This window comes from Bradyrhizobium sp. AUGA SZCCT0177, from assembly GCF_018130125.1.
GTDB lineage: Bacteria > Pseudomonadota > Alphaproteobacteria > Rhizobiales > Xanthobacteraceae > Bradyrhizobium.
The window spans coordinates 56,331-112,287 of the sequence record NZ_JAFCMA010000029.1 but is presented as its reverse complement, the minus strand read 5'-3'; the positions used below and the strand labels follow the sequence as shown (position 1 = coordinate 112,287).

The window sequence follows — 55,957 nt, the reverse complement described above, 5'->3', positions numbered from 1 at the left end:
GCGGACAGGACACCAGCCGTTTCAGGCATTTCCGCTTGGCACGGTGATTGCTTTCACCCTGAGTTGCTGCGGAAGGGTGTATTCATGATTACGAGTATGGCTGGTGCCGGGAGTTATTTGCGTCCCGCGCAAACCTCATCGACGACGGTGTTGACGCGGGCCGACGCGTTACCCGTTCCCCAGGCAGATGCAAGCACCACCGTAAGATCCCGGATGTTGGTGCGCTACTGTTGCCGGAACCCGAGGCAGATTCTATAGCTGCCGCCGGGAGCATCACATGACCAACATACTCACGTTCTTTTCAACGCGCACGCTGCTGCAGATCATCCTTGTCCTGGGGGCGACCGTCGCGATGAAGGCGTGGAACCTCGGCTTGGTGTTCGGCGGCTAAGCCAGCCTGCAGCCCGGATGAGTGAAGCGATATCCGGGGACACCACTGAGACCGGTCCTGGATATCGCGGAGCCTGTCATCGGGCGCGCATTCGCGCGACCCGTTGGCTCATCCGGGCTACCAGAGATGCGCTACCGCCACCTTCGGTGCAGCCACAGCCACTGGTCCGGATATTCGCGCACCCAGCCCTCGATGACAGAGGTCACGGCCTGCATCGTGCCGGCGATGTCGATCTGCCCCGATGCATCGCGCACCGGCTTGACCTCTTCGGAGAGTTCGGCGCGGAAGCGATGGTTGGGCAGGCGGATGATCCGCACCCCATGGATCGGGCATTCGACCTGGCGCACCAGGCGGGCCAGCGTCGGATTGGCCTTGGTCTTGCGGCCGAAGAAGGTGACGTCGACGCCGTTGGTCAAATACTGATCGACCAGCATCGCGACGTGCTGGTTGTTCTGCAGCGCTTCGGCGAGCTTGAGCGGCGCCTCACGGCCGGCCGGAATCAACGTGCCCATTTTGACGGCGCGGATCCGCTCGATCGCGCGATCGGCCGATTCGCTGTTGGGCCGCCGGAACAGGATCGCGCAATCGAGCCCGTGCGCGACGGCGCCGAGCGCCGGTATCTCCCAATTGCCGAGATGGCTCGCGAAGATGATGGCCGGCTTGCCGTCGTCCCTGAGCTGATCGAAGATCTGCTTGGTCCGCGCGCCGAACTCGACGCGGCTCGGCTTGTCCGGACGATCGACGTCGTAATCCCAGATGTGATCGAGATGGGCAAATTCGGCGCCGATGCGGCCAAGATTGTCCCAGACGCCGGCCAGGATCTTCTCGATCTCTTCCGGCGATTTTTCCGGGAAGGCGGCCGTGAGGTTCTCGCGGCCGATCCGGTCCTCACGCAGCCTGCGGCCGATGAAGCGCGTGACGCGGCCGAAGAAATTGGCGGTCTTGTCCGGATCGAAATAACGCGTGGTGCGCAGCAGGGCGATCGTCAGCGCACCCACGGCGGCTTCCGTGGCCGGCTTGGCGGCGTCGCGCAGGCGCGCCTTGGTGCGAAGGAGCAGGCGGTTCATGGGGACTACGATAGCGTTTTCAAGCGAAGTGGATCCCGGTTCGCGTCAAGAAAACGCGTCAAAACAAGAGGCCACGCGGCTGCTAGGCCGGTTCACGCGTCAGGATCAGCGAGGCATTCTGCCCGCCGAATCCGAACGAGTTGGACATCACGGCGGTGACGCGGGCGTCGCGCGCTTGGTTGGCGACCACGTCGAACAAAATGGCCGGATCCGGAACCTCGTAGTTGATGGTCGGCGGAATCCGCTGATGCTCGAGCGTCAGCAGCGAGAACACGGCCTCGACCGCGCCGGCGGCTGAAATCGTGTGCCCGACCATCGACTTGTTCGACGACACCGGGATCTTCGGCAGATGATCGCCGAACACGACGGCGGTGGTGTTGTACTCCATCTTGTCGTTTTCCGGCGTCGCGGTGCCATGCGCGTTGATATGGTCGATCTGCTCCGGCTCGAGGCCGGCATCCGCCAGCGTCTTGCGCATGCAGCCGATGATCGGCTTTCCATCCGGGCTGGAGCGGGTGCGGTGGAAGGAGTCGGTCAGTTCGCCGCAGCCGGCGACGACGCCCAATATCCTTGCGCCCCGCGCCATTGCGGACTCATAGCTTTCCAGCACCATCGCGCCGGCGCCTTCCGCCATGACGAAACCGTCGCGGTTCTTCGAGAATGGTTTTGAAGCTGCTTGCGGCGGATCGTTCTGCGTCGAGAGCGCCGACAGCAGCGAGAACCGTACCAGGGCTTCCGGATTGACCGAGCCGTCGGTCGCCACGCACAGGGCGGCATCGGCGTCGCCGCGGCGGATCGCTTCGACGCCGAGCTGGATCGCGGTCGCGCCGGACGCGCAGGCGGTGGAGAGCGAGATCGGCGAGCCCTTGGTGCCGTAGGTCTCGGCCAGATGGCTTGCCACCGAGCCGAACATGAAACGGTGATGGAACGCCGAGAACCGGCCGCCGCCGCTGACCCGCAGCATGTCCTCATAGCCGAAATCGGTCTTTCCGATCGCGCGCCCGAGTTCCAGCCGCTGCGGCCACTCGACCTCGACAGGCGCCACCGCGAGGAACAGTGGCCCGGGGAAGTCGGCCTTGCCGCCGATGGCAGCCTGTTCAAGCGCTTCCTCGGTCGCCAGTTTAGCCAGTTGCTCGGTCAGTCCCGTCGAGGAGACGGGATCGACGCTGACGAAGTCGACCGTGCCCGCCATGGTCGACTTCAGGCCGTCGATCGGAAAGCGCGTCACGGTGCGAATGCCGGATTCGCCTGCGGTCAGCCTGGTCCAGTTGTCCTTCTTGCCGGCGCCAAGCGACGTCACGACGCCCATGCCGGTGACGACGACGATCGGCCTGCCGAATTTATCGCGTGGTGCTGACATGTTTCCCCCGTCGATGCTGCGCCGCAACTGCAAGCGCTCGCGCGCTCATTTCATGGTCTCGGCGTGATCCCGCCCGAACAGCGATATGGTTCCGGATCACGCGCTACTTGATGGCCTCGACCAGCGCCATGCCTTCGCCCTGCCAGTGACCGGCCCCGAGCACCACAATCTGGTCCGGCACACCAGGCTTTTCAACCTCGAGCCCGGTCGGATCGTTGGGCGGAAACAGCGCGCCGCGCGACAGCGACAGTGCCGCCAGCGCCAGTCCCAGCGGAAACTGGGTTTCCAGCGTGTGGCCGAACATCGTCCCGGTCGCGCGGACGGCAAAGCCGGGATGCTGGCGCAGGAATTCCTTTTCTTCCGACGTCACCGGTCCGACGCCGGTCGCGCCGGTAATCAGGTTGCCGGTATCGCCGGTGACGCCGAGCTTCGGCCACAACGCTTCCAGCGATTTCGTCACCGCGCCGGCTTGCTTGCGCTGGGCGAGGTCGGCGACCACCTTGGTCAGCCGGGCGTAGGGCTTGGCGCCGCGGGCTTCGGCGTGCTCGCGGGATTCCATCACCAGGAAGCAGCCGGCGGAACCAAGCGCGAAACCGCCTTTATCGTCGCGCTGCCACACCGGGGCGTATTTCTCGGTCAGATTGAAATCGCCGAATTCATAGAGGATGAGCAGATCGGGGCGCTCGCCATTATGCGCGGCGCCGACCAGTGCGATCTCGCTCTGCCCGGATTCGATCCGCGCCAGCGCGATCCGCGCCGCATCGATGGAGGCTGCTTCCTCGCCCATGAAGGTGCGCGAAGTTCCCGACACGCCATGGACGATGGCGATGTTGCCGGCGAGCAGGTTGGAGAGCTGGGCCAGAAACAGCGTCGGCCGCAAATCATTCATCAGCCGTTCGTTGAGGAAGGCCGGACTCGAATTACCCTTGGCGTCGGCGTTCATGATCGCGAGGTCGACGGCAATGTCGCGCTCGCCGCCGCCGGCAGCCACGATCATGTCCATCCGTCCCAGGATTTCCTGGTTGCCTTTGACGCCGGCGGAATCCAGCGCCAGCCCGGCGGCATAGGTGCCGATGCGCTGCCAGGCTTCCATCTGGCGCTGGTCGCCCTTTTTCGGGATCTGGGCGTCGAAGCTGACCGGGGCGAGGGGGTGGACGATGTAAGGCGCGAAGCGCTTGTCGTCGACATTGATGCGCTTCTGGTTCAGCGCATCCCAATGCGCGTCCAGTCCCTCACCGAGCGAGGACACGATGCCGATGCCGGTGATCCAGACTTCCTTGGCACCCGGTGCCGTGGGTTCAGTCATGCTTCAGCACCTGCATGGGGAACCCGATCTTTTCGGCCATCGCGTCCATGTGGACGCGAAAGGCAGGGTCGGGGAATGGGGTAAGGCCGAAGGTTATTTCAGCGCTGCACTTCAGTTCCTTGCCGATGCGGCCCTTCGCCTTGGTGACCGCAAAGCCGGAACCTTCGTGCTCGACCTTGGCTTCGATCGTCAGTAACTGACCGGGACTGACGAACCCCCGCATCTTGGCTTCCTTGACGATGGCCAGGAACGGCATGCGCTCGAACTTCAACACGCCGAGCAAAAGCCAGCCCGAACTCTGCGCCATCGCTTCGGTCAGCAGGACACCGGGCATGATTGGGAAGCCGGGGAAATGCCCCTCGAAAATGGTGTGCTTTTCCGGAACCTGGGCTTCGACCACAATCGTCCGTTCGCCGAGATTGAGGTCGACGATCCGATCGATCAGCTGGAAATAATCAAGATCCATGGTGGGCGATTACGCGCCCGTGCCCGCGTTCTTGGCTGCGACCAGTTCGTCGATACGATCGGCGAGGTTCTTCAGCACGAAGTACTGTTCGGTCGTGGCCTTGCCGTCGTTGACCTCCTGGGTCCATTTTTCGAGCGGCATCTTGATCCCGAACGCCTTGTCGATGGCAAAGGCGATGTCGAGAAAGTCCAGGCTGTCGATGCCCAGATCGTCGATGGCGTGACTCTCCGGCTTGATCGTGTCGCGCGGAATGTCGCAAGTCTCGGCGATAATGTTGGCGATCTGATCGAATGTAGAAGACATCATTAAGCCTTTGATATATTGGAGATAAATCCGGGACGGCTTGGAGGAGGCGGGCGCGGCGTTTTTCCCCCGGCCGGAGTCGAGAGCCCGTATATCGGAGCGCAGCCCTGAGTTCAATGGAGGTTGGCAACCCCTGTGGGGACCGATTTATCGGCGAAAATGGCCGTTTAGGCCAGCATTCTAGGTGTGCGGCATCGCGGAAATCCGGGCGCAGTCCCGGCGTCCCATCAGCACGCAATCCTGGGTCTTGCGCAGATCGGCAATGCTGATCGCAAGCCATATCCCGATTACCGTCAGCGCCATCGTGAAGGCCAGGGCCGCAATGTTGGCCAGCATGCGATGACGGAAGTCGTCCGGCTCGTCACGGGACCGTTCGTAGCGGGACAGATCGTTTGCCGCCGGTTGGCCATTGGTCGGGGCGGGCGGCTGGGCATTGGCCGCGGCAGGCTCTTCCCGCCGGCTGGGGGGATGGGCCGAGGTGCGCGGCCGGAATTTGACCACGACGTGCTCGTCATCCCTTTGTATGGGCAGCTGGGGCTTCACTGCAGTCGATCCGCAAAGGTTGTGGTGCTGTTTAGCATGCCGGCCGTGCTTCCAACATAAAATGTTGGTGCGCATCCACGCAGGCCCATCCCCGCAGAGTCTCATGGAACCTGCGTTTCACGACAGGGGCCTATTTCGGCAGCCGCCCCATCATGTAGAACTCGTCGTTCGGCCGCATCGCGGTGACGTTGGCCAGCCGGTTCGACAGCGCAAAGAACGCGGAAATCGCCGTCATGTCCCAGATGTCGTCGTCGGAGAATCCGTGGCCGGCGACTTCGGTAAAATCCTGTTCGGAAACCGTGTTCGCCTCCTGGCTCACCTTCATGGCGAAGTCGAGCATGGCGCGCTGGCGCGGCGTGATGTCGGCCTTGCGGTAGTTGACGGCGATCTGGTCGGCGATCTGCGGGTTCTTTGCCCGGATGCGCAGGATCGCGCCGTGAGCGATCACGCAGTAATGGCACTGGTTGGCGCTGGACGTCGCCACCACGATCATTTCGCGCTCGGCCTTGGTCAGGCCGCTGTCCTTTTCCATCAGCGCATCGTGATAGGCAAAGAACGCGCGGAATTCGTCGGGACGGTAGGCCAACGTCAGAAAGACGTTGGGAACGAAGCCCGATTTCTCCTGCACCGCCAGGATACGGGTGCGGATATCCTCCGGCAGCTTGTCGAGGGAGGGCGTCGGAAATCGCTTTGCAACAGGCTGCGTCATGGAATGGTTCCGGCTTTGGCCGCGCGATGCGGCGCTCGTGCCGGAACCATATCGCGTTTTTGAATGATGTGGATACCGGTTCGCGCCGGGAAAATGGGCGGGAACGCGAGACCCGCCGAAGCTGTCAGCGCAGTGGCTTCTTCAACAGCGAGAAGCGATCGGGGTCCAGGCCCAGCGACGGCTGCAGCATCGGCGCTTCGACCGGACGCGGTTCCAGCGTTCGTGCGGCGGGCCGTTCGTTGATCATGGGATCGTTGGGAACGTCGCGATGCGAGGTGGCGCCGCGCCAGCGGTCCAGCACGGCGCTGACGAAATGCATGTCGTGACCGGCGGCGACCGACGGCGCGGTCGCGATGGTGGCCTCGCTGCGCGGCAATTGATGGATAGGCACTTCCTTGAAGCGCAGCCGCGTCGGCAGTGCCACGCCTTCGCCGAACGCCAGCACTTCGCGGGTGCCGAGCGAGGGCACGAACGACAACAAATTGGCGGCGGCGTCCGAGACGGCCGAGCGCAGCAAGGCCTGATCGCGGTCGTTGGCAAGGCGCATCGCAAACAGTGTGTTGCACTGGGAGATGATGGTGGCGTCGAGTTCGGCCGGACGCTGCGTGACCAGGCCGAGATAGACGCCGTATTTGCGGCCCTCCTTGGCGATACGCGAGACCGCCTTGCGGGTCGGGCCGAAGCCGATATTGCGGTCGGCGGCGGCGTAACGGTGCGCCTCTTCGCAGACGAACAGCAGCGGCGAGACGCCGTCGCTCCAGAGGCCGAAATCGAACGCCATGCGGCACAGCACCGACACCACGGAATCGACGACTTCGGCGGGGAAGCCGGCGAGCTGCATGATGGTCATCGGCCGGCCATTGGCGGGCAGGCGGAACAGATGGCTGATGACTTCCGCCATGGTGTCGCCGCCGACATTGGCGTTGTCGAACATGAACGCGTAGCGCGGGTCGTTGCGCACGGTTTCGACGCGCGAAATCAGCTTGTGATAGATGATGCGCGAGGAGCGATTTTCCAGCTTGCCCATCCGCTCGTCGATCAGCGAAATCAGGTCGACCAGGCGATAGGGCACCGGCGTATCGACGGTGTAGCCGATCGCTTTGGGATCGATCCGTTTCAAGCCGACGCGGTCGGCGTTCTGGTATTGGGTGTAGATGCCCTTCGCCATCGGAATGACTTCGGCAAGAATATCGAGCTCTTCGGGCACGCCGGGGCGGCCGGCGAACAGGACGTCGACGATCTCTTCGAAATTGAACAGCCAGAACGGCAGTTTCAGGTTCCGCGGGTTGAGCACCAGCGCCCGGTCACCGAAGCAGCGGCCGTATTCGTTGTGGACGTCGAGCAGGAAGATCCGCAGGTTCGGCCGCGATTTGAGGATTTCGTTGAGCAGCAGCGAGACGCCGGTCGACTTACCGACGCCGGTGGAGCCGAGCACCGCGAAATGCTTGGAGAGCATTTCCTCGACGTCGACATAGGCGATGACCGAGCGGTCCTGTTGCAGCGTGCCGACATTGATCTGGTCCGAACCGGTCGGCGCATAGACCGTGCGCAATTCCTGATTGGTGATCAGCTCGACGGCATCGCCGATGGTCGGATAGTTGGTGACGCCGCGCTGGAATTTCGGGCGATCGCCGCCGAGGATTTCGCCGAGCAGGTCGACGCCCGCGCTGGCAATGTAATTATCGGAGCTCGGCAGGTCCTCGCAGGTTACGTCGGTGATCATGGCGACGATGGTGGAAGTTGCGCAGCGGATGCTGATGAAGCGGCCGACAGTGGCGCGTACTTCCGAGGTAGCCATCTGGCTTACCGCGAGAAGTCCGACCCGGGCGAGGGAGCCGCGCACCGAAATCACACGTCCGAAGGATGTCACGATGTTGAACCTGGCATGTCATGAGATTGGTCTGGCCGCATTATGGGCGGCCGGGACTAGCAAAACGGTTAAACCGCCGCCGTTCCAGATTGGCTAAATCTGTTGCATCCCGCTCAGGCTTCGTTTTGCAACAGGCGCCTGCCACGGCCACGACACGCCAGTTGTGCAGGAAAATCAGCGCTTTTCTGCATTTGTACGCCCGCGTGCGATCGGCTCTGGATTAATCATTCGTTTACCACATCGGGGGAGAGGCCGGATTTGATCGGGGGGCCGGCAACGTCCGGTACCGGACTCGAGATCAAGTGTCAGTCCGTGTATCGCGGTAACCGATTGCTAACCGCAAGTTGTAACCCGCCTTCCATTTGTCGTGCGTAACGATGTCACGCTGGGACGGACCAGGTGACTTTCGATAGCGGCCATTACATGCCGGGCGATTCTGCGAATCCTGTAGAGAAGACCGGGACGGTGAGGCGCCTGGCGCTTTGTGCTGTCCTGATCGCGGTGGCGATTTCGGCTGGCGTGGCGACATCGGCGTGGGAGCTTCGCGAACGCGTACTGCTTGCCCTCGTCGTGATCCTCGCACTCGTCGTCGCTCTGCTGCTGAGGCGCCATCGATTGTCCGACCAGCGGCTCGCGGCCGAACGGCGCCAGCTCACAGTTGCCGTGAACAATATCCCGCAAGGTCTTGTTCTCTATGATGCATCGGCGCGCATCGTCATTTGTAACCAGCCCTATATCGATATGTTTGGCCTGTCGCCGGATGTAGCGAAGCCCGGCTGCACGATGCATCGCTTGATCGAACACCGCAAAGAAACCGGCTCCTTTGACGGCGATGTCGACGCGTTCTGCAATGCCATCATCCGCACCGTGTCGCTCGGCAAAGCCACGCGGCAACTCACGGAAGCGCCCGGCGGCAGGGCGATCGAGATCGTCAACCGGCCGCTGAATGCGGGTGGCTGGGTGGCCACGATCGAGGACATCACCGAACGCACCCGCGCTGACGAGAAAATCGCCCATCTGGCGCATTATGACGGGCTGACCGACCTGCCCAACCGGCTCCTGTTTCGCGAGCGACTGGAACAGGCGCTGAAGGCGGTCCGACCGGGCGAACAGCTGGCGGTATTCTATATCGACATCGACGAATTCAAGAGCGTCAACGATGCCCTTGGCCATGCGATCGGCGATGAGTTGCTCAAAGGCGTAGGCGAAAGGCTGCGCTTGTGTCTGAAGGATACAGATGTGGCGGCGCGGCTGGGCGGTGACGAGTTTGCCGTGATTCAAACCGGTATCAAGAAACAGACGGAAACCACTCAACTTGTTGAAGGAATTTACGCGGCGATCAGGGCGCCGTTCGAGTGCGCGGGCCACCTGATCACAACAGATGCTAGCATCGGCATCGCGCTCGCCTCCGGCGATGGGCTCGATCTCGACCAGTTGCTCCGGAACGCGGACCTCGCGCTGTACGGCGCCAAAGGCGAAGGACGGCGGACCTACCGCTTCTTCGAGGCCGGCATGGACGCCCGCGCCAAGGCGCGACGAGTCCTGGAACTCGAATTGCGTCAGGCGATATCAGATGGCGGCCTCGAGGCCTATTATCAGCCGGTGCTCAATCTCGAGGACGGCAAGGTTTCCTCCTGCGAGGCGCTGCTGCGATGGCGCCACCCCGAACGCGGCATGATTTCGCCCGCGGAGTTCATTCCGGTCGCGGAAGAGACCGGCCTGATCAACGAACTCGGGCACTGGGTGCTCAATACGGCGTGCGCCGAGGCTGCCAGCTGGCCGGCGGAGGTCCGCGTCGCGGTCAACGTTTCACCGGTTCAGTTCCGGAGCCAGACGCTGGCGCTCAACGTGGCGGCGGCCCTTGCTGCCTCGGGCCTCGCCGCATCCAGGCTCGAGCTCGAGATCACCGAGGCGGTGCTGATCCGCGACGACGACGGCGCGCTTCAGATGCTGCATCAGTTGCGCAAGCTGGGGGTACGCATCGCGCTGGACGATTTCGGCACCGGGTATTCCTCGCTGAGCTATCTGCAGCGGTTTCCATTCGACAAGATCAAGATCGACCGCTCTTTCATCAGGGATCTGGCCGGCGCAGGCGCGTCGTCGTCGATCGTCCAGGCGGTGGTGAACATTGCGGCCGCGAGCGACATGACGACGACAGCGGAAGGCGTCGAGACCGAGCAGCAGCGAAACCTGCTGTACATTCTCGGCTGCACCGAGATACAGGGATTTCTGTTCAGCCCCGCGATACCAGCCGCGGACATTCGGCGGCTGTTGCTCTCGCACCGCGGCAAGGTGGTATCCGGGAATTTGACGCCGGCGGGTTTCGCGGAAGCGGCCGGTTAATTGGTGTTAGTCCTCATCGGAACCGCTTCGGAAAAATCTTGATCGATCTCCTTGCGCGCGCGGAATCCGCGGCCGCCAAGCGTTTCCGAAGGATACTCCCCGAACAGCGAGTGATAGTAGTGAGAGAAGCGTCCAAGCTCGATGAAGCCGTGCCGGATCGCCACCTGCGCGACGGTGACCGTCGCAGGATTGCTTTCCCTCAGAACGGAATGAATGGCGCAAAGCCGCTTGTGACGCAGGAACGATATCGGTCCCAAACCGAAAACGTCGTAGAATGCGCGATGCAGAGTCCGTCGTGACACGTTGAGATGGGCGCAGATTTCGGAAACGTGCACGGGGCGAAGGCCGGCGGCTTCGAGATAGTCGTCGACTTTCCCGACCAGCTGCATCGCCGAGGGCAAAAGCCCTCTGGTGTCAGGCGGTAATGATTGCGCGATGGTTCCGGTGACGGCATCGATGATCGAGCGCTTCCAGAAATCGGCGACGGCATCGGACAAGGCGCTCTGTTGCCGTGCCAACCGGGAAATGATCAGTGGCAATCGGTGCGTCGCCGCAATCCCGATCGAAGGGTCCGCCTGATAGACGTTTTTGTTGAGCCATGCGGCGGGGTCGCTCAATCTTGGTTCACCCTTGAACAGCGACATGACCTCGGCAAGATCGAGACGGATCGCGGCATAGGATGAGGCGCCATGAAAAATTCCGTCATGCTCGGTGCTGGGCGGCATGATCAGGACATCCGCCGGACGCATATCGAAGGACCAGTGGGTGACCCGGTCTTCCGAATTCAGCAGCATCCCGACAACGAGCTTGTCATCGGTCGAGACGCGCTGGGTGCGAACGCCGACGGAAAACGAGCCGATGCTGAGCGAAAAATCTCCGATCCCGACATGGCTCAATGAGCCTCGAAACTTTCCGCGGCCGAGTTGCGTCACCTCGACATGCGATCCTCTGATCGCGTTGTGAAGGCCTTCGAAGCTGTCCAGACTGGAGGTGTTGACCGCAAGCTGCCCGCTCATGGTTCGTCATCCCGCTGCTAAAACTTTGCCTTGATTGGCTTCAGGGGCGCAGCTTGGCTGCTGCTGTCGATCGCGAGCGGGACGGCCACGGTGAAGAAACCCGCGGTGCCTTCCATGCGGTTCCGCACGTCAAACTCGCGATAGACCTTGATGCGTGTCGATACCGGCAGCTTTCCTATCTCGAATATATAGCCGATCGATCCGCCGAGCGCGACCACGCGCCCTTCGAACGCACCGAGGAGCGCGCCGGTGCCGCTGTCCGGCGTCAGTTGCTGATAGAAGTAGCCGACCAGGCCGATTGTGAATTCCTTGGTCAGATATTTGGTCGCGGCCCATTCGAGGTGGAATTCGTCGCCGGTCTTGTAGTCGGTGGCGGTGTTCGTCTTGTTGAACGTGAACCCTGCGGCTGCGGAGAGATCCCAGCCGATCGCGGGATCAAGCCACGTGATCGCACCGAACACGTCGATGGCAGGCCGGTTCAGGGATACGTTGGACAACTGGCCAGGCACATAGGTGCCGGATGGAATGACGCCTCCGACACCGAGCTGCCAGTGGAAATTGCCGGCGTGCCATCCGATGAACGAGTTCACGAAGAAATCGCTCACGTTGAGCTGTGCATCAGTGGCGTTGACGCCGATCGGCCCGAACCGCGGCGAGTTCACCAGGAGATTGGCGTTAACGCGCGGTTCGCCGAACGGCGTGGTGAGGGAGACGGCGAGGTCACCGCCGAGAATCTTCGCCGGCGTGACCCACATCGTGGTCGGCAGATTGATCCAGCTCTGTGCGGAGACATTTGCGACCAGCAGGCCGCCCAGCGGCAGCGTACGCCCGCCGCCGATCTTGCCGCTGTAGAAGTAAGTATCGTCGTTGAAGTAGAGGCCCGGCGGCGGCGTGATGCCGGCTCCAACGGAGCGCGAACCAAGAAGGTAGATGCCGGTCGCGGCCTCGGCGGCTTCCGCGCGCTTCTCGAACGCGTGGAGCGTTGCCGCAGCGAGAAGTAACGAACACAAACCATAGCGCATCGACAACTCCCCAAGGAAGCGATGCCCCATCCCCGACTCGATCTAGCCACAACTCCCGCGCGATCACAATGAATTTCAGTGATCCGCTGTGATCAGGTTTGCTCTGATGCACAGACGCTCAGCGCAGACTCGAGAGCCGGCGAGAATATTTGTCTAAAGTTTTGGACAGTACGAGATGCAGTTCGGTCAATGCGTTGATCGATTTGCGAAGTTGTCCATTAAGGCTGAAATCGAGCCGATGCAGATTGGCACAAACTGCACATCACAGAGCTTCGAGATTCGTTTAGCCTGCAAGTGCGCCAATGCTTCGTGCCTCGTAAGCCTTTGAAGAGGCTGAGGCTGTGCGCCAATGAGCCGCGCCAAAAATTGGGCGGAAAAAGGGAAGAGGGGCTGACTGATCTACGTCTGCCGCGCGCAACCCAAACGCGAGCGGCCGCAATAAGAAAAGGGTCCGCCTATGCGTTCAACGAGAACCCGCTTTGTCGATCTGGCCAACGCTCGCAACGAAATGCTCTACGCGCTGGCCTTCTCCGCCTTCGTTGTTCTGACGCCTTCGCCGGTAACGGCGACGGTCATCGTGCCCTCCGGTTCGCTGCAGCAGCAACTCAAGCAAGAACGCACGCAAGACAGTCTGGTGACTGAAGTCCACGCGCGAGCCGGAGGCTCTGTACGCCGGACCACCGTCGTCGGTCCGCGAGGCAACGCTGCCAGTCGGACCGTGGTGCGTGGGGGTGCGGTGGTGGGGCCGGGTGTCGCGCGCACCGGCCGCTGGGTCCGTCCGGCCAATTACTATTGGCGTCCGGGCGGCGCGATCGCCGCCGGTGCGGCGATCGGATTCGTCGCCGCTGCCTCCGCAGCAGCCTATGCCGGCTCACCGCCGGCGCCGGGTTACTGCTGGTACTACTCCGATCCGAGCAAGACGCAGGGCTTCTGGGACGTTTGCCCGTAACCGCGCACGTCAGGAGTCAGTGCCATGACGCTGCTGCAAACCGACGTCCGGCAGGGCGACAAGCCGTCGGAAGATGGCCGAACCGCCGACATGATCCGCATTCCCGGCAGCACATTCCGAATGGGCTCCGACAATCATTATCCCGAGGAAGCGCCGGTACATCGCGTGACGCTGGAGGGCTTCTGGATCGACCGCACGCCGGTGACCAACCGTCAGTTCAAGCGGTTTGTGATCGCAACCGGTCACAAGACCTTTGCCGAAATCCCGCCTGACCCAAAGCATTATCCCGGTGCTTTACCGCACATGCTCTACGCGGGCTCGCTGGTGTTCGAGCGGCCGCACTCGACCTACGATCTGCGCGACTGGAGCCAGTGGTGGTCGTTTATGAAGGAGGCTGACTGGCGGCATCCCTACGGGCCCAAGAGCAACATCAATGTCCTGAACGATCATCCCGTCGTACATGTCGCCTATTCGGACGCGCTGCTCTATGCGCGATGGGTGGGCAAGGACCTGCCGACTGAAGCCGAGTGGGAATTCGCCGCACGTGGTGGTCTCGACGGCGCTGAGTTCGCATGGGGTGACGAATTTGTGCCCGATGGCGTGCATATGGCCAATACCTGGCAGGGTGAATTCCCGCTGCACAATCGCCATGAGGATGGCTACGACCGCACTTCGCCAGTGACGGCGTTTCCGCCGAACGGTTATGGCCTGCACGACATGATCGGCAATGTCTGGGAATGGACCTCGGACTGGTATTCGCCGAAACATGAGGCCGACGCGCCAAAGGCGTGCTGCATTCCCGAAAATCCGCGCGGCGGGCGCGAGGAGGGCAGCTACGACCCGCGTCAGCCGAACGTCAGAATGCCACGCAAGGTCATCAAGGGCGGTTCGCATCTGTGCGCACCGAATTATTGCCGCCGCTATCGTCCGGCGGCGCGACATGCCGAGGCGATCGATACCTCGACCAGCCATCTTGGGTTCCGGTGTGTGGTGAGGGACGTCAAATGACATCAGCTCCGACATCGGCATTTGCGCGTGCCCTGACCTGGCTCGCGGTCGCGATGTCGGTCGTGCTGCTTGGCCTCGGGATCGCCTGGTACGGATGGTCGATCGAAATCCATCGCCGGTTCTGGGCGGACATCTTCGAACGCATCCACGGACCGATGACGTTCCGCTTCTATCTGCAGCCGGTGATGGCCGCGCTGGCGGCGTTGCCGGACGGCATCAGGGATGCGCGGCTCGGCCACAAATCATTCTTCTGGTCGGCGTGGTGGGACAACAACGCGTCAGCCGGGCGGCTGCGCGAGGGTGCCATTTCCACAGCGCGGGTCGTGCTGCTCGGGCTCAGCATGGACGTGATCTATCAATTCAAGGTGCTCGACCGCTTCTATCCCGCGGAAGCGTTGATGATGGCGATCCTGCTCGCCGTCATTCCCTACTTTATCTTTCGATGGATCGTCGAGCGCGCCGCCATCTGGTGGTTCGCGCGAAAGGGTACCGGCGCGTTGATGTAGTTAAGAGGCGTTCAATGGCTGAAGGCGTAACCTCAAAATCTGCTGCCGACCAGATCTCGGTCGAGTTGTCGTCGCGCCGCACCGGCATGTCCTTCCAGCGCACCCGCATGAGCGCCGACCGTACCCTGATGTCGGTGATCCGGACCTCGCTTTCGCTGATCTCGTTCGGCTTTACGATCTATCAAGTGTTCGAGAAGCTGCGCGACCAGAACATAGTCACGCATGGCGCGCCCGCGCGCAATTTCGGCTTGACGCTGGTGGCACTGGGAGTCCTGATGCTGCTTGGCGGCATCGGCTATCACCTTCAGTTCATGGCTCACCTGCGCGAAGAGCGCAAATCCATGGCGGAATCCGAACTGATTCACGCCCAGAGCGGCTTTCCGGTTTCGCTGACGCTGATCACCGCAGCGATTCTGCTGTTCATCGGCATCGCCGCCATCGTCAGCATGCTGTTTCAGGTCGGTCCGTTCGGGTGAGGAGATCAAATGGCAAAGAAGTCGGCAAAGAAAGGTCCAACGAAGAAGGCTGGCGGAAACACGGCTTCGGAGAAGGTCGCGTCAGTGAAGCAAAGAACAACCCAGAAAACTGCAGAACCAAAAGCATCAAAAAATGGGAGCGCGAAAATGGCCAAAGTAAAGAAGCCCAATATCCTCGTGATATGGGGCGACGATATCGGCATCTCCAATCTGAGTTGTTACTCAATGGGTCTGATGGGATACAAAACGCCCAACATCGATAGACTGGCGAAGGAAGGAATGATTTTTACGGATTCCTACGGCGAGCAGTCCTGCACCGCGGGCCGATCGTCATTCATTACGGGCCAGAGCGTAATGCGCACCGGTCTGTCCAAGGTGGGCATTCCGGGCGCGCCGGTCGGCATGAACGAAAAGATCGTGACGATTCCGGCGCTCTTGAAAAACGAGGGCTACACGACCGGCCAGTTCGGCAAGAATCACCTCGGCGATCTCAATCACATGCTGCCCACCAACCACGGTTTCGACGAGTTCTACGGCAACCTCTACCATCTCAACGCCGAGGAAGAGCCGGAGATGTATGACTACTTCCCCAAGGAAGAATTCGGCGACTTTATCGAAACCGTCAGGCCGCGCGGCGTCATCCACAGCTTCGCGACCGATAAAGACGATCCGACGGTCCAGCCGCGCTGGGGCAAGGTCGGCAAACAGAAGATAGAAGATACCGGACCGCTCAGCACCGAGCGCATGTTGACGTGCGATGACGACTTTGCCGAAAGGGCAAAGGGTTTCATCAAGAAGGCCGTGGACGGCGACAAGCCATTCTTCGTCTGGGTCAACTTCACCCACATGCATATGTTCACGCACACCAAGAAGGAAAGCCTCGGACAGGCAGGGCGCTGGCAGTCGCCGTATCATGACACCATGATCGATCACGACAAGAACGTCGGCTCGCTGTTGGACTACCTCGACGAATTGGGCATCGCCGAGGACACGTTGGTGATCTATTCGACCGACAACGGCCCCCACCGCAATTCATGGCCTGACGGCGGGATGACGCCGTTCCGCAGCGAAAAGAACACCAACTGGGAAGGCGCGTTTCGCATTCCGCTGGTCGTGCGTTACCCGGGCAAGATCAAGCCAGGCTCCGTCTCGAACGAGATTGTCCAGCATCACGACTGGTTGCCGACCTTCCTTGAACTGGCCGGCAACAAGACCGTGGTCGAAGACCTGAAGAAGGGCGTGAAGGCGCTCGGCCGTACCTACAAGAATCACATCGACGGCTTCAGCCTCCTAAGCTACCTGACCGGCAAGACGGAAAAGTCGCCACGCCAGATGTTCATGTACATCTCCGACGACGGCGACACGTTGGGGATTCGCTACGACAACTGGAAGATCGTCTTCATGGAGCAGCGCCTCAAGGGCACCATGGGAGTGTGGGCGGAACCGTTCACGCCGTTACGCGTGGCCAAGCTGTTCAATCTCCGGACCGATCCTTTCGAGTTCGCGGATGTCACGTCCAACTCATACTACGACTGGTTCCTACGTCACGCTTTCATCATCTATGGTGCGATCGCAGTGATGATGAAGTTCAACGAGACGTTCGTCGACTTTCCGAAGATTCAGAAGCCGAACACCTTCACCGCCGATCAGGCGATCGACAAGCTGCATGCGACGGCCGCAGGAAGCTGATGGGTTTCTGGAACACCGGGAGCGGGTGGCGTTGACGACCGAGCGAATACGGAAGGGCGGCACTCGCGCGGCCCTTCGCTACTGAGGATCTGAACCGGGGTCGCCCGTGAAGCAATGGCTGGTCTTCGCCACCGAGAACGCCGTCGTCTTCATCGATGCGTTGGCGCTCGTCATCATCGTGGTCGGTACGGTCGAGGCATTCTTCGGCGGCCTGCGGGCGATGCTGGGTTCGCCGTCCGGGCACGAACGTCGGGACATCTGGCTGCGCTATGCGCGATGGCTGGTTGCCGGGCTTACGTTCCAGCTTGCCGCCGACATCATCGAGACATCGATCACGACGAGCTGGGAAGCGGTGGGGCGCATTGCTGCGATCGCACTAATCCGCACCTTCCTCAATTACTTCCTTGATCGCGACTTGGAAGAAGTGCGCCAGCGGCAGCGCGAAGTCGCGGAAACGCCACCGAGGCCGGTATGAGGGGTCAGCAATGTTGAACCGACGCAGCCTGTTGGCGCTGCTTTTCGTCCTTTCCGCCATTGGCGCGGCCGCGGCGCAGCCATCGCAGGACCCATTGCCGTCCTGGAACGACGGTGCCGTCAAGAAATCCATCGCCGACTTCGTCGCCCGCGTAACGACACAAGGCGGTGCCGACTTCGTCCCCGTCGAGCAGCGCATCGCCACCTTCGACAATGACGGCACGCTGTGGTGCGAACAGCCGGTCGATTTCCAGCTCGCGTTCGCCTTCGACCGCATCAAGGCGATGGCGTCGCAGCATCCGGAATGGAAGACGACGCAGCCGTTCAAGGCGCTACTCGACAACGACATGAAGGCGTTCGCGGCGACCGGCGAGAAGGGGCTGCTGCAGATTATGACGGCAACCCATAGCGGCATGACCATAGATGAATTCAGGAAGGTCGTGCTCGACTGGACCGCGACCGCGCGCCACCCGGGCTTCAACCGGCCCTATACCGACCTTGTCTACCAGCCCGTGCTGGAGCTGCTGGCTTACCTGCGCGCCAACGGTTTCAAGACCTTCATTGTATCCGGCGGCGGCATCGAATTCATGCGGCCGTGGACGGATAAGGTCCACGGCATTCCGCCGGAGCAGGTGGTCGGCTCGTCGGGCGTGGCGAAACTCCAGACGGGCGCCAATGGCAAGCCGGAGCTGACGAAGCTCCCCAAGGTCGAATTCATCGATGACGGTCCCGGCGGGAACCGCTCCATCGGGCGGCGATCGATCTTCGCATTCGGAAATTCCGACGGTGACCTGCAAATGCTGCAATGGACCACCGCAGGCGAGGGCGCGCGCTTCGCCGGCATCGTCCATCACACCGATGCGGAGCGCGAATACGCCTACGACCGGCAGTCGAAAATCGGAAAACTCGACAAGGCGCTGGACGAGGCGAAGGCAAAAGGCTGGACCGTCGTCGACATGAAGCAGGACTGGAAGAAGGTTTTCGCGTTCGAACCGTAAGGGAGATGGCGCATTGATTATCGGTGCACGATTCGCAAGATGGGGTCTCGGCCTCTTCATCTTCGGTGTGTTCCTTACCTTCGGGATCATCGCGCACTACTGCGCGGGCTCTCGCTGGCCGAACGGTGCGCTGTTCATGCAGAATATCACGCTGTGGTGGGCCTGCCCGTGGACGCTGTCGGTCGCGGCCGTGCAAGCTGGCGGGCTCGGCATGGTGGCAATTGGTCTCACGCTGATGCTGGCCGCACGAGTATCGCCAACACGACCAGCGGCCGAAGGCTCGGCGGCGCTGTGGCTTTGCATCGTCGGGCTGTTGGGTGTCTTCGCCGTCGGTTATCCCGGTTACTTCGTCTTCGATGCGATATGGCCGAGCTACTACTACTCGCCAATAGCAACCGGAAAGAATGCGTGGCTGCTCGGTCAGGCGCTTTTCATCGCGATCTATTTGCAGGCCTCATGATCGCGTTCGGAGACGTTCGTCAGGCACTTTCGCTTGCGACACAAACCGCAACCAGAGCTTGAGGAGAACAACGATGAGCAAGAAACTGTTTGTCGCACTTGCGCTTTCCTGCCTTGCGGGAAATGCGGCCGCGCAATCGACACCGCAGGAACGGTTGGTCCGCAGCCGCGCCGTCGAAGCGGCGATCTGGGGCATGCCCGTCGTCAATTACGACCTGATGCTGCAGGAAATGCTGACCAAGACTCCGGGCAAGGTGAACCAGGTGATCTATTGGGGCAAGCCGCTCGACTGGAAGAACCAGACGCTGACGCCCAATCCCGACACGCTCTATTTCATGACGTTCCTCAACACCAAAGATGTCGGGCCGATCGTGATCGAGATCCCGCCTGCGGACGCGACCGGATCGCTCAACGCCAACATTGTCAATGTCTGGCAGATGCCGCTGGAGGATGGTGGCCTGCTTGGCGTGGACAAGGGGGCTGGCGTCAAGCTGCTGATCCTGCCGCCCGGTTACAAGGGGCAGGTGCCGGCGGGCTATGAAGCGCTGCAGCCGAATACCTGGGGCAGTTACGCCCTGATCCGCTCCAACCTGAAGAGCCACAGCGAGACGGACGTCGCGAACTCCGTGGCCTATGCCAAGCGGCTCAAGGTCTATCCGCTGTCGCAGGCATCCAACGCGCCACCGACCGTCTTTACCGACGTCAAAGACGTCCTGTTCGACACAACCATTCGCTACGACGAGAGCTTTTTCGTAAACCTCGACCGCATGGTGCAGAGCGAGCCATGGCTGGGTCGTGACCGCGCGATGATCGACCAATTGCGTACGATCGGCATCGAGAAGGGCAAGCCGTTTGCTCCGGACGCCAAGACGAAGCAGGCCCTGAAGGATGGTATCGCCGACGCCCATGTGTGGATGGCCGCCAAATACGACGCCGCCCCGCCTCAGTTCTTCGAAGGCACGCATTGGACGTTTCCCACGCATCCTGAATTGCTCAAGGGAGCAAGCGAGGAGTTTGAGGGAGCGAACGACTATCCCGTGGATTGGCGCGGGATCACCTATCACTATGCCTATATCGGCATCAAGCGGCTGGGTGCCGGCCAATTCTACCTCATCAACATCAAGGACAAGGACGGCGCCGATTACGACGGCTCAAAGACGTATCGTCTCCGTGTTCCCGCGGGCGTGCCGATCGAGCAATATTGGTCGTTGACCGCCTATGACCGGGACACGCATGCGCTGATCAAGAACGTCGACCGCGCCAGCCGCGCGTCGAACGCGACCGACATAAAGAAGAATTCCGACGGCTCCGTCGACATCTTCCTTGGCGCCAAGGCACCCGCCGGACAGGAGACGAACTGGATACCGACCGATCCCGCCCGCAAGTTCGAGCTGATGTTCCGCCTCTACGGTCCGAAGAAGGAGTTCTTCGACAAGGTGTGGAAGCTACCGGACGTGGAAACAATCACTGCATCGACGATAGGGGGCAGCAAATGAGGGCAGAAGCTATTGCAGCATCTGCATTCGGGGAGCTGACGGGTGCGTCACAAGGACAACGCTTACGGGAATTGAAACAATGATCACTAACGCAGATCCCGATCGCAGAAATATCCTGCTCACCGGGACGACGCTCGCAATCGCGTCAGTACTGGCGGGGAGTACTTCGTCCGGCGCCAACGCTGAGTCCTCGTCGCTCAATCCGCAGCCGCTGCCGCCATCGCCTGGCTGGGCTCGCGCGCTGCCATCCGGTCCGGATGCGCGTGTGAAGATCACCGAGGCCTATGCCGCCCACGTCGCGCGCGACGCCTTCTTCTGGGCCTGGCCGCTGGTCAATATCTATAACCGCCGGCTTGCGTTCTCGAAGATGACGGAACAGAGGTATGTCGGCCCGTTGCTCCAGGCGCCGCTCAACCGCCTCACGATGCTGACGGACTATGTCGATCCGGAAGAGCGCAATGTCGCGTGCCCGAACCAGGACGTCGTCTACGGCCTCGGCATGATCGCACTGGATGTTTCTCCGGTGGTGGTCCAGGTGCCGGATTTCGGCGATCGCTTTTGGGTGTATCAGATTGTCGATCTACGCACTGACAGCTTCGTTCAGCTCGGCAAGATGTACGGCACCGTGCCCGGCTTTTACCTCCTTGTCGGACCCAACTGGAGCGGTGAGGTACCAAAGGGAATCACCCGCGTATTCCGCGCGTCGAGCAATACCGGCCTTGTTGCGCCGCGTGTTTTTCAGGACGACACGCCGCAAGACAAGCGTACGATTCAGGGCGTGCTGACCGGTATCGCGATGTATCCGCTCGCTGACTACGACGGGCGGATGAAGAGCACGGAGTGGAGCAAGCTGCCCAAGGTAGCCGGCGCGCCTCCCGGCGAAGAGGAAACGCGATGGGTGCTCCCTGAGAAGTTTTTCGACGAGCTTCCGACCGTACTCGCCGACGCGCCGCCGCTGCCGGGCGAGGAAGCACGCTATGCACAGCTGCTCGCGGTACTGGCTGCCGCCAAGGATAATCCAAAAATAAAGCAGGGGATGATCGAGGCCGCCAAGGATGCGGAAGAGAAGCTGGTGAATCCGTTGTTCCAGTTCCGTAACTACGGTCAGCAATTGCCGCATAACTGGAGCACCATCTCCAACGAGTCGGCGTTTGGGACGGACTATTTCACCCGGACGGCGGTGGCCAAATCGAACATCCTGGTGAATTCGCCAAACGAAACCAAATATTTCTATCAGGACCTCGACGCCTCGGGGGCTCGGCTTAACAATTCCAACCGCTACGCCGTGACGTTCGCGAAGGACGGCACGCCTCCCGTGAATGGCTTCTGGTCGCTCTCGATCTACAACCAGCACCATTTCTTTGTCGCAAACCCGATCAACCGCTTCTCGGTCGGCACCAAGAACAAGGATCTCAAACCTGCCGCAGACGGTTCGCTCACCGTCTACGTGCAGGCCGAGGCGCCGGCCGATCCCACACAGCGCGCCAACTGGCTGCCGGCTCCGAAGGGCGATTTCTCACTCTACGTGCGCGCGTACTGGCCGAAAGCGCCCGTTCTGGATGGCTCCTGGACGCCGCCGCCGGTGCAGCGCGTCAGTTAGCGAGGCATCATGAGCGGCCTCGATATCTTCGCCTGGATTGTCCTGATCATTCTCGCCGCCTGTGTGGTCGGCGTGTTCTGCATCGCCGGCTGGCTGCCCGGGCATATCGCCAAGAGCCGCGGGCATCCCTGGGCCGAGGCGGTGACGGTGGCAGGTTGGGTAACGCTGATCTGCGGCTTTGCGCTGTGGCCGCTGGCGCTGATCTGGGCTTACGTTGACGTACCGGCGCGGCATTCGCAGGAGCGTGCCCCATGATCGTGGCGATGCTCTGCGTCTACCTCGTCCTGATGTTTGCGCTGGTGAAGTTTGGCATCATCAGCTTCAATCTGTTCTGGAAGGTGTCGCCGTTCATCGTCCTGCTGCTGCTCAATCTCGGTCTGTTCATTCCGATGGGGTGGGGCGCACCGCAGGGACCCGTGCTGGTGGTGCGCAATTCGGTCGCGGTTGTGCCAAGCGTGGCCGGCGAAGTGATCGACGTTCCCGTCGAGGCGAACAAGCCGCTGAGGGCGGGCGATGTGTTGTTCCGCATCGATCCCGTACCTTTCGAGGCGCAGGTCAAAGCAATCGAAGCACAGCTGAAGCTGTCGGCGACGCGTCTCGCTCAGATGACGCAATTGTTCGAGCGAGATTCCGGCCGCGGTTTCGACGTCGAGCAACGCCAGTCCGAAGTTGACCAGCTCAAGGCGCAACTCGAAGGCGCGAAATGGAATCTGGACAAGACGGTTGTGCGCGCGCCCGGCGATGGCTACGTCACCAACGTCGCGCTGCGCAAGGGCGCCCGCGTCGCCAACCTGCCCCTGGCTCCGGTGATGGCCTTCATCGATACGTCCGACAGTATCGTTGGTGTCGAAATCGCGCAGATCGATGCCCGCTATATTGAACCAGGCCAAGCCGTCGAGGCGACGTTCAAGTTCAAGCCGGGGCAGATCTACAGCGGCAAGGTCGAGAGCGTCCTTCAGGCGGTCGCGACCGGTCAGGTGCAGACCTCGGGACTGGCCGTGACGCCCAAGAATATTGCCTCCGTGCCGTTTGTTGTTCGTATCCGGCTCGACGACGCGCATCTGGTCCGGAGTTTGCCCGCCGGCAGCGCCGGCGATGCCGCCATCTTCACCGAACACGTCAAGCTGGCGCACGTCATCCGCAAGGTGCTGCTGCGCCAGATTGCGATCACGAATTACGTCAATCCGTTCTGAGTGGAGTGATTGATGGTGCTTCGATGACGAACAACAGAAGCCTACGGCTCGGGTTCAAGACCTCCGTCATCACGCTGTTCGTCGCGATCGTTCTCGTCATCGGTCTGGCGCTGGTCTATCTCAGCTTTGAGCGGATCACCGCGGTCACTAATGCGGCCGCCAGCCAGTTCATCGGCAAGGTGGCCGAATCGTCGGCGGACCGGATCGGCTCGCAACTGAAACTGGTGAGGGACAATCTCGAAATTCTCAACGCGCTGCCGCCGATCCAGTCCGCGGAAATCGAGGATAATCCGCGCCTGTATGCTCTGCTCGCGGCCATGGTGAGGAACAACACACAGCTCTTCAGCCTGTATGTCGGTTACGACGATGGCTCGTTCATCGAGATGGACGATATCGGCGGTACCGGTCGGGACTCGCGCGCGCGGCTGGAGGCACCCGAACAGGCCGCGTTCCGGCTGGTCGTGATCTCGCGGTCCGATCCTGCTCGCGTCAAGTCAAGAAGGCTGTTTCTGTCAGAGACGCTCGAAATAATCAGGGAGTTGCCGGGGCCGCTCGATTACGATCCGCGCCAGCGCCCTTGGTACAAAGACGCTGAGCGCCGCGATGGCAGCTGGCTGACCGGACCGTACATTTTCTTCGCGACCGGAAAGCAGGGCTATACCGTGCAGTCCGCGCTGAAAGCGGGCAGGGGCGGCGTGATCGCGGGCGACCTGCTGATGGATGCGACGCAGGAGGTGTTGAAAAGGGAGAAGCTGTCGGACTCCGGCGTCGCCTTCCTGTTTGACGATGACGATCGCATTCTGGCCCATCCCCGGATGTCGGAAATGCTGGGAAGAGAGGTGTCAGGTACTGTTCCGAGCCTGCGTGAGACCGATATGGCGGGAGTTCTCAAGGCGATCCGTGCCTGGCGCGCGAACGGAATTTCCGAACAGTTCTTTAACGACCCGGCGGGCCGGCTGTATGCCGCCGCATTCCAGACCATCCCCCGTTCGGGTCCGGCCAACCTCCGCGTCGCGGTGGTGGCGCCGGTCGATGAGTTCTTCGCCAGTATCCTCTCCGAGCGCCGACGGCTGTTTGTCGCCACGCTTGGATTCGTCGCAGCCATGGTGCCGATTGTCTTCGTTATCGGTTCGATTCTGTCCAAATCGCTGCGGGCGCTGGCGGACGAGACCGACCGAATCCAGCGGTTCCAGCCGGCGGTCGGGTCATCCCTGCATTCCACGATCCGCGAGATCGACGATCTCGGCCGGTCGGTCTCCACCATGCGCACGCTGGTGCAGACCTTCTCGAACTTCGTCCCTAAGCGCCTGGTGCAGCAACTCGTGGAAACCGGCGACGCGATGACGCTGGGCGGCGCGCGTCGGGAGGTAACGGTCCTGTTCACCGACGTCGTCAACTTCACCGGGCTGACCGAAAACAGGGACCCCACTCAGGTGATGCAGTACACCTCGCGCTACTTCGGGGCCATGTCCGAGGCGATCATGGCGAACGAGGGCACGGTCGACAAATTCATCGGCGATGCCGTGATGGGGATATGGAACGCGCCGATCGAGGATGATGATCATGTTGCCAATGCCTGCGTGGCGGTGCTCGCCTGTATCGAGGCCAACGGTGAGCTCAATGCCGCGTTCCAGCGCGAAGGATGGCCGCTCTACAACACGCGCTTCGGCCTGCATGTCGGCGATGCCGTGGTCGGAAATATCGGATCGTTGGACCGGATGAACTACACCGTTCTGGGGGCAACGGTGAATCTCGCCGCGCGCCTCGAAGGGTTGAACAAGAATTACGGGACATCGATACTGGTAAGCTCGGCTATTAAGCAGCGTGTCGACGGCCGGTTTCATTTCCGCAGCGTTGACCGTATCAACCCGAAGGGATTCGCGGAGGCATTCGAAATCTACGAACTGAGATCGGAGCGGGCGGACGTGCCGAGCGCGGATGCGGAATTCTGCCTGGAATGGGAGATGGTCTACGTTGCGCTTCGCAACGGCCCGCTGGTTACGGCGGAAGAGCTGCTCGGGGCTTTCCTTGCGAAGTATCCGTGGGACGGCATTGCCGGCTATCACCGGCGACTGTCGGCAAGAGCAGGGTAGCCATGCGCTGGGGCTATCATAATTGACACAAGCGATCCCTGCACGCTATCCAAGCACAGGCAAGAACAAGAAACAGGGCAGGGTGGAACGCGATGAACCGCGACAGCGAGTCTTGAGCGATTTCGCGCGGCCTTCCGCGCTCGCTCCATTCCGGATCCGGAATTATCGTTTCCAGTGGCCCGCCGATCTGCTCACCTCGTGGGCGTTCGAGATGGAGATGATCATCCTCGGCTGGTACGTGCTGGTCGAGACCGGTTCGGTGCTGCTGCTCACCGTGTTCGCTTCCCTTGGTTATATCGGCACATTGGTCGCGCCGATGTTCGGCGTCGTCGGCGACCGCATCGGTCACCGCGATCTACTGGCGATGATGCGCGCGAGCTACGCGGTGCTGGCGACCGTGCTGATGACGCTGGCGCTGTCAGGCCATCTCAGCCCACTCTTTGTTTTTATCGTCGCGGCACTGATGGGTGTCGTCCGTCCGTCGGACCTCGGCGTGCGCGGCGCGCTGGTAGCGACCATCATGCCGCGCGATCAATTGATCGGCGCGATCAGCATCTCCCGAACCACGATGGATACCGCGCGGATTGCCGGCGCACTGAGCGGCGCCGGATTGTTCGCCGCGCTCGGGATGGGACCGGCCTATGTGGCGATCGTCTGTCTCTATCTCATCGCGACCGTGCTGACGCTGTGCGTGGTGGTATCGGCCAAGCCGCATCCGACCGGCGACACCGAAAGCGAGGCGCTACGGCCCTCGCCATTGCGCGACCTGATGGAGGGCGTGGCCTATTGCTGGACCACACCGCGCATGCGCGCCGCGCTGTGGGTCGCGTTCCTCGCCAACCTCACGGCCTATCCACTGACCAACGGATTGCTGCCCTATGTGGCCAAGGCGATCTACGGCACCAACCAGACCGGGCTCGGCTACCTCTCGGCCAGTTTCGCCATCGGCTCGCTGGCGGGCTCGATCGTGCTGAGCCTGATCCACGGCATAAGGGTGGCGCGGCTCATGATCGCCTCGACCGTACTGTGGTACGCGACGCTGTTGCTGTTCGTGCAGATGCAGACGGTGCCGACCGCGATCGTCTGCCTTGTCATCGCCGGTTTCTCGCAGAGCCTCGCGATGATCTCGATCGCCGTCATCCTGATGCGCACGGCGGCCGAGAATTTCCGCGGCCGGGTGATGGGCGTGCGCATGATGGTGATCTATGGCCTGCCGTTCGGCCTTCTGGCCGCAGGCAGCCTGATCGACGAGATCGGCTTCGCCGCGACGGGAACGCTGTACGCGGCGGTCGGTCTCGCCTTGATGCTGGCGATCATGCTGCACTGGCGCGCCGATTTGTGGCCGGTGCATGCCCCGGCCAATGCGCGATAGGCGTCGCGTTGGCGCGCCTCACTGCATCTTGATATTGGCTTCCTTGAGCACGGGCTCCCACTTGGCGGCCTCCGCGCGCATGAACGCGTCGAATTCCTGCGGTGAGTTTCCGACCGGCGTCGCGCCCATCTTTTCCAGCGCGGTCAGAACCACCGGGTCCTTGAGAGCGGCCTTAAGATCGGTGTTGATCTTGGCCACCAGTTCCGGCGCCATGCCCGCGGGTCCAAGAAAGCCCCACCACACCGACGCGTCGTAGCCGGGCAAGCCGGACTCCGCGACCGTCGGGACATCCGGCAGCGCCTTGGCGCGCTGCGCCGTCGTCACCGCGAGCGCGCGCACCGTGGAGCCCTCGAGCTGGCCGACGACCTCCGGCAAGGGATTGACGCTGATCGGAATCTCGCCTGATATTACGGCGGTGAGGGCGGGCGCACCGCCCTTGTAGGGAAAATTGTTGTTCTACAGGCTTCCATATGCATCCACCGGCATCACGCTAACCCTTTAAGGCTTCAAGGTTTCTTCCATGTAGCTATGTGGGCGTCTATACGCTTGCACACCCATCGCCGGGACACACCCGGGACACGGAAGGATTTCTGACCCATGCCGCGCCGCATCCGTTCCAGCATTCTCGAAACCAGAACCGCGCGCTTGAAGCTCGCGCCGCAGCGCAAGCCCTACTGGATCACGGTCGCGCCAGGCATCTCGCTCGGCTATCGCCGCAACGCCGGGCCCGGTGCCTGGAACGTGCGCGCCGCTGACGGTGCCGGCGGCAACTGGATCAAGTCGTTCGCGCTCGCCGACGACCGCGAGGACGCCGACGGCGCGACCGTCCTCGATTTCTGGCAAGCCGCCGACAAGGCAAAGCAACTGGCGCGCGGCACCGATGCCGACGCCGGCCGGCCTTCGACGGTCGATGAAGCATTGACCGACTACGCCGCCGACCTCGCCGTGCGCGGCGCGAGCGCGGGCAACGCCAATCACCCGCGCCACCATCTGACGCCGGGATTGCTCAGCAAGCCGGTTTCGATGCTGACGGTCAAGGAAATGCAACGCTGGCGCAACGACCTTGTCGTCGGCGGCATCAGGGCAGCAACCGTCAACCGCATGGGCAAGTCACTGAAGGCCGCGCTCAACCTAGCCGCCTCGCATGACGACCGCATCACGAACGCCAAAGCCTGGACCGTCGGCCTCGCCGCATTGCCGGAAGATGACGACACGGAAAGCAACATCGTTCTTTCCGACGACCAGCGCCGCGACGTCGTGACGTGCGCCTATGCGATCAGCGCCGAATTCGGAATTTATGTCGAAGTTCATGCCGCGACCGGCGCGCGCTCGGGCCAGATTGCGTTGCTCGACGTCGGCGACCTTCACCTCGGCAAAGAACCGCGGCTACTGGTGCCGTCGAGCCTGAAGGGCCGAAACCGGCGCACCAGAACCCGCAAGCCGATGCCGATCACGGCGAGCCTGGCGCGGCGCTTGAAGGCGCTCGCCGCCGGCCGCGGTGCATCCGAACCGCTGTTGCTGATGAATTCGCAAGAGCGGTGGAAGACGAACAAGCATCGCTGGCCGTTCGCCGCTGCGGCGAAGGCCGCACGGCTGCCGGAAGGCGCGACGATTTACGCCCTGCGACACACCGCCATCACGCGCGCGCTACTCGCCGGCGCGCCGGTGCGCCTGGTGGCGTCATCGTTCGATACCAGCGTTGCGATGATCGAGCGAACCTACAGCCGGTTCATCGCCGATCACGGTGACGCGCAAATGCGCCGCGCGCTGTTCGACATCGACGCCACCGTCGAGGGCAACGTCATCTCGATGCGGTGACGGGCGTGAATTTTATAAAAACAAATCCGCAAAAAAATAAAAAAATCATTTTTGCAAAAAATGCGTCGGCAAAATTGTTTTGTGCGCGCGTTCTGGGATGCGCGCGAGCGTTTGCCATAGCAAGTGGGACACTTTGGGACACCTTGTGCGATTTTGCCCGCGCCAGGGCTTGCGCAAGTTGGCGACTCGTTCACACAATTGCGTACTACGCGCTATCATCGTGTTTGTGAGGACAGCAATGGCCCGCCCTGAACCCACCGCCCGCGAAAAGGCCCACATCAAAGCCGCGCTCGCCGACCCGAACGCCGACGCATTCAGCATCCCGGCGTTTTGTGCGCGTCACTGCATCAGCTTGGCGATGTTTTACAAGTGCCGCGACCAGATGCCGGCGAGCTTCCACATCGGCAAGCGTCACCTGATTTCGCGCGAGGCCGCCGCGCGCTGGCGCGCCGAACGTGAGGCCGCCGCGGCCACCAACAACGGATAGGATAATCCGGCCGCACCGAGCCGGACGCCATCGCACGACAAAGGGGAAATTCTCGAAATGCCGGTCGCCATGATGGTGGCCGGCCAGGGATGTGCCCCATGACGATCACGCAAACCGCCACCACCACGAAATAGGCCGCCTCGCGCGAACGAGACGGCCAGAATTTTGTGGTGCTGAATAGCCGCAAAATATGGTTCCGCGCCGTTCGCGTCAAGGTTGGCCTTCAATCAGGGAAGGTCACCACCATGACGGAAACCAAGCAACCGAAAAGCTGGCGCGACGTGATCAAGGTGCATCCCGCCGCCGATATGTTTCCGATGATGACCGCCGACGAGTTGAAGGCGCTCGGCGAGGACATCAAGAAAAACGGGATGCGCACTCGGGTCGCAGTGATCGACGGCCCCGACGACAAACCGATCCTGATCGACGGGCGCAATAGGCTCGACGCAATGGAAATGGTCGGGCTCGAAATCGTGCTTGAAAACGTGGCGATGCTGGCATGTTGCCGGAAGTGCGATGCCGGCTTTGACCCCTATACCTACGTCATCAGCGCCAACATCCACCGCCGCCATCTCACCGCCGAGCAAAAGCGCGAATTGATCGCCGCGGTGTTGAAGGCGCAGCCAGCAAAATCCAATCGGACCATCGCGAAGCAAACCAAGGCCAATCACAAGACGGTCGGTGCGGTGCGGGACAAGCTGGAAGCAACTGGGGAAATTCCCCAGTTGGCCAAGACGGTCGGTGCCGACGGCAAGGCGCGCAAGCCGCCGGCGGAAAAAGCAAAACCCGAGGCGGTGGATTTGCCAATTCAGGACCCGCCGAGCGCGGATTGGGACACCGAACAAGACCGCTGGCAGTTTAGCGTCGGCAGTTTTGCCGGCGATGCCATCGCGATGAAAGCATTTTTCGACAAACATTTTCCGGCGTGGCGCGAATTCCCGGTGCCGCCTGAATTGCTCACGCTGGTGAACCAGGCGGCGGAAAGCTGGCGCATGTTCGCCGGCGAACTGAAAGCAAAAAAGGGATGAAACCCGGCGCAGACATAACGCGCCGGCACCGCGACCAACCCGGCCTGTTCCTCGAACTCATCGAGCACCTGGTGATGCGCGACCGGCCCTTTGTCGATGCCGACGGTTCATGGGGCACGCTCACCGTTCCGCCGCCAGGTGCCGGCTGGCGCGTTGCCGACTACAGCCGCGAGCGGCACACCGTTTGGATGCGTCGCCGGCCGGTGTGGGTGCAGCCATGCTGACCGCCGGCGAAATCGCGCACGCGCTCGGCGGCAAGCGCACCGGCCAAAATAGCTTTGTCGCAAAATGTCCGGCGCATGAGGACCGCACGCCGAGCCTGTCGCTGACCGATACCGGCGACGGCCTGGTGTTGTTCCATTGTCACGCCGGGTGCTCGCAAGCCGAGGTGCGTGACGCTCTGGTGGCGAAAGGTTTGTGGCCGCGTGTCGGCGATGCTGGCGAGGCCGTCCATCGCGTCAAATCCAAACCGGCACCGAAACCCCCGTCGCCTGATCGCGGCGACCAGGTGCAGCGGCTATGGCGCGAGGCGGTCGACCCGCGCGGCTCGCTCGCCGAGCGGTATCTCAACGGCCGCGAATTCGAACTCGACGACGACCTGGCGATGCGGGTGATGCGATTTCACGCGCGGTGCCCGTTTGGAAAAGACGATGCCGACAAGTCGGTGTTCGTGCCGGCGCTGGTCGTCGCGTTCCGGCCGTTCCGCGATGATGACGAAACCCGGCCGCCGGCGGCGGTACACCGCATCGGGCTGAACCCGGACGGCAGCAAAATCGGAAAGCTGATGCTCGGCAAGGTGGCCGGTTGCGCCGTCAAACTCGATGCCGACGACATGGTCGAGCAAGGGCTCGGGATTTGCGAGGGCATCGAAACCGGGCTCGCCATCCGCGGCACCGGCTGGCGGCCGGTGTGGTGCCTCGGCTCGGCGGTCAACATCAAATCGTTCGCGCCGATACCAGGCATCGAGCACCTCACGATTTTCGCCGACCACGACGATACCGGGCTCGCCGCGGCGCGGGAATGCTCGCAGCGTTGGGTCGATGCCGGGTTCGAGGCTGTCATCCATCTGCGCGCTGACGACGGAAAGGATTTCGCCGATGCATAGCCCCGAGCAAAAACTGGCGGCATTAGGCATCGCCACCGAGCGGCCGAAACCGAGCGCACGCGGCCAACCTGATGCCGTCGGCGAGGAAAAGTTCGCGCTCGAATTCGCTGATCGTTACGATGGGCGGTTCGTCTACGATCATGATCGCGGCGGCTGGTTTCGCTGGACCGGCGAAATCTGGCTGCGCGACACCGACGAATATGCGCTCGATTGTGTGCGCGCCCTGGTCCGTGAATTCGGCGGCTCGCGTGTCAGGGTCGCCACCGCGGTCGAGCGCGCCGCCCGTACCGACCGCCGCCTCGCGCGCGATCACGGTGCCTGGAATGCCGACCCGCTGTTGCTCGGCGTACCCGGCGGCGTCGTCGATTTGCGCACCGGCACATTGTTGCCGCCCAAGCCGGCGCAAATGATTAACATGGCGACGGGCTCACGGCTCGCCGCGCCAGGCACACCGTGCCCGCTCTGGATGAACTTCTTGCACGACGCTACGCGCGGCGACGAAAGCTTGCAACGCTTCCTGCAACAACGCGCCGGCTATTGGCTCACCGGCGACACCTCGCGCGAGGATTTCGATTTTTTCCACGGTCCCGGCGGTAACGGCAAAGGCGTGTTCCTGAAAACAATCACCTCGATCATGGGCAACTATGCCGCAAGCGCGCCTATTGGAATGTTCCTCGCCACGAAACACGACGCGCATCCGACGGAACTTGCACGCCTGGCCGACGCGCGCTTGGTCGTCGCAAGCGAAACCGAGGAAGGCCGCGCCTGGAACACCGCAAAGGTCAAGCAACTTACCGGCAACGAGGTTTCAATCCCGGCGCGGTTCATGAAATGCGATTTTTTTGAATTCCAGCCGAAATTTAAAATCTGTTTCGTCGGAAACGCAAAGCCGGCCATCCGCACCGTCGACGACGCCATCGCGCGGCGGCTCAACCTGGTGCCGTTCACGTTCAAGCCGGCGCAAAGTGATAGCGACCTGAAACAGAAACTCGAAATCGAATATCCGGCCATCTTGCGCTGGATGGTCGATGGTTGGCTGGACATGCAAGCAAACGGCCCGGTGCGGCCCGAGGTGATTGCCGCCGCCACCGAGCAATACCTCAACGACGAAAACATCATCGGTGCCTGGATTGCCGAGAATTGCATCCGCGGCCCGAGCGCAAGCCAATTGCTGAAAGAACTCTATGCCGATTGGCGGCAGTGGTGCGAGGCCAACCAGGAACAACCCGGCACCAACCGCGGGTTTAAGAAAAAGCTCGAACGGCTCGGCGACATGACGTTCCGGCCTTCCATGCGGTCGGTGGTGGTCAAAGGATTGCGCTGCAGCACCGAATACGACCGCGAACCGAGCCAATCTGCATTCCCGCTGGACAATGATGGCATGAACGAATGAACGAAAAACATCAAAGTCCCTATAGCGAGATAGCGCGCGCGTATGAGGCGAACAATGGAAAAAACATGCATTTCGTTCATTCGTTCATGGTGACGGTTGCCGAGCCAGGGGGGGCGGGTCGCTTTTTCCCCGTCGTGACGAGGCGAGCGGCGGCCCAAGTTTCACGCATCCATTTTAATCCGGGCAAAACACCATGCCACCGCCGGCAACCTCACACGAACCGGCGGCGACCCTGGCCGGAACCGCGAGCACCTCAGGCGTGGTCGGCAATGGGGCGGTCAGGTCCTATGAAACTTCTTCTGTGACTACCGGCACAGTCGGAGCGGCCAGGCCCGGCTACACCAGAGCCCGTCGAGCAATGGGCTCGACCGTCAAGGAAGGAGAACCGAGATGAACACGACCGCGAACCAGACCAACGAGCGCAACCTGACCGATGAGGAAATCGACGTCGCGACGGGCGGCATGATGAAAGTCGAAATGGGGCGTCGCAACCAAGTTTGTGAAGTGGAAAACAATTGGCAGACTTGGATGTCGGAAAACTTCGGCATCTGCCTGACCGGTCGCCCTTGACGGCGGCAAGAAGGCCGGGATGGGTGGTGATGCCTATCCCGGCCTACCTTTTTTATAGACGGTACATTCCCCACAGCACATCGAGGGCGGCGGTCGCGCCGACAAGGTGCGCGGCACGCAAGGTACCGCCGACATCGGCGTGACGAAACGCAATCGTCGCGGCTCGCGCAATCCGCTTGCACTCGCGCGCGGCGGCGTCGTATCCTGTGGATGCTCGCGATAATGCAGCCGTGGACGCACGGCACCGCACCCCGAGCAAACTGGCCAGCATCTTCACCACGGCTTTTGTGCCGAACGAGGAACGCTGCCAATGAACGACCTTTCCCACGAACTCGGTTTGATGCGGCGCGAGCTGCGCGACGCGCGCGCCATCGTGTCGCGTCTTGACGCCAGCATGGCGGTTGCGCGCCGCGCCGTCCCTCGCCGGTCGCCACAACAACGCCTTGCGCAGACGCTCGCGTGTTACGCGATTGGCCGGCAAAAAACCCAGGCACCGGCTCGGATCGCGGCGACGCTGTACAACAACGACCCCGCCTTACTCGCGACACTGGCCTCGCCAGGCATGATCGGCCGATCCGCGGTCGCGCCGGCGATGACGACCGTTTCGGGCTGGGCCGCCGAATTGGCCTCGGCCGGCAATGCCGATTTCCTGCAAGTGCTCGCGCCGAAAAGTATCTATGCCCAACTGTCGGCGTTTCCGGGCGCGATCCGCGTGTCGCTCGCTGGCCGTGGCTCGATCAAGGTGCCGAGCCGTGCGCCTTCGTCGCCATTGAGTGCGCCTTTCGTCGGTGAGGGCCAGCCGATAGCCGTGCGGCAACTCGCACTTTCCACCGCCGCGCTGGTGCCGCACAAGGCCGCGGTCATTTCGCAATTTTCCGAAGAACTCATGAAGCACTCGACGCCTTCAATCGAGGCCGTGATCGAGACCACCATGGCCTATGACGCAAGCGTTTCAATCGACGGCGTCTTGCTCGGCTCGACGGCACCCTCGGCGGTCTCGCCAGGCGGCATCCTGGCCGGCGTGACGCCGACCGCTGCCACCGCGGGCGGCACCCTGGCGGCGCTTGCAGGCGACGTTAGGGCGCTGGCTGCGGCGATTGAGACCACCGGCCCATTGATCGCCCCGATTGTGCTCATGAGCATGACCTCGGCGCTGTTGCTCGGCTCGCAGTTGTTCGGGTTCATACCGAACGGCGGTGCCTACGACATGCCGATCATCGCCAGCCCGACCGTTCCGGCCAAGCAGTTGATCATGCTCGACACGGCGAATTTCGCCTCGGCCGAGGGCGATACGCCGGATATTTCAAGCACGAAGGAAGTGAGCTTGCACGCGGAAGACACCGCGCCGCTGCCGCTCGTCACCGGCGCACAAGGTGCCGGCGTGCCCGCCGCCCCGCAGTTCTCGGCGTTCCAGACCGCAACCATCGCGGTCAGGCTGTTGCAGGATTGCACATGGGTTATGACGCGCGCCGGCAGGGTCGCGGTCATCAACAACGTCACCTGGTGAGCGCCATGAAACCCGACCAACCCGCCGAACTTCGCCACTGCCTCGCTAAAATCCAGCGGCATTGCCGCGTCGAGCTGGCGAACATTTCGCTCGCCGCCGCCTGGCCGCTTGTTTCGCGCCTCGTCGAGTCGAATTGCTACACCGACGCCGACCGCCGCGCCGATGCGGTCGAAAGGTTTTCCGACGATCTGGTGACCGTGCTCAACGAATGCCGGCAGAGAATTCGCGCATGCGATGCCGTGATCGAGCGCGAGGAACGCAAGGCCCGGGTGCGCGCGGGGTGACGACCATGTCGGCGTTGATCCGTGCCATCGAACCGTCGCTCGACGATTACGGAAACGTCGCCGGCGCGGCGTCGCATCAGCACGGAAAGACCGGCTCAGATTTGAGCCGGTCGTCCCTCGGCCGAGCGAGGGGCTTGCATGATCCGACGGCGACCTATCACGCGATGGACGTCGTCGCGCACAACGGCTCGGAATGGCGCGCCATAAAAGACAACCCCGGCCCGTTGCCGGGACCTGGCTGGATGCTCGGCGCGAAAGGCGCGCGGGGAAAACCAGGCGAGCGCGGCGAGCCTGGTCTTCACGTCAAGGCGCTGGACGTGACCGGCTACACGCTGGTGCTGACGCTTTCCAACGGCTCGAAGTTACGCGCCAATCTGCTGCCGGCGTTCGAGCGCTTCAAAAAGGAAACCGAGACGTGACGGCGGCGCGGCAACTGCATTTGTTCAAGTCGCGCCGGCAACGCGGCCAGGCACCGCCGCCGCCCTCGGAATTCGCGAGCCAGGCGTTTTTGGTTTCCGTCGTCCGGCGCTGGCTCGATCCGCATTGGCGGTTTTGCCATGTCGCGAACGGCGAGGCGCGTAGTCCGAGCGCCGCGAGACGGTGCCGGCGGCTCGGCGTCGTCGCCGGCTGGCCGGATTTACAATTTGCCGGACCTGATAAGCAGATGGCTTTCCTCGAAATGAAACGGCGCGGCGGCCGGTTGTCGGACGCTCAAGCCGCGATGCGCGATCACCTTGAGGGCTGCGGCTTTGCCTATTTGTGCACCGATGACGTCAACCAGGCAATTGCCTGGCTGAAACAGCACGGCATTTTGCGCGGCGGGTTCACGGTGCAGTGAAGGGCCACGCCATGACCGCTGACGCCATTCATTTTTTGAAAAAAGCCAAAACGCCGAAAATGCTGCCGATCAAAGCAAGCGCCAATGTGACTCTATTCGCCCAGTAGTCCCAATCGGCCTTTTGCTCTGCTCTAATGTCCGCGCGCAGTTTTTGCGCGGCTGCTGCTGTCAAAATCAAAAGTGGTTCACTGGCGGAACGTGGCTTAATCCAATCTTCTTCCTTGTCTGGAATAGGGACATGATATCGATGAGCCTGTTCCAAAAGATATTTTGAACGAAACGCATCAATCATGGCTGTTTGAGAATTTAGCTCTGTGCCCGTTATGTGGTTCTTGTCGCTTGAAACCACGGGGTCATCGAGTGCCTGATCGTACCAACGTTCGTACGAACGGCGCGCCGCATCGTGCTTTTTGAGAAATTTTCTTAGCGCCCAACGATATCGAAGCTGATCGAACATTTGCTGCCTTTTTGTCACCGAACAATTCGATAAGCCTTTGCCGGTTTCCGCCGCGGCAGTTTGGTCCGGCTGCATCGCGCTCAGGCAAACAAATCCGAGCCGGCTTGCGTGAACTTCACGAACGTTCCGCTTTCGTGCAATTCGAGCCAGCCGCGTTCGATGGCGCGCGTGAGGCCGGCCGAATATTCGGCCGGTGTCGCCTTGTCGCCGAACAGAAACGGCGCGTTGATTTTCTCGATGTAAATCCGCCCGTCGTGCACCGGCTCGAACGCGCGCGCATGTTCCATTAGCCGGCGCGCCGCCGCGTCGGGATCAGCGAAAGGTCTGTCGCCGACAAAGTTCATCGCGCCGGCACCCTTTCGCCGCGGTCGAAGCGTCGATATTTTTCCGCGGTCCAAGCCTGTTGATCGCGCCACGCCTGAAAGTCGGCCTCGGTGCGCTTGGGCAAATAGACCCGCCAGGCGGCATCGAACGCCGCGCGCGCCGCCTCGAACGTTTCGGCGCTGCCGCCGCGGTGCTCGCCGGGATGGCTGCCAGGATAGAAACCGCAGCACCACGTCCATTGCGGCGCGGTGTTCGGATGGCCGACGGCGCGCGCGATGGTGCCGACGTGGACGTCGCCGTAAAAGACGTGCCAGCAATCGGTTCGGTCTGGATGGCGGCGGCGGGTAAGGGTGGTCATTTGGCGCATTTAAGCCGATGCAATCCGCCGCATCAATCCACCGGTGCCGCCAGCAATCGGTCGAGCCGCTCGGCGAGCTCGCCGGCGTCGCGACCGCGACCTGGTCGGGCTATTCCCTGGCGCGTGGTGCGCGGCGGCGTCAGCGTGCAGTAACCGGCCCGAGGATGTGGTCGAGTTCGTCCGTATCGCGCCGGCTGATGTGGTGCCTCGGCCGGTGCCGCGGCCTCGGTTGCGGCGACGGATTGCCCTGGCCGAGCCGCGGTCGGAACAATGGCCGCAGATCGTGGCCGGCGAGCGCCGGCAGATCGCCAGGTAGAAAGTATCGCTCGTTGTCGACCAGGCACGCCACCAGCGGCAGCGAAACCCGGACGTGCCTAACCGAGCACGCCGTCGTCAAATGCGGAATCAACGCGATCATGTGTTCCATCATGATGGTGCCGAGCGTGATCCTGTTCCGAACCGCGTGCAAGATGATCGTTTAAACCGGTGCCGGGTTCGCAGCGCGAGTCACCGGCGCGTTATTCCGGGGCCGGTGGCATCAGACAGCGGCAAGGGTGCGCGGCGTATCAGCGGGGCGCGTAAGGCGAAACGGTCGCCGGGACACCGACGGGACACGCGGCGCGGATGTTTTCCACAACCTATTGAAGTATTATCTGTTTATCCGTCAGACGCGGACTAACCCCTTGCCCTTGTAGGGAATCGCAAGGATCTTCACCTTGGCCATGTAGTTGAGAAGTTCGCCGGCAAGGTGCGCCGACGTGCCGTTGCCTGACATGCCATAGGACAAGGCGTCGGGCTTCTCGCGGGCGATCGTCAGCAACTCCTGCAGATTCTTCACGGGGCTGTTCTTGGACACGACGATGGCGAGCGGCGACGCGGCGATCTCGCTGATCGCGGTAAAATCCTTGAACGTGTCGTAGGGCAGCTTTGGATAGAAGAACTGATTGAGCGGATGGCCGCTGGCGACCAGGATCAGGGTGTAGCCATCGGGCGCGGATTGGGTCAGTGTCTGCGAAGCGATAGTGCCGCCGGCGCCGGGCCGGTTTTCGATCACGGGCTGCTGGCCCCAGATCTTCGACAGCGACTGGCCTACCGTGCGCGCGAGGACATCAACCGCGCCGCCGGCGGCATAGGGCACCAGAATCCGCACCGGCTTGCTTGGGAAACCCTCGGCGTTTGCCTGCGTACCGGCCAGCGAGAATAGTGCCGCGGCCAGGACGGAACGGATGAGTTTGCGTGGGGTAGGCATGGTAGGAAATCCTTCTTGTCCGGATCGATGGTTGGAAGTGGGCGGCGTACGCCGCTAATTCTGTGTTTCCGGCGTAACCGCGCCGCGCAGCCCCGCACGCACAATCGCTGCCTTGACCAGGCCTTCGGACTTCGCGGCTTCGGTGAACTGCTGGATGAACGCCATCCCGCCATCGCGTCCTTTGGGGACGCCGATTGCGAAACGCTCGACGCCCCAGCGGCCGTCGAGCACTTTTGACCCAGGCAGCTTCTCCGACATTTCGTACAGGGAGGCCTTGTTGGTGGCATAGGCGTGGAGCGTGCCGGCCGTCAGCATCTCGATGGCGGCGTCGAAATTTGCCGCGCGCACGATCTCGGCCTTCTTCAGGTCGCGCGTAAGGGTGCCGTCCGAGGAGCTTCCTGCCGTGACGCCGACGCGCACGCCTGCTGCATCCACCTCGATCAGCGCTGTGAGCGCCGAGCCCTTCGGCACGAGATAGCCGAGCTCGACTTCAAAAACGGGCGGGCCGAAATCCATCTCCCGTGCCCGCGCGGCCGTGGCGTTGGTGAGGGCGACGTCGGCCTTGCCCGTCTTGACCGCTTCGAGGACCTCGGCGTTCACGGAGAAAATCACCGGCTCAAAGGGCACGCCGAGCCGGCTCGCGAGTTCCTTGCCGAGATCGTAGCCGACGCCCTTTGGTCCGCCCGATTTCGGATCCGGCAGGATCGAGGTCGGTGTTCCCGGATACAGCGCCACCCGCAGCGCACCGCTCGGCGCGAGGATCTGCCGAATCTCGGTGTCGGCCGCAATGACGCCACCGGCAAAGAGCGCGGCAACCGCCAGCACCGAAACAATGATCTGGCGCCTTCCAGCCATATCGCTCTCCCGTGCCTTCCGCTCCAGTCGCGTCGGCGCCGGGTTTTTCCGGCGCCACCGATATATTTGTTGACTGGACCTGATAATTTGTACATCTGTACAAAAGAAAAAGCGGAAAGCAAACCCCCAAAGAAGAGCCCAAAGAAAACTCATGACGCGCAATCCCAATATGCGGGAAGCAATCCTCAGCGCGGCCGAGAGCCTGTTCTCGACCCGGGGCTTCAACGCCGTCTCGATCCGCGACATAGCGCTGGAGGCGGGCGCCAATCCCGGCAGCGTCACCTATCATTTCAAGAGCAAGGACGGCCTGCTGCTCGAAATCTACAAGCGGCATTGCGGTCCCATGAACAAGCGCCGCATCGAGCTATTGGTGGCGGCGCGGCGCGTGCGCGACGTGCAGGACCGGCTCGAGGCCGTGGTGCGCGCCTATGTGCAGCCGGCGTTTTCGTCGAGCAGCGATCTGGCCGGCGGCGGCGCGCGGTTCACGCGGCTGCGCGCTGTCATGTCGGCGGAAGGCAACGCCGTGGTCGGCCGCATCATTGCGGAGATCTTCGACGACACCACCAACGCCTTCATTGAAGCGATCGAGCAGAGCCTGCCGCATCTGCCGCGCAAGACGCTGGTCTGGCGCTCCCAGTTCCTGCTCGGCGCGCTCTATTACACCCTGGTCAACCCGGAACGGGTGACGCGGTTGTCGCGCGGCGAGGCCGATGGCGCCGACATGGCCGAGGCGATCGAGCAACTGGTTTCCGCCACCGTCGCCGCACTGCAGGCGCCTGACATTAATGGCCAGGCGGCCGCGGAGCCCGCTGCGAAAGCCGGAGCCAGGAAAGCCCCGGCCGGTTCCCGCTCACGCACCGCATGAGAGCATGATGTCGAAGCCAACGATTCCCGGCCCGGATCGCAATACGCGGACGCCGAAATTCCGCCTGCCGCCGCTGGCGTGCGACGCGCACACCCATATTTTCGGGCCGGGCGACAAATATCCGTATGCGCCGGGGCGACCGTACACGCCGCCGGACGCACCGCTGGAGGATTTCAGGGCGCTGCATCAGAAGCTCGGCATTGGCCGGGCCATCATCGTCAATGCCAGCGTGCACGGCACCGACAATCGCGTTGCGCTCGACGCCATCGCCGTCAGCGACGGGACCTTTCGCGCCGTCGCCAATATCGACGATACCATTACTGAGCGCGGCCTTCAGGAGCTTCATGACGGCGGTTTCCGCGGCTGCCGCTTCAATTTCGTGCGCCATCTCGGAGGTGTGCCCGACATGGCGGTGTTCCACAAGATCGTCGCGATGGTGGCGCCGCTCGGCTGGCACATCGACCTGCATTTCGATGCGATCGATTTGCCTGAATATGCCGACCTGCTGGCAAAACTGCCGGTGCGCTACACCATCGATCACATGGGACGGGTCAAGGCTGCTGACGGACTCAACCAGTTGCCGTTCCGGACCCTGATCGACTTGATGCAGCGCGACGAGAAATGCTGGGTCAAGGTCTGCGGCTGCGAGCGGGTGTCCTCCAGCGGACCGCCGTTCCACGACGCGGTGCCGTTTGCGCGCCGCATCATCGAGACGGCGCCGGATCGCGTGATCTGGGGAACCGACTGGCCGCATCCCAACGTCAAGGCGATGCCGAACGACGGCGATCTGGTCGACCTCATTCCACTATTCGCGCCGGAGCCCGAGTTGCAGCAAAAGATACTGGTCGATAATCCCGCGCGGCTGTTTGAGTTCTGATGGATCAACCATGACGGTCAGGCCCGAGGGTTTTGGTTTGAGCGGCCGCTGCGCATCGATCGCAGGCGCATTTGCGTTGGCCGTGCTGCTGCTGACGCCGCAGATCGCCTGCGCCCAGAATTATCCAAACCGGCCGGTGCGGCTGATCCTCCCCTTCGGTCCGGGCGGGGTTGCCGACGTCACCGCGCGGATCGTCACCGAGAAGCTCGGCGAAAAGCTCGGGCAGCGCTTCATCATCGAGAACATGCCGGGCGCCGGCGGCATCACCGCCGCCCGCGCGGTGCTGTCGTCGGCCGCCGACGGCTATACGCTGGCGCTGCTGAGCAATGGCACCGCGATTTCGGTGTCGCTGTTCAAGAACCTGAGATTCGATCCGGTCAGGGATTTCGTTCCGGTCTCGGGCATGGGTTATTTCGACTTCATCCTCGTCACCCAGGCCGGCTCGCCGTACCAGACATTGGCGGACCTGATCAAAGCGGCCAAGGCAAGGCCCGGTGCGCTCAATGTCGGCACCATCAATGTCGGCTCGACGCAAAACCTCTCGGCGCAATTGTTCAAATCCACTGCCGGCGTCGAAATCACCATCGTGCCGTTCCGCAGTTCGCCCGATGTCCTGATCGCGCTGCTGCGCGGCGATATCCAGATGGGAATCGAGAATTACACCGCGGTGCAGTCGCACATCTCAGATAAGGCGGTGACGGCGGTCTCGACTTCAGGTTCGGTCCGCACGCCGTTCCTGCCTGACGTTCCGACGGTAAAGGAAGCCGGCGGCGGCGATTTCGAGGCGCAGTCCTGGAACGCGATTTTTGCGCCCAAGGGCACGCCGCCGGAGGTGATCAAGACGCTCAATGCGGCGCTCCGCGAGGTGCTCGACACGCCCGACTTGAAGAAGCGCGCGCTCGAGCTGGGCATCGAGGCCAAGGCCTCCACGCCGGAGGAAATCGCGCAGCGGCTGAAGGACGATATCGAGAAATGGGCTAAAGTGATCGAGCGGGCGGGCATCGAGAAGCAATAGCCGGAAAACCGAAAGAGGAAACAGCAATGACCAATGCAAACAAGACCGGCCTCGTGGTCACGGCGCATCCCGGCGATTTCGTCTGGCGCGCGGGCGGGGCGATCGCGCTTCACGCCAAGAAGGGGTACCGCATCAAGATCGCCTGCCTGTCGTTCGGCGAGCGCGGCGAGAGCCAGTTCGCCTGGAAGGAAACCGGTGCCACGCTTGAAAAGGTCAAGGCGGGACGGCGCGACGAGGCGCAGCGCGCAGCCGAGATGCTGGGCGCGGAAATCGAATTCTTCGATGCCGGCGATTATCCGCTGCGCACCACCGAAGCGCATTTCGACCGCATGGTCGATATCTACCGCGAACTCAATCCGTCCTTCGTGCTCACCCACGCGCTGGAAGACCCCTACAATTTCGATCATCCCAACGCCGCGCATTTCGCGCAGGAGACCCGCGTGGTGGCGCAGGCGATGGGCCACAAGCCCGGCGCTAAGTACACCTACGCCGCGCCGCCGGTGTTCCTGTTCGAGCCGCACCAGCCCGAGATGTGCAATTTCAAGCCGCAGGTGATCCTCAACATCGACGAGGTTTGGGAGCAGAAGCGCAAGACCTTTGAAATTCTCGCCGCGCAAAAACACCTGTGGGCGTACTATGAGCGCGTCGCATTGCAGCGGGGCATGCAGGGCGGCCGCAATTCCGGCAAGGCCATGACCTATGGCGAGGCCTATCAGCGGCTGTTCCCGATGGCGATGGAGGAACTGGCATGAAAACCGTTGTTGTCCGCAACATCAAGCGCACCGATGCCGACCTCGTGAACCGCCTTGGCACGCTCGGCGTCGCCACCGCGCACGAGGCCTATGGGCGCTTCGGGCTGATGAAACCATATTTGCGTCCGGTATGGGCCGGCGGCGAGGCGGCAGGCACGGCGGTGACCGTGCTGGCGCAGCCCGGCGACAACTGGATGATCCATGTCGCGGTGGAGCAGTGCAAGCCCGGCGACATTCTGGTGGTCGGCTGCACCACCGACAATACCGACGGCATGTTCGGCGATTTGCTCGCGACCTCGCTGATGGCGCGCGGCGTCAGGGGCCTGGTGATCGATGCCGGCGTCCGCGACGCCAAGGCGCTGCGCGAGATGGGGTTTCCGGTGTGGTCGAGGGCGATTTCCGCCAAGGGCACGGTCAAGGCGACCTTGGGCGCCGTCAATGTGCCCGTGGTCTGCGCCGGGATCAATGTGGTGCCGGGCGACGCTGTCGTCGCCGATGACGACGGTGTTGTGGTCGTCAGGCGGAAAGATGCCGCCGACGTCGTTGCCAAGGGAGAAAAACGCCACGCCGACGAGGACGGCAAGCGCAAGCAACTCGCCGCCGGTGTGCTCGGCCTCGACATGTACAACATGCGCGAGCCCTTGGCGAAAGCAGGCCTTGTCTATATCGATGAGCCGGAGAGCGACTGAGATGGCAATACGCCTGCGCACCTTGCTCGGCGACCATCCCGGCGCCGCGGCGCTGAAGAGCGGCGCGATTAAATCCGATCTGGTCGAGTTCGACTTTGTCGACTATTCGCCGACCAACAAGGGCTTCAAGCCGATGGTCCGCGAGGCCGCGTTCGACGTCTCCGAGATGGCCATCGTCACCTATCTGATGGCCAGGAGCTTTGACAAGCCGATGGTGCTGCTGCCTCATGTGGTGATGGCGCGCTTTCAGCATGGACATGCGCTGTACAACACAAAGCGGGGCGCGCTGACCCCTACCGATCTGAACGGCAAGCGCGTCGGTATCCGCTCCTTTACCACCACGACCGGCGCGTGGCTGCGCGGTATCCTCGCCAATGATTACGGCGTCGATCTCAATTCGATCGACTGGGTGACCTTCGAGGACGCCCATGTCGCCGAATTCAGGGACACGACCAAACGAGCGCCGGCCGGCAAGCCAATCATCCAGATGCTTGTGGATGGTGAACTCGATGCGGTGCTCGGCGAGAAGTCCGAGCATGCGGATTTCAAACCGCTGTTCGCCGACGTCGCCGCGGAGGAGAAGGCCTGGGCTGCCAAGCACAAGGTGGTGCCGATCAACCATATGGTGGTGGTAAGCCGGGCCCTGTGCGAGAAAAATCCGGACGTAGTGCGGGAAGTGAATCGGTTGCTGGCGGAGTCGGCCAAGGCGTCAGCCGCTGCGCCACGTTTCTCTGCAGATGAGATGCGTCGTTCGCTGGAGCTGATTATCGGCTACACCGCCCAGCAAGCCCTCATTCCGCGTGCTTTCAGCGTCGATGAGCTGTTCGACGACATAACGCGTGCGCTGCAATTGTAGGGAGGGCAAAGGCGCGTAGCGCCGTGCCCACCTCCGAACTTGAACTGGTGGGCACGCTACGCTTTGCCCACCCTACGAGAGAGACCACCTATGACCCTAGAGCCGATCTTCGATCTCGCCCATCTCGGCCACATGGAAATGCTGACGCCGAAGCCGGAGGAAAGCGAAAAATTCTTTGTGGACGTCATGGGTATGACCGTCAGCGGCCGCAAGGGCGAGTCCGTCTACTTGCGCGGCTGGGACGATTACGAGCGCTATTCGCTCAAGCTCACGGCTTCCAAAACCTCAGGGATCGAGCATATGGCACTGCGCGCGCGCAGCCCGCAGGCGCTGGAGCGACGTGTCGCCGCGCTGAAGGGATCCGGCTTCGACATCGGCTGGGTCGATGGCGACATGGGGCAGGGGCCGGCGTTCCGTTGCCGCGACCCGGACGGCCATATCGTCGAACTCTATTACGAGACCGAGTGGTATCAGGCGCCGCCTGAACTGAAGCCCGCACTGAAGAACCAGGCGCAGCGGTTTCCGGCGCGCGGCGTCAATGTCCGCCGGCTCGATCATCTCAATTGCCTCGCGGTCGATATCAAGGCCAACCGCCTGTTCTTCGAAAACTATCTCGGCTTGCGCACAACCGAGCAGATCGTGCTCAACGACGGCACGGAAGCCGCGATGTGGATGACGATGTGCAACAAGAGCTACGACTTTGCCTACACCCGCGATCACTACGGCAAGATGGGCCGCTTCCATCACGTCACCTACGCGCTCGACAGCCGCGAGGAGATATTGCGCGCCGCCGACATCTTCCTGGAGAACGGCATCCACATCGAGACCGGCCCGCACAAGCACGCGATCCAGCAAACCTTCTTCCTCTATGTCTACGAACCCGGCGGCAACCGCGTCGAGGTCGCCAACGCCGGCGCCCGCCTCATCCTCGCGCCCGACTGGAAACCGATCGTCTGGACCGAGGAAGAGCGCAAGAAAGGCCAGGCCTGGGGGCTGAAGACGATCGAGTCGTTTCACACCCACGGCACGCCGCCGGTGTGACGGGGAAAAGCCTGTCAGCACGCTTCTACCGAAGCAGCTCCCGGGCGATCACCACGCGCTGGATCTGGTTGGTGCCTTCGAAGATCTGGGTCAGCTTGGCGTCGCGCATCATGCGCTCGACCGGATAGTCCATGGTGTAGCCGTAGCCGCCGAAGATCTGGACGGCGTCCGTTGTCACCTTCATGGCCATATCGCTGCCGACGCATTTGGCCATGCTGGCCAGCACGTTGAGGCGTTTCCAGTCGCCGGCATCGCCGGCCCGGGCGCATTCGTAGACGAGGGCACGTGCGGCCTCGATCTGCATGGCCATGTCGGCCAGCATGAATTGCACGCCCTGAAACTCCGCGATCGCCTTCTTGAACTGTTTGCGCTCCTTGGCGTAGGCAACGCACGCGTCGAGCGCGCCCTGGGCCAGGCCGACGGACTGGGCGCCGATGGTCGGCCGGTTGAGGTCGAGCGCGCGCATCGACGCCCGGAAGCCCTTGCCTTCTTCTCCGACGAGGTTCTCCGCAGGGACGCGGACATTGTCGAAGAAGATCGGAGTATTCGGCGCGCCGCGGAAGCCCATCTTGCGCTCGTGGCGTCCAAACGAGATGCCCGACATCGTCTTCGGTTCGACGATGAAGGCACTGATCCCGTCGGCGCCCGGAGCGTCGCTGGTCCGGGCCATCACTACGATGTAGTCGGCGACGACGCCATAGCTGCACCATTGCTTGCGGCCGTTGAGGACGTAGCTGTCGCCGTCCTTCCGGGCACGGGTGTTGATCGCGGTGACGTCGGAGCCGGCTTGTGGCTCGGATATCGCGATCGCCGTGACGACGCCGCCCTTGGCGATAATGGGTAGGTATTTGGCGCGCTGCTCCTCGGAACCGAAGTGAAGCAGCGGCATGATGAACATGGTGTTGAGGGCTGCGATCGAGGCGCAAGCCGGCGAGACCCTGGATATCTCCTCCCGGGCGAGGCAGGCCAAGGTCAGGTTGCCGTTCGGACCGCCGTAGCGTTCCGGCACCCAGAGCTGCATCAGCCCCATCTCGCCGAACAGCTTCACGAGTTCGAGCGGGAAGCGGTCGGTCTCGTCGATTTCGGCCGCGACAGGCGCGACGTGCTTTGCGACCATCTTCCGCACGGTGTCGCGGAACGCGGTCTGCTCCTCGGTGAAGCTCATGTTGATCCCTGGGTCATCTTTTCTTGCCGGAAGTTTGAAAAGGGGCTTCCATTGAATGGGTGAACCATTTAATAATTCACCGCATGAGCACCAAGTCAAGCCCTCGCACGCCCGCCCGCGCCAGGTCTTCGACGCCCAACCGGCGCGAAAGGGTCCCCGATCACCGCGCGGCTGGCGCGCCGGCCGCGCCGGCGTTCCGCCCGATCCACACACGGCGTGCGTTCGAGGAAATCTGCGAGCGCATCCGCGAGCAGCTCGCGCTCGGCGTCCTCAAGCCGGGCGACAAGCTGCCGCCCGAACGAGACCTGGCCCAGCAGCTCGGCGTCAGCCGCAACGTGCTGCGCGAGGCCTTGCGCAGCCTCGAAATGGCCGGCGTGCTTCGGCTGCAGAAGGGCGTCAAGGGCGGCGCCTTCATTCAGGAGGGCGACACCAGCCGCATGAACGGCGTGATGCGCGATATGCTGTCGCTCGGCACGATTTCCGTCCGGGAATTGTCGGAAGCGCGTGTTCACGTTCTCGATCTCGTGGTGCGGCTGGCGTGTGCCAATGCACGAAAAGCCGATCTCGACGCGCTCGAGGCCAATATTCGGCGCACCGAGGATGCGACGCGGGAAGGGCGGCTGCTGGACCGCGTCGAATGCTCGCGCGAATTCTACAAACTGCTCGCGGCGTCGACCGGTAACAAAGTGATCGCCATGATCATGGATTCGGTCACCGAGATTCACATGCGCTTCGTTTACGCCAAGGTCTCGTCGAGCGGCGTCGCGATGGCGCGGCTGGCGGAAAAGCGACGGCAATTCCTGGCGGCGCTGGGTGACCGAAAGGTGGTGACGGCGACGCGCCTGATGCGTACCCATCTGGAATCCGTGCAGCGGATGCTGGAGCAGGACCCCGGCGCGATGTCGCTTCACGTCGCGTTGGCGGAGGTGCAGCCCGGAATGCGCAGATAACAGAGAGTGGCTCGATCCACGCTCGAACAATTATAACAACGGAGGAAAATGTGTCCCAATACGCCAGATACGAATGCCTGACGGTCGAGGTCGCGGACAAGGTCGCGACCGTGACTTTGAACCGGCCGCAAGCACGCAACGCCATCAATCAGAAGCTGATCCGCGAACTGCGGACCATCTGGGACGACCTGGCCGACGATCACGCCGTCCACGTCGTGGTGCTGACGGGCGCGGGTGATTTCTTCAGCGTGGGTGGCGACGTGAAGGCGATGTCGGAGCGACCGGGCGGCGACGTTCTCGAGGAGGGGGAAGTCCACGACCCCATGATCAGCCGCCGTGGCGTGACGCGCCAGCTCGAACTGGACAAGCCGATCATTGCGGCGATCAACGGCGACGCCATCGGCCTCGCCGCAACTCACGCGCTGCTTTGCGACATCACGGTGATGGCGGAGGACGCGCGCATCGGCGACACCCACGTCTCGCGGGTCGGCCTGGTCGCCGGCGACGGCGGCACCGTGATCTGGCCGCTGCTGATCGGCATCAACAAGGCCAAGGAGTACCTGATCCGCGGCACCCTTCTGAAAGGTGCGGAGGCTGAGCGGATCGGGCTGGTCAATCATGTCGTGCCGCGCGCGGAGGTGCTCGCCAAGGCCCGCGAGATTGCGATTGAGCTCGCCAACGGCCCGACCTGGGCCATTCGCTGGACCAAGCTGTCGATCAACCAGATCGTCAAGGATCGCGTGAATATGATGCTGGAGGCCTCGATGGCGCTCGAGCAGGTGACGTTCGAGACCGCCGACCACAAAGAGGCGACCATGTCGTTCAAGGAGAAGCGCAAGCCGAAATACGGCAAGGCCTAGTCTCCCATGGATGCGGCCGCGCCTCCGAGCGACGACACCGCGAAAATGCTTCGGGATTCCCTGCGCGGGTTTCTCGAAGCGCATTGGGCTGCGGGCGGCGGCAAGGAGCGGCCGTCCCCGGACGATACCTCGGCGGTCTGGCGCAAGCTCATCGGGCAGGGGGTGGCTGCGCTCGGCTCCGGCCGCGATGAAGGCGGCCTTCGCGAGATCCTGGTGGTGATGGCGGAACTTGGCCGCGCCGCATGTCCGGCGCCGATGTGGTCCGTCGCGCTGGCCAACTTTTCCCTCTCGGGCTCGCGGACCGACGCCGCCGTGGAGCTGCTGGAAAAGCTGCATGCCGGCACAGCGGTGGCTGCTTTCTCCTTCGGCGCCCGCGACCCTGATGTGGGTGCAGGATCGATCCGGATTGACGGCTCGCGCGCAACAGGCGTGCTTCGTTTCGTCGAGGCCGCTGGTGCCACACATCTTCTCGTGGCCGTTGACGCGTCCCATCTTGCCCTCGTCCAACTGGATGCTCCCGGCATTGTCCTCGCGCCGACGCGCGCCATGGGCGCATGGGGGCTCTGCGAGGTGCGGCTGAATTCGGCGCCGCTGACGCTGCTTCCGCTGGAGGCGGTCGACCTCGATGATATCAGCCTCAAGGCCCAGGTCGCATTGCTGGCGAGGGCACATGGCGCCGCCCGGCGCGCGTTCGAGCTGGCCACGGACTACGCCAGGGAGCGTCACCAGTTTGGGCAACCGATCGCAAAGTTTCAGGCGATCCAGCACAAGCTCGCCAATGGCCTGATCGCGCTCGAAGGCGTCCGCCTGATCCTGGATCATGCGGCCAGGCTGCACGACATTGGTGATTGCAACTGGCGCTATTTTGTCGATTGCGCGGTTGCCTTTGGCGGGCATGCGCTGCGGCGCGTGTCGCTCGAGACCCAGCATATTTTCGGCGCCATCGGCTATGCCGAAGAGCACGAGGCCACGCGACATTTCAAGCGCGTGCACCTGGACACGGTCGCGCTCGGCGGGGCGCCTGATGCACGGCGGCGGCTGGCTTCGTATTTGCTGGATCGCGGCGGCGCGCCGTTGCCGCAATACGATCTCGGTCCGGCCGGCAACGAGCTGCGCGAACAGGTGCGGCGGTGGCTCGATCAAAACTGGTCGGGAGACCGGAAGGCGAGGTTCGACCAACAGCCATTTGAAAAGCGTGAGTTCGACGCCGAGTTCGCGCGCGATATCGGCAAGACCGGATGGATCGGCCTCGGATGGCCAAAGCAATTCGGCGGGCAGGGCCGTTCCCCGCTGGAGCAGATCGCATTCACGGAGACGATGGAGCAGGGCGAAGCACCGCGGATCGGCGCGTCGATCCAGGCCAACGCCCTGATGATGTTCGGCACGCCGGAGCAGCAGCAGAACTACCTGCCGGAAATTCTCCGGGGCGAGGCCATGCACGGCATGGGCTACAGCGAACCGCAAGCCGGCTCCGATCTCGCCGCGCTGCGCACCAGCGCGGTGCGGGACGGCGAGCACTGGGTCATCAACGGCCAGAAGATCTGGACCACGACCTGGTGGGGAAAATACATGTTTCTCGCAGCCCGGACCGACAGGAATGCCAAGCCGCCGCACGCCGGCATCAGCATGTTTATCGTCCCGATGAATGCGCGGGGCATTACGATCCAGCCGGCGAGCACGATGTATGACGGCACGTTTGCCAACATCTTCTACGACGACGTTCGCATTCCCCTGGAAAACATTGTCGGCGAGGTCAATGGCGGCTGGAAAGTCCTGACGGGCGCACTCGCCTTTGAGCGCGGTCTGGTCGGCGGCGGCATCGTGTTGAAGGTGGCCCACGCCTTCGAGCAACTGCGCCGGTATGTGATGGCGGCCGAGGGCGATCGGCCGCCGCCCGCTCAGGATGCGATCGTGCGCGACAAGATGGCGACGCTTGCCTGCGAAATCGAGGTTGGCCGGCAACTGATGATGCATTGCGCCGAACTCGCGGCCGATGGCGTGACGCCGCCGGAATATGGCGCGATCAGCAAGGTCTATTCCGGCGAACTGATGGAAGGGTTCGGCGAGGCGGCGCTCGACATTCTCGGGATGCGCGCCGCGATTTCCGAGCAGATGCCGGGCGCGATCGACAATGGCCGGTTCGAACAGAACCTGCGGCATTCGCTGATGTGGGTGATCAGCATCGGGACCAACGAGATACAGCGCAGCCTGATCGCCCAGCGCGGGCTCGGGCTGCCGAGATAGGAGGCAGGCAGTATGCAGGACCAAACATCGACATCGGCCCTCGAGGGCGTGCGGGTGCTGGATTTCTCCATCATGCTGGCCGGGCCCTATTGCGCGCGGCTGCTGGCCGATGTCGGCGCGGAAGTGATCAAGATCGAGCCGCCGGAAGGCGACGAAATGCGACTGCGCGCGCCGGTGCGTGACGGCCACAGCGCCTATTTCGGCCAGCTCAATGCCGGCAAGCGGAGCATCGCGCTCGACCTGAAATCTTCAGATGCGATCAAGCTCGTCCATCGCATGGTCGAAGACACCGACATCCTGGTCGAGAATTTCCGACCCGGTGTGATGGAGCGCCTGGGTCTCGGATATGAGACGCTGCGACAGATCAATCCGGGACTGATTTACTGCTCGATCTCCGGCTACGGCCAGACCGGTCCGCAGGCCGAGCGCGCCGCGTATGCGATGATCGTTCATGCCGAGAGCGGCTTCGATCGCACGCTGATGCGGTATGCCGGCGACCGCGACCGGCCGGCGGCAGGTGCGGTGTTCGTCGCCGATGTTCTCGGCGGCATTTTCGGCTTCTCGGCAATTCAGACTGCAATGGTGCAGCGCTCGCGCACCGGCGAAGGACAGCGCATCGATGTCGCCCTGATGGATTGCATGCTGAATCTCTTGGTGTATGAGCTGCAGGAAGCGCAATTCTCCAAGCCGATGCCGCGGCCGACTTACGGGCCCGTGCGCACCATGGACGGCGACATCCTGATCGCGCCGGTGTCGGCGCGCAACTTCGCGGCCCTTCGCGACCTGACCGGCCTGCCGGAGCTTTTATCCGACCCGCGCTTCACATCGGTGCCGAAGCGCGGCGCGAACTGGACCGCGATGATGCAGGTCATCGAAAAATGGGCCATGCAATACACAATGGACGAATGCCTTGCCATGCTCGACCAGGCCGGCATTCCCTGCGCGCGCTTTCGTGACCCGGCCGAAGCGCTGGACGATCCCGATCTCGCTGGTCGCGGCACATTTGCGCCGATCGCTGACGCCGCCGGCGAATTCAAGGGCGTCAACGCCCCGTGGCGAATGTCGGGTGCGCGTAGTGCGATCGGGCGGGAAATTCCGTCCATAGGGTCGCACCGCGACGACGTGCTCGAACGCGTGCTTGGACTGTCCGCGGATGAAATCGCAAAACTAGCCGCCTCCGGCGCGTTCGGAAAGGTCGCCGGAACGGCAGCGGAATAAGGCCGGCCGGAGAGAAAGACTGCATCAAAAAAAGAGACGACCTGATGGGAGGATCGACGTGAAACGACTTCATTTCTTCGCGTTTGCGCTCGGGCTTGTGGTTCTTGCCGGAACTGCCGCCGCAGACAATTACCCGTCGCGGCCGATCCGGCTCATCGTGCCATATCCCGCCGGCGGTTCGACCGACATCATGGCGCGCGCGCTGCAGGAGCCGATGGCAAAGATCCTCGGCCAGCCGCTCGTCATCGACAATCGCGGGGGCGCGGCGGGCACGACCGGCGCCAACGAAGCCGCCCGGGCGGATCCGGATGGCTACACCCTTTTGTTTGCAAACAACGGCCCGATCTCGATCGCCCCACTGCTTCAGAAGGGTGTCGATTTCGATCCGTTGAAGAGCTTTGCACCGGTCTCGCTGGTCTCCAAGGCGCCGCTGGTTCTGGTTGCGAGTGAAAATGTGCCGGTGAACGATGCCGCCGGCCTGATCGCCTACGCCAAGGCGCAGGGCAAGCCGATGCTGTATGCGACCGCCGGACCTGGCTCGCTCGGACATCTCAGCACAGAGCGCTTTCTCAACCAGGCCGGGCTGCAGATGGTCCACGTCCCGTACCGCGGCCAGGCACCGACAACGCTCGCGATCTTTGCCGGCGAGGTCGACATCCTGCTCACGACAACATCCGACACGCTGAACGAACATATCCGCTCCGGCAAGGTGAAGCTGCTCGGCGTTTCGTCGCCTGAGCGCTCCGCCGTTGCTCCCGGGGCCACGCCCATCGGGAACGTCTTGAAGGGGTATTCAGTCGAAACCTGGTTCGGGCTGTTGGCTCCCGCGGGTACGCCGCCTGAGATCGTCAGCAAACTCAACGCCGCTATCAAGACGACGCTGGCGATGCCGCAATTGCGCGACCGCTTTCTGGCCTACGGCGTGGAGGCCACGACCAGTACTCCCGCCGAACTGTCCGCCATCATCGCGGCCGAAATTCCCGTGTGGCGCAAGGTGATCGAGGAGCGCCATGTCAAGACCGAGTAATGGCCGGCAGATGATCGAGCTTTGTTCGAATCAGAACGTGCCGGGATAGGCGCCGCCGTCGATCAGAATGTTTTGCCCGGTGATGTAACCGGCTTGCGACGAGCACAGGAACGCGCAGGCAGCGCCGAATTCATCGGGGTGGCCGAACCGCTTGGTCGGGTTGGCCGTTCTGATCTCCTCGGTCACGGCGCCGACCTCGCGCGACGAATTCCGGGCCAGCGCCGTCAGATTAGACTTGAGGCGGTCGGTATCGAACGTGCCGGGCAGCAGGTTGTTGACCGTCACGTTGTGTTCGGCGACCGACCGGGCCAGTCCCGCGACAAAACCCGTCAAGCCGGTGCGCGCGCCGTTGGAAAGCGCAAGCATCGCTACCGGCGCTTTCACGGCATGCGAGGTGACATTGACGATGCGACCGAACTTGCGCGCGATCATGCCGTCCAGCGTCGCCTTGATCAGCGCGATCGGCGCCAGCATGTTGCCATCGAGCGCCTTGATCCAGTCCTCACGCTCGAATTTGCGGAAATCTCCGGGCGGCGGCCCGCCGGCATTGTTGATGAGAATGTCGGGAGCCGGGCAGGCGGCGAGAATGGCATCGCGGCCTTCGTTGGTGGTGACGTCGGCAATGACCGCTTTGGGCCGGTTGGCGGTCGCAGATGCGATCTCCTCCGCGGCACTTTCCAGCACATCCCCACGGCGGGCTACGATGATGAGGTTGACTCCTTCGCGGGCGAGCGCCATCGCGCTCGCCTTGCCAAGGCCCTGGCTTGCCGCGCACACGATCGCGGTGCGTCCCTTCAATCCCAGATCCATTTGCTCTGTTCCAATCAGGAGTTTGGCAAAGCCATGCCCGCGGGTTTCGAACCCCACATGCAGAAACTGGTCGGCTCAAAACCGAATTGCCGCGGCCGGTGCGTCGCCTCGTCTTCGATCTCGTCGACGCCGACCGAGTATTCGAAGATCATGCCGTCCGGGCCTTTGAAGTAGAGGAAGCGCGCGCCCGAGGTCGGATGCCGGCCGGGGCCGAACACGATCGGCACGCGCCGCTCATTGAGGAAGTAATAGGAGCGCAGCACGTCGTCGCTGGTCTCGACCTGGTGGTTGATGTGCTGGATGCCGGCCTTGGGCGCCCGAACCAGCGCAATGGTGTGATGGATCGCATTGACGCGCATCAGCGGAATGTCGCCGATCCGGTCGCTGACACGGGCGTTGCACACTTGCGTCCAGAACCGCTCATCGCGCGCCGGATCGGTCGAGTTGAGGCCGATATGGCTGAAGCCGGTGATCCCGGCATCGCGGCTGGCGAAATAGCGCCGGCCGCTGCGTTCCGGCCGTACCACCAGCTCAATGCGATTGCCGGTCGGATCGCGAAAGCCGATGAAGGCTCTTACCTTGCGCCGCTCGGCTTCCTGCGCAGTTCCTGCATGGACGGCATGCCCGAGCGCTTCCAGCGTGGAGGCCGCCTCCTGCAGGCTCGCCTCGTTCTCGACCTCGAAGCCGACGGTCTGGTCGTCAGGGTCGCCTTCCGAATAGCACAGCGTATGAGCGCGTTCGTCGGAGCGCAGATAGAGATCCTTCTTGCCGCGCTCGGCAATCTGCAGGCCGAGACAGGCGGTCGCGAAATTCTCGGCCGATTCGAGATCGGGCGAACCGAGGCGGACGTAGCTCACATCCTTCAGCTGGATCATGTTGTTCTCCTGTTCATCGGCCCGGCGCTAAGTTCCGGTACGTCCTTGTTTTCGCTGCCCCAGTCGCAGAGCGAGGCGGCAGCAAGCGGGAATTGCCGCGCCAGCCGCGGCTTGCCGTCGAGTTCGGTCATGCCGTTCACATAGGAGAAGATCAGGCCGTCCGGACCTTCGACGTGCAGGAACATCTGGCGTGAGGCGGCCTCGCGGCCCGGGCCCTGCACGATCCTGATCTGGCTTTCCTGCATGAAGTAGCTGTTCTGCATGATCTGATCGAGCGCCTCGACTTCGAACGCCGCATAGAGCAGCCCATTGCGGTTCGATGGATAGAGCGCGATGCGGTGATGCAATCCGTCGATCCGCAAATAGGCGATGTCGCCAACCCAGTCGCTGACTTCGGCGCCGAGCGCGCGCCAGAATGCTAGGTCGCGTGCGTGATCGGTGCTGCGAAGGCCGACGCCATGAAACGCGACAATGCCGGCATCGCGCGGCGGAAAGTAGCGGCGGCCGCTCCTGGTTGGACGGACCACCAGATCAATCCGGTTGCCGGATGCGTCTTGGGTCAGCAGCGCCGACTGCACGTACCGGCGTTTGCACTCGCTGGCTGAGGCCTCTTGAACCGTGAAGCCGAGTGCGCGCAATCGCCCGCCGATTTCTGCTAGCGCCGTATCATCCCAGACCTCGATCCCGACGCTGGCGCCATCAGCAAAATTCTGGCCAAGGCTTACCGTGCGAAACCGGTCGTCGGAACGAAAGGCGATCTCGCCATCCTGATCGGCGACGCGCTGCAGCCCGAAAATATCGGACACAAAGCGCGCGCTGGCGCTCGGCTCGCTGACGGCGAGGCGCACGTAGCAGACCGAGGTGATCAGAGGGGTGGCGCGGCCGTTGTTCATCGCGCCCGCGCCTTCGGATGCTGGGATTCCAGGAAAATCTTGATCATCCGCCGCCACACCGCGAACAGCTCGTCGAACCATTTTGGGTCGTTGTCCCAGAGCGTGCGCAGCGCCATGCCGCGGACGAGGCTTAATGTCAGGGCCACGATGTCGGCCGACAGGGAAGGCGGCACGCCGCTCGCGGCCAGCGCTTCGGTCCAGGCCGTCTCGACCGGCCGGCGCGCTTTGCGGGAGATATCCAGGATCTGCTTGCGGACGGCCTGATCGGTCGACGTCGACAGCACGATGTCGATCGCCACCATGAAATGCTCGCTGAAGAAGAACTCGCGCGCGTCCTCGATCACGGCCTCGATCAGATCACGCGGCCGGTTCACCGCCGCGGCGCGGCGCCGGCTTTGGATCTGCGCCTGCTCGAAGACGTATTCCAGGGTGGCGACAACAAGCGAATCCTTGGTCGGAAAATGATGAAGCTGCGCGCCACGGGACAGGCCCGCTTCGGCGGCGACGTCGGCGGTTCGAAAGCGGGCGTAGCCGCGCCGGCGAATGAGTTCCGATGCGGCCTTGAGGATGCGCGTGCGCGTTTCCTCGGTTCGTTCGGCTTGGGTGCGCCGCCGGGCTGTGCCAAGCGGTCGGCGCGCGGATTTCAGCGGGGCGGGGGCACGGTCAGGACGGCTCGCCATTTCTAGACCTCGATCTGAACGTTGCCGTCAACGATGGTGACGGGGTAGGTTTTCAATGCAATTTCGCAGGGCATGCCGGTCGGCTCGCCGGTGGTCACGTCGAACGTGCCGAAGTGGAACGTGCACTCCACGGTTTTGCCGGTAATGATGCCTTCTTC

General features: G+C 62.6%; 59 protein-coding genes and 2 pseudogenes (1 of these 61 running past the window's edge). 38 read left to right on the top strand and 23 right to left on the bottom strand.

All coding sequences use genetic code 11. The features are described 5' to 3' along the window. Positions 1 to 522 precede the first annotated feature (522 nt). The 8 genes from JQ597_RS29030 to JQ597_RS28995 form a co-directional block, all read right to left on the bottom strand. Positions 523 to 1,458, bottom strand: coding sequence for a lipid A biosynthesis lauroyl acyltransferase (locus JQ597_RS29030; protein WP_212268899.1), 936 nt, complete (start codon positions 1,456 to 1,458; stop codon positions 523 to 525). Between the two features lie 82 nt (positions 1,459 to 1,540). Beyond that, complete coding sequence (locus JQ597_RS29025; RefSeq protein WP_212268898.1) at positions 1,541 to 2,818, bottom strand: beta-ketoacyl-ACP synthase; 1,278 nt, start codon at positions 2,816 to 2,818, stop codon at positions 1,541 to 1,543. Positions 2,819 to 2,921: 103 nt separating this feature from the next. Further along, the gene (locus JQ597_RS29020) at positions 2,922 to 4,124 is read right to left on the bottom strand and encodes a beta-ketoacyl-ACP synthase (RefSeq protein WP_212268897.1); all 1,203 of its coding nucleotides are present in this window, start codon (positions 4,122 to 4,124) and stop codon (positions 2,922 to 2,924) included. After that, a complete protein-coding gene (locus tag JQ597_RS29015; RefSeq protein WP_212268896.1) occupies positions 4,117 to 4,590 on the bottom strand; it encodes a 3-hydroxyacyl-ACP dehydratase FabZ family protein in 474 nt (157 codons plus the stop codon). Before JQ597_RS29015 ends, JQ597_RS29020 begins: the two co-directional genes overlap by 8 nt. A 9-nt stretch (positions 4,591 to 4,599) precedes the next feature. Then, positions 4,600 to 4,893, bottom strand: a complete 294-nt coding sequence (locus JQ597_RS29010; RefSeq protein WP_192740419.1) for an acyl carrier protein — start codon at positions 4,891 to 4,893, stop codon at positions 4,600 to 4,602. A 180-nt stretch (positions 4,894 to 5,073) separates the two neighbouring features. Further along, positions 5,074 to 5,436, bottom strand: a complete 363-nt coding sequence (locus JQ597_RS29005; RefSeq protein ID WP_212268917.1) for a hypothetical protein — start codon at positions 5,434 to 5,436, stop codon at positions 5,074 to 5,076. A gap of 130 nt (positions 5,437 to 5,566) precedes the next feature. After that, on the bottom strand, positions 5,567 to 6,145 hold the full coding sequence (locus JQ597_RS29000; protein ID WP_212268895.1) for a peroxidase-related enzyme: 579 nt from the start codon (positions 6,143 to 6,145) through the stop codon (positions 5,567 to 5,569). A gap of 124 nt (positions 6,146 to 6,269) precedes the next feature. Then, positions 6,270 to 8,015, bottom strand: a complete 1,746-nt coding sequence (locus JQ597_RS28995) for an ATP-binding protein (RefSeq protein WP_212268894.1) — start codon at positions 8,013 to 8,015, stop codon at positions 6,270 to 6,272. 462 nt (positions 8,016 to 8,477) lie between these two features. Here JQ597_RS28995 and JQ597_RS28990 point away from each other — a divergent pair. Next, positions 8,478 to 10,358 (top strand): annotated as a pseudogene (locus JQ597_RS28990) (putative bifunctional diguanylate cyclase/phosphodiesterase); the annotation flags it as partial. Here the strand turns inward: JQ597_RS28990 and JQ597_RS28985 are convergent. Both JQ597_RS28985 and JQ597_RS28980 read right to left on the bottom strand, forming a co-directional pair. Beyond that, positions 10,355 to 11,374, bottom strand: a complete 1,020-nt coding sequence (locus JQ597_RS28985) for an AraC family transcriptional regulator (RefSeq protein ID WP_212268893.1) — start codon at positions 11,372 to 11,374, stop codon at positions 10,355 to 10,357. The pseudogene JQ597_RS28990 and the gene JQ597_RS28985 overlap by 4 nt on opposite strands. Before the next feature lie 17 nt (positions 11,375 to 11,391). After that, entirely contained in the window at positions 11,392 to 12,396 is a 1,005-nt protein-coding gene (locus tag JQ597_RS28980) for a SphA family protein (protein ID WP_212268892.1), read from the bottom strand. 457 nt (positions 12,397 to 12,853) lie between these two features. On the opposite strand from JQ597_RS28980, the gene JQ597_RS37830 reads away from it, so the two are divergent. From JQ597_RS37830 to JQ597_RS28910, 14 genes are all read left to right on the top strand, one after another. Next, the gene (locus tag JQ597_RS37830) at positions 12,854 to 13,345 is read left to right on the top strand and encodes a hypothetical protein (RefSeq protein ID WP_249132886.1); all 492 of its coding nucleotides are present in this window, start codon (positions 12,854 to 12,856) and stop codon (positions 13,343 to 13,345) included. A 24-nt stretch (positions 13,346 to 13,369) separates the two neighbouring features. Continuing rightward, positions 13,370 to 14,353: a formylglycine-generating enzyme family protein gene (locus JQ597_RS28970; RefSeq protein ID WP_502754680.1), complete on the top strand. Its 984-nt coding sequence runs from the start codon at positions 13,370 to 13,372 to the stop codon at positions 14,351 to 14,353. Next, complete coding sequence (locus JQ597_RS28965; RefSeq protein ID WP_212268891.1) at positions 14,350 to 14,859, top strand: hypothetical protein; 510 nt, start codon at positions 14,350 to 14,352, stop codon at positions 14,857 to 14,859. Before JQ597_RS28970 ends, JQ597_RS28965 begins: the two co-directional genes overlap by 4 nt. 14 nt (positions 14,860 to 14,873) lie before the next feature. Next, entirely contained in the window at positions 14,874 to 15,335 is a 462-nt protein-coding gene (locus JQ597_RS28960; RefSeq protein WP_249132885.1) for a YidH family protein, read from the top strand. A 147-nt stretch (positions 15,336 to 15,482) separates the two neighbouring features. After that, entirely contained in the window at positions 15,483 to 17,024 is a 1,542-nt protein-coding gene (locus tag JQ597_RS28955; protein ID WP_212268890.1) for an arylsulfatase, read from the top strand. A 106-nt stretch (positions 17,025 to 17,130) separates the two neighbouring features. Then, complete coding sequence (locus JQ597_RS28950; protein ID WP_212268889.1) at positions 17,131 to 17,499, top strand: DUF1622 domain-containing protein; 369 nt, start codon at positions 17,131 to 17,133, stop codon at positions 17,497 to 17,499. A 10-nt stretch (positions 17,500 to 17,509) separates the two neighbouring features. Next, on the top strand, positions 17,510 to 18,496 hold the full coding sequence (locus JQ597_RS28945; protein ID WP_212268888.1) for an HAD family hydrolase: 987 nt from the start codon (positions 17,510 to 17,512) through the stop codon (positions 18,494 to 18,496). A 13-nt stretch (positions 18,497 to 18,509) separates the two neighbouring features. Continuing rightward, positions 18,510 to 18,956, top strand: coding sequence for a hypothetical protein (locus JQ597_RS28940; RefSeq protein WP_212268887.1), 447 nt, complete (start codon positions 18,510 to 18,512; stop codon positions 18,954 to 18,956). Positions 18,957 to 19,029: 73 nt separating this feature from the next. Beyond that, positions 19,030 to 20,451 carry a DUF1254 domain-containing protein gene (locus JQ597_RS28935; protein ID WP_212268886.1) on the top strand — a complete coding sequence of 474 codons (1,422 nt, stop codon included), beginning with the start codon at positions 19,030 to 19,032 and terminating at the stop codon, positions 20,449 to 20,451. Between the two features lie 79 nt (positions 20,452 to 20,530). Further along, positions 20,531 to 22,051 carry a DUF1254 domain-containing protein gene (locus JQ597_RS28930; RefSeq protein WP_212268885.1) on the top strand — a complete coding sequence of 507 codons (1,521 nt, stop codon included), beginning with the start codon at positions 20,531 to 20,533 and terminating at the stop codon, positions 22,049 to 22,051. A 9-nt stretch (positions 22,052 to 22,060) separates the two neighbouring features. Continuing rightward, a complete protein-coding gene (locus JQ597_RS28925) occupies positions 22,061 to 22,306 on the top strand; it encodes a DUF3302 domain-containing protein (RefSeq protein ID WP_212268884.1) in 246 nt (81 codons plus the stop codon). Further along, positions 22,303 to 23,244 carry an HlyD family secretion protein gene (locus JQ597_RS28920; RefSeq protein WP_212268883.1) on the top strand — a complete coding sequence of 314 codons (942 nt, stop codon included), beginning with the start codon at positions 22,303 to 22,305 and terminating at the stop codon, positions 23,242 to 23,244. Before JQ597_RS28925 ends, JQ597_RS28920 begins: the two co-directional genes overlap by 4 nt. Before the next feature lie 23 nt (positions 23,245 to 23,267). Next, positions 23,268 to 25,337, top strand: coding sequence for an adenylate/guanylate cyclase domain-containing protein (locus tag JQ597_RS28915; RefSeq protein ID WP_212268882.1), 2,070 nt, complete (start codon positions 23,268 to 23,270; stop codon positions 25,335 to 25,337). A 112-nt stretch (positions 25,338 to 25,449) separates the two neighbouring features. Continuing rightward, entirely contained in the window at positions 25,450 to 26,709 is a 1,260-nt protein-coding gene (locus JQ597_RS28910) for an MFS transporter (protein ID WP_212268881.1), read from the top strand. 18 nt (positions 26,710 to 26,727) lie between these two features. On the opposite strand, the pseudogene JQ597_RS28905 reads toward JQ597_RS28910, so the two are convergent. After that, positions 26,728 to 27,144: pseudogene (locus JQ597_RS28905) on the bottom strand (tripartite tricarboxylate transporter substrate-binding protein); the annotation flags it as partial. A gap of 162 nt (positions 27,145 to 27,306) precedes the next feature. On the opposite strand from JQ597_RS28905, the gene JQ597_RS28900 reads away from it, so the two are divergent. From JQ597_RS28900 to JQ597_RS28845, 11 genes are all read left to right on the top strand, one after another. Continuing rightward, positions 27,307 to 28,527: a tyrosine-type recombinase/integrase gene (locus tag JQ597_RS28900; protein WP_212268880.1), complete on the top strand. Its 1,221-nt coding sequence runs from the start codon at positions 27,307 to 27,309 to the stop codon at positions 28,525 to 28,527. Positions 28,528 to 28,765: 238 nt separating this feature from the next. Then, positions 28,766 to 29,014: a hypothetical protein gene (locus tag JQ597_RS28895; RefSeq protein ID WP_212268879.1), complete on the top strand. Its 249-nt coding sequence runs from the start codon at positions 28,766 to 28,768 to the stop codon at positions 29,012 to 29,014. Between the two features lie 245 nt (positions 29,015 to 29,259). Beyond that, positions 29,260 to 30,042 carry a ParB/Srx family N-terminal domain-containing protein gene (locus JQ597_RS28890; RefSeq protein ID WP_212268878.1) on the top strand — a complete coding sequence of 261 codons (783 nt, stop codon included), beginning with the start codon at positions 29,260 to 29,262 and terminating at the stop codon, positions 30,040 to 30,042. Next, a complete protein-coding gene (locus JQ597_RS28885; protein ID WP_212268919.1) occupies positions 30,039 to 30,266 on the top strand; it encodes a hypothetical protein in 228 nt (75 codons plus the stop codon). The genes JQ597_RS28890 and JQ597_RS28885 overlap by 4 nt, the downstream gene beginning before the upstream one ends. Further along, positions 30,260 to 31,147, top strand: a complete 888-nt coding sequence (locus tag JQ597_RS28880; RefSeq protein WP_212268877.1) for a DUF7146 domain-containing protein — start codon at positions 30,260 to 30,262, stop codon at positions 31,145 to 31,147. Before JQ597_RS28885 ends, JQ597_RS28880 begins: the two co-directional genes overlap by 7 nt. Then, positions 31,083 to 32,540, top strand: coding sequence for a phage/plasmid primase, P4 family (locus JQ597_RS28870; RefSeq protein ID WP_349628898.1), 1,458 nt, complete (start codon positions 31,083 to 31,085; stop codon positions 32,538 to 32,540). The genes JQ597_RS28880 and JQ597_RS28870 overlap by 65 nt, the downstream gene beginning before the upstream one ends. A 390-nt stretch (positions 32,541 to 32,930) precedes the next feature. Further along, positions 32,931 to 33,110, top strand: a complete 180-nt coding sequence (locus JQ597_RS28865) for a hypothetical protein (protein WP_212268874.1) — start codon at positions 32,931 to 32,933, stop codon at positions 33,108 to 33,110. Between the two features lie 310 nt (positions 33,111 to 33,420). After that, on the top strand, positions 33,421 to 34,617 hold the full coding sequence (locus tag JQ597_RS28860; RefSeq protein ID WP_212268873.1) for a phage major capsid family protein: 1,197 nt from the start codon (positions 33,421 to 33,423) through the stop codon (positions 34,615 to 34,617). 5 nt (positions 34,618 to 34,622) lie between these two features. Beyond that, on the top strand, positions 34,623 to 34,901 hold the full coding sequence (locus tag JQ597_RS28855) for a hypothetical protein (protein ID WP_212268872.1): 279 nt from the start codon (positions 34,623 to 34,625) through the stop codon (positions 34,899 to 34,901). A 5-nt stretch (positions 34,902 to 34,906) separates the two neighbouring features. Continuing rightward, positions 34,907 to 35,320: a hypothetical protein gene (locus JQ597_RS28850; RefSeq protein WP_212268871.1), complete on the top strand. Its 414-nt coding sequence runs from the start codon at positions 34,907 to 34,909 to the stop codon at positions 35,318 to 35,320. After that, positions 35,317 to 35,739 carry a VRR-NUC domain-containing protein gene (locus JQ597_RS28845; protein WP_212268870.1) on the top strand — a complete coding sequence of 141 codons (423 nt, stop codon included), beginning with the start codon at positions 35,317 to 35,319 and terminating at the stop codon, positions 35,737 to 35,739. The genes JQ597_RS28850 and JQ597_RS28845 overlap by 4 nt, the downstream gene beginning before the upstream one ends. 28 nt (positions 35,740 to 35,767) lie before the next feature. Here the strand turns inward: JQ597_RS28845 and JQ597_RS28840 are convergent, their stop codons facing one another. From JQ597_RS28840 to JQ597_RS28815, 6 genes are all read right to left on the bottom strand, one after another. Beyond that, on the bottom strand, positions 35,768 to 36,196 hold the full coding sequence (locus JQ597_RS28840) for a hypothetical protein (protein ID WP_212268869.1): 429 nt from the start codon (positions 36,194 to 36,196) through the stop codon (positions 35,768 to 35,770). A gap of 80 nt (positions 36,197 to 36,276) precedes the next feature. After that, positions 36,277 to 36,540 carry a hypothetical protein gene (locus JQ597_RS28835; RefSeq protein WP_212268868.1) on the bottom strand — a complete coding sequence of 88 codons (264 nt, stop codon included), beginning with the start codon at positions 36,538 to 36,540 and terminating at the stop codon, positions 36,277 to 36,279. Further along, positions 36,537 to 36,878, bottom strand: coding sequence for a hypothetical protein (locus JQ597_RS28830; protein ID WP_212268867.1), 342 nt, complete (start codon positions 36,876 to 36,878; stop codon positions 36,537 to 36,539). The genes JQ597_RS28835 and JQ597_RS28830 overlap by 4 nt, the downstream gene beginning before the upstream one ends. A gap of 139 nt (positions 36,879 to 37,017) precedes the next feature. After that, entirely contained in the window at positions 37,018 to 37,347 is a 330-nt protein-coding gene (locus JQ597_RS28825; RefSeq protein ID WP_212268866.1) for a hypothetical protein, read from the bottom strand. Between the two features lie 195 nt (positions 37,348 to 37,542). Beyond that, on the bottom strand, positions 37,543 to 38,127 hold the full coding sequence (locus JQ597_RS28820; protein WP_212268865.1) for a tripartite tricarboxylate transporter substrate-binding protein: 585 nt from the start codon (positions 38,125 to 38,127) through the stop codon (positions 37,543 to 37,545). A gap of 54 nt (positions 38,128 to 38,181) precedes the next feature. Then, the gene (locus JQ597_RS28815; RefSeq protein ID WP_249148286.1) at positions 38,182 to 39,135 is read right to left on the bottom strand and encodes a transporter substrate-binding domain-containing protein; all 954 of its coding nucleotides are present in this window, start codon (positions 39,133 to 39,135) and stop codon (positions 38,182 to 38,184) included. Here JQ597_RS28815 and JQ597_RS28810 point away from each other — a divergent pair. The 7 genes from JQ597_RS28810 (at position 39,134) to JQ597_RS28780 (ending at position 45,077) form a co-directional block, all read left to right on the top strand. Beyond that, positions 39,134 to 39,847 (top strand): TetR/AcrR family transcriptional regulator, encoded by a 714-nt coding sequence (locus JQ597_RS28810; protein WP_212268864.1) that lies wholly within the window; start codon positions 39,134 to 39,136, stop codon positions 39,845 to 39,847. The two genes, JQ597_RS28815 and JQ597_RS28810, sit on opposite strands and share 2 nt — an antisense overlap. A 7-nt stretch (positions 39,848 to 39,854) precedes the next feature. Continuing rightward, a complete protein-coding gene (locus JQ597_RS28805; RefSeq protein ID WP_249148282.1) occupies positions 39,855 to 40,724 on the top strand; it encodes an amidohydrolase family protein in 870 nt (289 codons plus the stop codon). Between the two features lie 10 nt (positions 40,725 to 40,734). Continuing rightward, a complete protein-coding gene (locus JQ597_RS28800; protein WP_212268862.1) occupies positions 40,735 to 41,739 on the top strand; it encodes a Bug family tripartite tricarboxylate transporter substrate binding protein in 1,005 nt (334 codons plus the stop codon). A gap of 26 nt (positions 41,740 to 41,765) precedes the next feature. Then, positions 41,766 to 42,491 (top strand): PIG-L deacetylase family protein, encoded by a 726-nt coding sequence (locus JQ597_RS28795; protein ID WP_212207387.1) that lies wholly within the window; start codon positions 41,766 to 41,768, stop codon positions 42,489 to 42,491. Next, positions 42,488 to 43,180 carry a 4-carboxy-4-hydroxy-2-oxoadipate aldolase/oxaloacetate decarboxylase gene (locus JQ597_RS28790; RefSeq protein WP_212268861.1) on the top strand — a complete coding sequence of 231 codons (693 nt, stop codon included), beginning with the start codon at positions 42,488 to 42,490 and terminating at the stop codon, positions 43,178 to 43,180. The genes JQ597_RS28795 and JQ597_RS28790 overlap by 4 nt, the downstream gene beginning before the upstream one ends. Position 43,181: 1 nt before the next feature. After that, on the top strand, positions 43,182 to 44,036 hold the full coding sequence (locus tag JQ597_RS28785; protein ID WP_212268860.1) for a substrate-binding domain-containing protein: 855 nt from the start codon (positions 43,182 to 43,184) through the stop codon (positions 44,034 to 44,036). A gap of 90 nt (positions 44,037 to 44,126) precedes the next feature. Continuing rightward, positions 44,127 to 45,077: a catechol 2,3-dioxygenase gene (locus tag JQ597_RS28780; RefSeq protein WP_212268859.1), complete on the top strand. Its 951-nt coding sequence runs from the start codon at positions 44,127 to 44,129 to the stop codon at positions 45,075 to 45,077. 25 nt (positions 45,078 to 45,102) lie between these two features. Here JQ597_RS28780 and JQ597_RS28775 read toward each other — a convergent pair whose 3' ends face one another. Beyond that, positions 45,103 to 46,242, bottom strand: coding sequence for an acyl-CoA dehydrogenase family protein (locus tag JQ597_RS28775; protein WP_212268858.1), 1,140 nt, complete (start codon positions 46,240 to 46,242; stop codon positions 45,103 to 45,105). 83 nt (positions 46,243 to 46,325) lie between these two features. Here JQ597_RS28775 and JQ597_RS28770 point away from each other — a divergent pair, with 83 nt between their 5' ends. Genes JQ597_RS28770 through JQ597_RS28750 form a run of 5 tightly spaced genes read left to right on the top strand, consistent with a single transcriptional unit; the run spans position 46,326 to position 52,541 of the window. Continuing rightward, positions 46,326 to 47,192, top strand: coding sequence for a FadR/GntR family transcriptional regulator (locus JQ597_RS28770; RefSeq protein WP_212268857.1), 867 nt, complete (start codon positions 46,326 to 46,328; stop codon positions 47,190 to 47,192). Between the two features lie 50 nt (positions 47,193 to 47,242). Continuing rightward, a complete protein-coding gene (locus tag JQ597_RS28765) occupies positions 47,243 to 48,052 on the top strand; it encodes an enoyl-CoA hydratase/isomerase family protein (RefSeq protein WP_312010862.1) in 810 nt (269 codons plus the stop codon). A gap of 45 nt (positions 48,053 to 48,097) precedes the next feature. Beyond that, a complete protein-coding gene (locus JQ597_RS28760; protein WP_249148278.1) occupies positions 48,098 to 50,296 on the top strand; it encodes an acyl-CoA dehydrogenase family protein in 2,199 nt (732 codons plus the stop codon). Between the two features lie 12 nt (positions 50,297 to 50,308). Further along, entirely contained in the window at positions 50,309 to 51,514 is a 1,206-nt protein-coding gene (locus JQ597_RS28755) for a CaiB/BaiF CoA transferase family protein (protein WP_212268855.1), read from the top strand. Between the two features lie 58 nt (positions 51,515 to 51,572). After that, positions 51,573 to 52,541, top strand: a complete 969-nt coding sequence (locus JQ597_RS28750; protein WP_212268854.1) for a Bug family tripartite tricarboxylate transporter substrate binding protein — start codon at positions 51,573 to 51,575, stop codon at positions 52,539 to 52,541. A gap of 30 nt (positions 52,542 to 52,571) precedes the next feature. Here JQ597_RS28750 and JQ597_RS28745 read toward each other — a convergent pair whose 3' ends face one another. The 5 genes from JQ597_RS28745 to JQ597_RS28725 form a co-directional block, all read right to left on the bottom strand. Next, positions 52,572 to 53,279, bottom strand: coding sequence for an SDR family oxidoreductase (locus JQ597_RS28745; RefSeq protein WP_409363259.1), 708 nt, complete (start codon positions 53,277 to 53,279; stop codon positions 52,572 to 52,574). Positions 53,280 to 53,365: 86 nt separating this feature from the next. Beyond that, positions 53,366 to 54,226 carry a VOC family protein gene (locus JQ597_RS28740; protein ID WP_212268852.1) on the bottom strand — a complete coding sequence of 287 codons (861 nt, stop codon included), beginning with the start codon at positions 54,224 to 54,226 and terminating at the stop codon, positions 53,366 to 53,368. Continuing rightward, entirely contained in the window at positions 54,223 to 55,119 is an 897-nt protein-coding gene (locus tag JQ597_RS28735; RefSeq protein WP_212268851.1) for a VOC family protein, read from the bottom strand. The genes JQ597_RS28740 and JQ597_RS28735 overlap by 4 nt, the downstream gene beginning before the upstream one ends. Then, the gene (locus JQ597_RS28730; protein WP_212268850.1) at positions 55,116 to 55,799 is read right to left on the bottom strand and encodes a TetR/AcrR family transcriptional regulator; all 684 of its coding nucleotides are present in this window, start codon (positions 55,797 to 55,799) and stop codon (positions 55,116 to 55,118) included. The genes JQ597_RS28735 and JQ597_RS28730 overlap by 4 nt, the downstream gene beginning before the upstream one ends. A 2-nt stretch (positions 55,800 to 55,801) precedes the next feature. Then, positions 55,802 to 55,957, bottom strand: the 3' portion of a protein-coding gene (locus JQ597_RS28725) for a non-heme iron oxygenase ferredoxin subunit (protein ID WP_212268849.1). Its footprint extends 159 nt past the window's final position; only the last 156 of its 315 coding nucleotides appear in the window; its start codon lies beyond the right edge, outside the window; its stop codon occupies positions 55,802 to 55,804.

Coding starts and splice junctions, on each gene's coding strand:
- JQ597_RS28790 (WP_212268861.1), top strand. CDS start 42,488: ATGAAAACCGTTGTTGTCCGCAACATCAAGCGCACCGATGCCGACCTC.
- JQ597_RS28945 (WP_212268888.1), top strand. CDS start 17,510: ATGTTGAACCGACGCAGCCTGTTGGCGCTGCTTTTCGTCCTTTCCGCC.
- JQ597_RS28740 (WP_212268852.1), bottom strand. CDS start 54,226: ATGATCCAGCTGAAGGATGTGAGCTACGTCCGCCTCGGTTCGCCCGAT.
- JQ597_RS28755 (WP_212268855.1), top strand. CDS start 50,309: ATGCAGGACCAAACATCGACATCGGCCCTCGAGGGCGTGCGGGTGCTG.
- JQ597_RS28925 (WP_212268884.1), top strand. CDS start 22,061: ATGAGCGGCCTCGATATCTTCGCCTGGATTGTCCTGATCATTCTCGCC.
- JQ597_RS28855 (WP_212268872.1), top strand. CDS start 34,623: ATGAAACCCGACCAACCCGCCGAACTTCGCCACTGCCTCGCTAAAATC.
- JQ597_RS28850 (WP_212268871.1), top strand. CDS start 34,907: ATGTCGGCGTTGATCCGTGCCATCGAACCGTCGCTCGACGATTACGGA.
- JQ597_RS28870 (WP_349628898.1), top strand. CDS start 31,083: ATGCCGGGTTCGAGGCTGTCATCCATCTGCGCGCTGACGACGGAAAGG.
- JQ597_RS29020 (WP_212268897.1), bottom strand. CDS start 4,124: ATGACTGAACCCACGGCACCGGGTGCCAAGGAAGTCTGGATCACCGGC.
- JQ597_RS29000 (WP_212268895.1), bottom strand. CDS start 6,145: ATGACGCAGCCTGTTGCAAAGCGATTTCCGACGCCCTCCCTCGACAAG.
- JQ597_RS28880 (WP_212268877.1), top strand. CDS start 30,260: ATGCTGACCGCCGGCGAAATCGCGCACGCGCTCGGCGGCAAGCGCACC.
- JQ597_RS28735 (WP_212268851.1), bottom strand. CDS start 55,119: ATGAACAACGGCCGCGCCACCCCTCTGATCACCTCGGTCTGCTACGTG.
- JQ597_RS28935 (WP_212268886.1), top strand. CDS start 19,030: ATGAGCAAGAAACTGTTTGTCGCACTTGCGCTTTCCTGCCTTGCGGGA.
- JQ597_RS28915 (WP_212268882.1), top strand. CDS start 23,268: ATGACGAACAACAGAAGCCTACGGCTCGGGTTCAAGACCTCCGTCATC.
- JQ597_RS28800 (WP_212268862.1), top strand. CDS start 40,735: ATGACGGTCAGGCCCGAGGGTTTTGGTTTGAGCGGCCGCTGCGCATCG.
- JQ597_RS28815 (WP_249148286.1), bottom strand. CDS start 39,135: ATGAGTTTTCTTTGGGCTCTTCTTTGGGGGTTTGCTTTCCGCTTTTTC.
- JQ597_RS28760 (WP_249148278.1), top strand. CDS start 48,098: ATGCTTCGGGATTCCCTGCGCGGGTTTCTCGAAGCGCATTGGGCTGCG.
- JQ597_RS28770 (WP_212268857.1), top strand. CDS start 46,326: ATGAGCACCAAGTCAAGCCCTCGCACGCCCGCCCGCGCCAGGTCTTCG.
- JQ597_RS28730 (WP_212268850.1), bottom strand. CDS start 55,799: ATGGCGAGCCGTCCTGACCGTGCCCCCGCCCCGCTGAAATCCGCGCGC.
- JQ597_RS28840 (WP_212268869.1), bottom strand. CDS start 36,196: ATGTTCGATCAGCTTCGATATCGTTGGGCGCTAAGAAAATTTCTCAAA.
- JQ597_RS28780 (WP_212268859.1), top strand. CDS start 44,127: ATGACCCTAGAGCCGATCTTCGATCTCGCCCATCTCGGCCACATGGAA.
- JQ597_RS28985 (WP_212268893.1), bottom strand. CDS start 11,374: ATGAGCGGGCAGCTTGCGGTCAACACCTCCAGTCTGGACAGCTTCGAA.
- JQ597_RS28955 (WP_212268890.1), top strand. CDS start 15,483: ATGGCCAAAGTAAAGAAGCCCAATATCCTCGTGATATGGGGCGACGAT.
- JQ597_RS28785 (WP_212268860.1), top strand. CDS start 43,182: ATGGCAATACGCCTGCGCACCTTGCTCGGCGACCATCCCGGCGCCGCG.
- JQ597_RS28775 (WP_212268858.1), bottom strand. CDS start 46,242: ATGAGCTTCACCGAGGAGCAGACCGCGTTCCGCGACACCGTGCGGAAG.
- JQ597_RS28900 (WP_212268880.1), top strand. CDS start 27,307: ATGCCGCGCCGCATCCGTTCCAGCATTCTCGAAACCAGAACCGCGCGC.
- JQ597_RS28835 (WP_212268868.1), bottom strand. CDS start 36,540: ATGAACTTTGTCGGCGACAGACCTTTCGCTGATCCCGACGCGGCGGCG.
- JQ597_RS28860 (WP_212268873.1), top strand. CDS start 33,421: ATGAACGACCTTTCCCACGAACTCGGTTTGATGCGGCGCGAGCTGCGC.
- JQ597_RS28920 (WP_212268883.1), top strand. CDS start 22,303: ATGATCGTGGCGATGCTCTGCGTCTACCTCGTCCTGATGTTTGCGCTG.
- JQ597_RS28795 (WP_212207387.1), top strand. CDS start 41,766: ATGACCAATGCAAACAAGACCGGCCTCGTGGTCACGGCGCATCCCGGC.
- JQ597_RS29030 (WP_212268899.1), bottom strand. CDS start 1,458: ATGAACCGCCTGCTCCTTCGCACCAAGGCGCGCCTGCGCGACGCCGCC.
- JQ597_RS28890 (WP_212268878.1), top strand. CDS start 29,260: ATGACGGAAACCAAGCAACCGAAAAGCTGGCGCGACGTGATCAAGGTG.
- JQ597_RS28805 (WP_249148282.1), top strand. CDS start 39,855: ATGTCGAAGCCAACGATTCCCGGCCCGGATCGCAATACGCGGACGCCG.
- JQ597_RS29010 (WP_192740419.1), bottom strand. CDS start 4,893: ATGTCTTCTACATTCGATCAGATCGCCAACATTATCGCCGAGACTTGC.
- JQ597_RS28885 (WP_212268919.1), top strand. CDS start 30,039: ATGAAACCCGGCGCAGACATAACGCGCCGGCACCGCGACCAACCCGGC.
- JQ597_RS28970 (WP_502754680.1), top strand. CDS start 13,370: ATGACGCTGCTGCAAACCGACGTCCGGCAGGGCGACAAGCCGTCGGAA.
- JQ597_RS28930 (WP_212268885.1), top strand. CDS start 20,531: ATGATCACTAACGCAGATCCCGATCGCAGAAATATCCTGCTCACCGGG.
- JQ597_RS37830 (WP_249132886.1), top strand. CDS start 12,854: ATGCGTTCAACGAGAACCCGCTTTGTCGATCTGGCCAACGCTCGCAAC.
- JQ597_RS28865 (WP_212268874.1), top strand. CDS start 32,931: ATGAACACGACCGCGAACCAGACCAACGAGCGCAACCTGACCGATGAG.
- JQ597_RS28980 (WP_212268892.1), bottom strand. CDS start 12,396: ATGCGCTATGGTTTGTGTTCGTTACTTCTCGCTGCGGCAACGCTCCAC.
- JQ597_RS29025 (WP_212268898.1), bottom strand. CDS start 2,818: ATGTCAGCACCACGCGATAAATTCGGCAGGCCGATCGTCGTCGTCACC.
- JQ597_RS28965 (WP_212268891.1), top strand. CDS start 14,350: ATGACATCAGCTCCGACATCGGCATTTGCGCGTGCCCTGACCTGGCTC.
- JQ597_RS28960 (WP_249132885.1), top strand. CDS start 14,874: ATGGCTGAAGGCGTAACCTCAAAATCTGCTGCCGACCAGATCTCGGTC.
- JQ597_RS28820 (WP_212268865.1), bottom strand. CDS start 38,127: ATGCCTACCCCACGCAAACTCATCCGTTCCGTCCTGGCCGCGGCACTA.
- JQ597_RS28745 (WP_409363259.1), bottom strand. CDS start 53,279: ATGGCGCTCGCCCGCGAAGGAGTCAACCTCATCATCGTAGCCCGCCGT.
- JQ597_RS29015 (WP_212268896.1), bottom strand. CDS start 4,590: ATGGATCTTGATTATTTCCAGCTGATCGATCGGATCGTCGACCTCAAT.
- JQ597_RS28895 (WP_212268879.1), top strand. CDS start 28,766: ATGGCCCGCCCTGAACCCACCGCCCGCGAAAAGGCCCACATCAAAGCC.
- JQ597_RS28830 (WP_212268867.1), bottom strand. CDS start 36,878: ATGACCACCCTTACCCGCCGCCGCCATCCAGACCGAACCGATTGCTGG.
- JQ597_RS28810 (WP_212268864.1), top strand. CDS start 39,134: ATGACGCGCAATCCCAATATGCGGGAAGCAATCCTCAGCGCGGCCGAG.